Origin of the sequence: Bradyrhizobium sp. HKCCYLS3013 (genome assembly GCF_051167615.1) — a bacterium.
Classification (GTDB): Bacteria; Pseudomonadota; Alphaproteobacteria; order Rhizobiales; family Xanthobacteraceae; genus Bradyrhizobium.
The window spans coordinates 450,247-506,819 of record NZ_JBNPTK010000002.1; the positions used below are offsets into that span (position 1 = coordinate 450,247).

The following is a 56,573-nucleotide window of genomic DNA, read 5'->3' on the forward strand; positions in this document are numbered from 1 at the left end:
CACACTATCTAGGAACCGTACCGGTTCGCCCTGTTTCGGAATCGGGTTGTCTTTTGATCGAGTCGTCGTCGGGACCCGCTGCGTGACCATTCCCCACAGTATCCCCAATCTGATCACGCTGGGTCGAATCCTGCTGGTTCCGATCGTCGTCTGGGCCATTGCGGCCGGCCAGATGGAGATCGCGTTTCTGGTCTTCGTGGTCGCGGGGGTGAGCGACGCCGTGGACGGCTTCCTGGCCAAGCGCTTCAACCTGCGGTCCGAGCTGGGAGCGCTGCTCGATCCTCTCGCCGACAAGGCGCTGCTGGTCTCGATCTTCGTCACGCTTGGCATCTGGGGCGCGATCCCGCGCTGGATCGTCATCCTGGTGGTCTCGCGCGACATCATGATCGTCTCGGCGGTGATCGTGTCCTGGCTGTTCGACCGACCGGTCGCGATGAAGCCATTGATGGTGTCCAAGCTGAACACGGTCGCCCAGGTGGGATTCGCGGCGCTCGTGCTGGCCTCGCTCAGCTTCGGCTTCGAGCCCAGGCCCTACGATGTGGTGCTGATGGTGCTGGTCACCGTCTTTACCCTCGTGTCGGTCGGGCTGTATCTCGTCGACTGGGTGCGCCACATGAGCACCATCGAGGTCCGGTGATCCTCCGCGGAGGGCCCGTCCTGACCTCACGCACCACACGATATGGAGCAATTCGATCTTGGCCGGCCATATCCCCCCTCGTCAGCTGGCCTTCGCGCTGCCGCATGCGGAGAGCCTGACGCGGGACAATTTCTTCGAAGGTCCAGGCAACGCGGCTGGGCTCGCTCTGGTCGACGCCTGGCCGGAATGGCCGGCGCGGACCATGTTCCTGGTCGGCCCCGACGGCTCCGGCAAGAGCCACCTCGCCGCGATCTGGGCCGAGCAGGCAGGCGCCCGATCGCTGTCCGCGCATGCCCTTGAGGCAGGCGTGGTCCCCGGGGCGCTCACCACCGGCGCGCTGGTGCTGGAGGATCTGACCGCCACCGGTCTCGACGAGCGGGCGCTGTTTCACCTGCTGAACCTGGCCCGCCAGGACGAGGCCTTCGTGCTGATCACGGCGCGCGAGGCCCCGGCGGCCCTGCCAATCGCCCTGGCCGATCTGAGGTCGCGGCTGCGTGCCGTCCCGGTGGTCACGCTGCTGCCGCCCGACGACCAGCTGTTCCGGGCCCTGATCGTCAAGCTGGCCGCCGACCGGCAGCTGGCGATCGACGAAACCGTGGTCAGCTATCTCGCCAGCCACATCGAGCGGTCCTATGCGGCGGCACGCCAGACCATCGCGCTGCTGGACAACGAGTCGCTGCGGCTCGGACGCCCCGTCACCCGGGCGCTGGCGGCGGAGCTGCTCCGCCCGGCGTGACCGGCAGCCATCTTGACGGCGGTTGATGACGGAACCTCAATGGTGCCGGCAACGTCATCCCCTGGTCACCCAGATTGGGCTACGGTCGACCATTCGCGACTGGACGGATATGGATCGAATTCCCTATGGATACCGAGCAAGTTACTGAAATTTCAGAGAAAGCACCGGTCTCGGCGCCGTCCATCGAGATTGCCTCGAGCCCCGAGCGATTCATCAATCGGGAGCTGTCCTGGCTTCACTTCAACCGCCGCGTTCTGGAGGAATCGGTCAATCCGCGCCATCCCGCCCTGGAGCGGGTGCGCTTCCTGTCGATTTCCGCCAACAACCTTGATGAATTCTTCATGGTGCGCGTCGCCGGCATCCGCGCCCAAGTCCGCGAGGGCATCGCCGAGCGCAGCCCCGACGGGCTGACGCCGACCGAGCAGCTGAAGCTGATCAACGAGACGGTGTCGCAGCTCGCCATCGACCAGCAGGCGATCTGGCGCGACCTGCGCAAGTTTCTCGGCGAGCTCGGCATCGTGCTGGTCGACGGTCAGGACGTCACCAGGAGCGAGCGCGCCTGGATCGAGGACCATTTCCTCGCCAACATCTTCCCGCTGCTGACGCCACTCGCGATCGATCCGGCGCATCCGTTCCCGTTCATCCCGAGCCTCGGCTTCACCGTGGCGCTGCAGCTGATCCGCTCCGCGGACGGGCGTCCGATGAACGCCCTCATTCGCATGCCCGGCAAGATCGACCGCTTCATCCGCTTCCCCGGCTCCAAGGATGGCGTGATCCGCCTGATCACCCTGGAGCAGGCGACCGGACTGTTCATCGGCCGGCTGTTTCCGGGCTACACCGTGAAGGGCCAGGGCGCCTTCCGGATCATCCGCGACTCCGAAATCGAGATCGAGGAAGAAGCCGAAGACCTGGTGCGGCTGTTCGAGACGGCGCTGAAGCGGCGCCGCCGCGGCTCGGTGATCCGGCTCGAGATCGAGGCCAACATGCCGGAGGAGCTGCGCCGCTTCGTGCAGAATGCGCTGTCCACGACGGATGACGAGGTGTTCGTCGTCGACGGCGTGCTGGCGATGAACGAGCTGTCGCAACTGACGCGGGTCGACCGGCCCGACCTCGAATTCGCGCCCTACGTGCCGCGCCATCCCGAGCGTGTCCGCGACCATGGCGGCGACATCTTCGCCGCCATCCGGCAGAAGGACCTGATCGTCCATCACCCTTACGAGTCGTTCGACGTCGTCGTGCAGTTCCTGCAGCAGGCGGCGCGCGATCCCGACGTCGTTGCGATCAAGCAGACGCTGTACCGGACCTCCAACAATTCGCCGATCGTGCGCACGCTGGTGGAGGCCGCCGAGGCCGGCAAGTCGGTGACGGCCCTGGTCGAGCTCAAGGCGCGTTTCGACGAGGAGGCCAACATCCGCTGGGCCCGCGACCTGGAGCGCGCGGGCGTACAGGTGGTGTACGGCTTCCTGGAGCTGAAGACGCATGCCAAGCTGTCGATGGTCGTGCGCCGCGAGGGCGGCAGCCTCACCACCTATGTCCACACCGGCACCGGCAACTATCATCCGGTGACGGCGCGCATCTACACCGACCTGTCCTACTTCACGTCGGACCCGGTGATCGGCCGCGACGTCACGCGGGTGTTCAACTACATCACTGGCTATGCCGAGCCGATCGACATCGAGAAGATGGCGGTGTCGCCGCTCACGCTTCGCAAGCGCATCATCGAGCACATCCACGGCGAGACCAGCTTCGCCCGCCAGGGCAAGCCGGCCGTGATCTGGATGAAGATGAACTCGCTGGTCGATCCCGACATCATCGACGCGCTGTACGAGGCCTCGCAGGCCGGCGTGTCGATCGAGCTGATCGTGCGCGGCATCTGCTGCCTGCGTCCCGGCCTCCCCGGACTGTCGGAGAACATTCGCGTCAAATCGGTGATCGGCCGCTTCCTCGAGCATGGCCGCATCTACTGCTTTGGTATGGGTCAGGGCCTGCCGAGCGCCAAGGCCGCCGTCTACATCTCCTCGGCCGACATGATGCCGCGCAATCTCGACCGCCGCGTCGAGGTGCTGTGCCCGCTTCAGAACCCTACCGTGCATCAGCAGGTCCTGGAACAGATCATGGTCGCGAACCTGAAGGATACCGAGCAGAGCTGGCAATTGTTGCCGGATGGGTCGTCAACGCGTATGAAGGCCGCGAAGGGCGAGGAGCCGTTCAACCTGCACAATTACTTCATGACGAATCCGAGTCTGTCCGGCCGTGGAAAGTCGCTCAAGGAATCATCGCCGCGCCGGCTCACGCGCCGGAATGAACGCTCTCCTTCATAGGGGCTGTCTGCATCGGGGCCTTCTGCGCCGGGATATGCCGTGGTGAAGCCGCCCCGCACGAGGGCCACGAGCGTCGGTGTCATCGACATCGGCTCGAATTCGGTCCGTCTCGTCGTCTACCAGGCGATGGAACGCAGTCTCGTCACCGTGTTCAACGAGAAGGCGCTGTGTGGGCTCGGTCGCGAGGTCCAGACCACCGGCCTTCTCGCATCTGATGCCGTCGACAAGGCGCTGACCGCGCTGAAGCGCTTCCGTGCGCTGTGCAAGGTGCAGCGGGTGGGGCAGGTTCATGCCATCGCGACCGCCGCCTGCCGGGATGCTTCGAACGGCCCCGATTTCATCGCCAAGGCCGAGAAGATCTGCGGCGCCCCGATCCAGATCCTCACCGGCGCCGAAGAGGCGCGCTATTCGGCGCTCGGCGTCATCTCCGGCATTCACAAGCCCGACGGCATCGTCGGTGATCTCGGCGGCGGCTCACTCGAGCTGATCGACGTGCGCGGGCACCAGGTCCGCAGCGGCGTCACCCTGCCGCTCGGCAGCCTTGCGCTGCAGGATCTTGCCGAGAAATCGCTGAAGAAGGCGCAGCGCATCGCGAGCGAGGCGCTGACCGACCTGCCGCAGCTGCTGGCCGGCGAGGGCCGCACCTTCTACGCGGTCGGCGGCACCTGGCGCGCGCTGGCGCGCATCCACATCATCCAGAGCGGCTATCCGCTCGGGGTGATGCACGGCTATGCGATCCCGGCGGCCGACGCGCTGGCCTTCGTGCGCCGGCTGCGCCGTCTCGTCGCCGCCGACATGCTGGCCGACATCGAAGCGATCGCCGAGGCGCGGCGCCCGCTGCTCGCCTATGCCGCGCTGGTGCTCGAGCACATCATCCGCGTCGCCAGGCCGACGACCGTCGTGTTCTCGACCTTCGGCGTGCGCGAGGGCCTGCTCTACTCCAAGCTTCCCGACGCCGAGCGCGCCAAGGACGGGCTGCTCTGCGCGGCGCAGGGCCTCAACGAGCTGTTGTCGCGCTCGGCCCAGCATGCCCGCGAGCTGATCGACTGGACCGACCGCCTGTTCCGCGTGATGCACATCCGCGAGACCGAGGACGAGCGCAGGCTGCGGCACGCGGCCTGCCTGTTGTCCGACATCGGCTGGCGCATGCATCCGGACCACCGCGGCGAGCAGACCTACGGCATCATTCTCAACGGCAATTTCGGCTCGATCAGCCATGAGGGCCGCATCTTCGCCGCGCTGTCGGTGTTCTTCCGCTACGAGGGATTGGGCAACGAGGCGAAGCCGCCTGCCCTCACCGAGCAGCTGAGCCCGGCTCAGATCGATCGTGCGCGCCTGCTCGGCACCGCGTTTCGCGTCGCGCATCTGATCTCGGCGGCGCGGCCCGGCGTGCTGCCTGCGACGCATTTCCGCACCCAGGACCGCAAGCTGATGCTGGTGTTCGAGCACCAGATGGTCGACCTCGTCGCCGACCGCGTCGGCGGACGCTTCAAGCAGCTCGCGCGTCTCGTCGGCCGCTCCGGCTCGATCGTGCGCAGCTAGATCATGATCAGGGCCGCCGCGCGCGGGGCGAGATGGCGATCATGCGCTGGGCGATGATGCCGTAGACCTTGCGCCAGGCCTGCTCGACCTCATCATTCCATTGCGGACCAAGTCCCTTGGCGAGGGTCCACAGCAGCGCTTCGCCGACCACCGGATAGTGCTCCGGCCTGACGCCATAGCGCGCATGATTGCGGCCGAGGATGTCGGTGCTGGACAACAGACCAGTCGTCTGATCGAGGCTGCCGACGAGGACCGCCAGGGTCGCGATGAAGTCCCGTTTCAGCACGTCCATGTCGGCGGGAAACATCGTCCGACATTCCGGCGCGAGCTCGAAGATGCGGTCATAGAACGTCGTCGTCATCTGTGTAGCATTGGCAAATACCAAGTCGAACGACGACCTGACGTGCACGATCTCATCAGCAGTCAACATGCGCAAGTCCAATTCGAAACAATTCCAATCAGGGCCCGACCAGTGGAGCTCGACGTGGTGGTGTCGCGGCGGCGCGAACGGGTTCAAGATTATAAGAAACAGACGATCGCGCCCTGAGGTACTTGTCAAAGGCGCGGCACCGTGCCGCAGCATTGTGGAGCGGCTTGTGATCCGGCCGCGACGGTTGCTGACCGCCCCAGTGATCGGAGACGGTAACGGCAACACATATGACGGCCATCGTGCTTCTCGCAGGGCATCGGAGGACGCCGACGCGCCGGCCGCCGCCCTCGAAACAGGCAGGAAATCCCTGGCCGGACCAACGTTCGGATCGGTCCCCGCGCGATCAGTTCGGCCGGATCGCCGGTGCCGACGGGTATCGCATCAGCAGCGCCTCGCCGAGCACGTTCTGCTGATCGTCGGGAATCGCGAACCGGACGCTGAAGCCGTCGGGCGTTGCGAGCGTGATGATGCGCTTCGTCGAATCCGTCGACTGCTCGATGGTCCAGGACGCCAGCGGATAGGCGTAGCGCAGTGCCTGGTCGCCATAACGCGTACGCAGCGCCAGCTCGAGGAGGCCGGGCAGCGTCATGACCAACGCGCCGGCCTGGCTGACCGAGAGGCTGAGCGCCGCCGCATTGCCGGCCGCGTCCTCGAACCCGAGCGAGATCGTCTCACCGTCGTCGACGACCTCACAGACCGTCAGCGCCTTGGCCCGCAGCTCCATGATGGCTCCACATCAATTCACCGTTATTTCCGTATGACTATAGCGAAAAATGCCATCGCGTCCAGCGCGGCAGCGGAAATGCCGCGGTGGCGTTGCTGTATTCATCGTGATATAGCTTCAGATATAACGTGGCCGAAGTGCCACATCTTGCAGGGAGAGTCATGCCGATGAGCGACTATCATCTTTTGATCGGCGGCACGCTGGTGCCGGGCGCCGCGACCATGCCGGTGATCAATCCGGCGACCGAGGAGGTGCTCGCGCAGTGTCCGCGGGCCTCCGAAACCCAGCTCGACCAGGCGGTCGCCGCCGCCAAGGCGGCCTTCCCTGCCTGGGCCGCGACTGCGATCGAGGAGCGTCGCCGGCTCATTGGCAAGATGGCCGACATCATCGAGGCGAATTCGGGCGAGTTGGCCCGGATCCTGACCAGCGAACAGGGCAAGCCGCTCACCGACGCCAGCGGCGAGGTGCTCGGCATGGCCGCGTTCTTCCGCTATCTCGCGACGCTCGAGCTGCCGATGCGCGTGATCGAGAGTTCGGGCGACCGCCAGGTCGAAGCCTATCGCCGTCCACTCGGGGTGGTCGGCGCCATCATTCCCTGGAACTATCCGCTGCTGATCCTGGGCTTCAAGCTGCCGCCTGCCCTGCTCGCCGGCAACACGCTGGTGGTCAAGCCGGCCCCGACCACGCCGCTCTCGACCCTGAAATTCGCCGAGCTGGTCAAGGACGTGCTGCCGGCCGGCGTGCTCAACGTGATCACCGACGCCAACGATCTCGGCGACCGCATGACCGGGCATCCGGACATCCGCAAGATCTCGTTCACCGGCTCGACCGCGACGGGACAGAAGGTGATGGCCAGCGCCGCGCAGACCTTGAAGCGGATCACGCTCGAACTCGGCGGCAACGACGCCGGCATCGTGCTCGACGACGTCGATCCGAAGACCGTCGCGCCCGGTATCTTCGAGGGCGCCTTCCAGAACTCCGGGCAGGTCTGCCTAGCGATCAAGCGGCTCTACGTGCACGAGAGCGTCTATGATGACATCTGCAACGAGCTGGTCGCGATCGCCAAGAACACCGTGGTCGACGACGGCTCCAAACAGGGCACCAAGCTCGGGCCGCTGCAGAACAGGATGCAATACGAGAAAGTGAAGGCGTTCCTCGACGACGCGCACAAGAACGGCAAGGTCATCGCCGGAGGTGCTGCGATGGATCGTCCCGGCTACTTCATCGAGCCGACGATCGTGCGCGACATCAAGGAAGGCTCGAAGCTGGTCGACGAGGAGCAATTCGGACCGGTGCTGCCGGTGATCAAATACTCCGACCCGAGCGACGTCATCCGCCGCGCCAACGGCACCAGCTACGGCCTGGGCGCATCGGTCTGGTCGTCCGATCCGAAACGCGCGCATGAGATCGCCACCCAGATCGAGGCCGGCACGGTGTGGATCAACAAGCACCTGGACATGGCGCCGCACATCCCGTTCGGCGGCGCCAAGCAATCGGGCATCGGCACCGAGTTCGCCGAGGAAGGCCTCGCCGAGTTCACCCAGCTGCAGATCATCAACGGACCGGGCCTCACGGCCTGAGCCACATGAAGGCCGCGGACAGTTGTCCGCGACCTTCCCGCAAACGGGTCCACCGTCATTTTCACTCCGGAGCGCGTGATGTTCGACGCCGAATGCGACCTCGCTGCCCTGGTGTATGATCAGGGCGACGAGCCGGATCAGCTGTTACGAGAGTTCGCAGACCGTCTTCGGGCTCGCGGCGTTCGTGCCGTCGGACTGGTGCAGCGTGTCCAGCGCTCTCTCGACGCGCACGAGATCGCGGCGACGCTGGTGCACAGCGGTGTCGAGATTTCTCTGCTGCAGCGGCTTGGGCGCCAAGCCGGCGGCTGCCGCCTCGACGTCGGCCAATTGCTGCAGGCGGGCTCAGCAGTGGCGGGGGCGCTGAGCGAGGGCGCCGATCTTCTCATCGTCAACCGCTTCGGCCGCCAGGAAAGCGAAGGCGGAGGCCTGACCTATCTGATCGAGCAGGCACTGGCCGCGGATGTCCCTGTCCTGATCGCCGTCCCCTGCTTCAGGTTCGCCGAGTGGATCAATTTCGCGCAGGGCATGAGCATGAGGCTGCCCTGCACGCGTCGCGCGCTGGACCAGTGGTGGTGGAGCGTGTCGCGGCGCTGCGCCGTATTCGACAAGAATCGACCCACGATCTGCGAGCTTCTCAAATGATCGCGGCTGCCGTTCACCGGCAACCTGGCGCTGCGATCAATCGGGCCAGGCCGCAGTCGGCGCGATTATGCCGAAACTTTGTGCATTGTCGGAAACCCTGCAAACCGCTCGGGTGAAGCTATATGATTCTCGATATAGCTAATTGAAATACCAAGGGATTTTCTCTGACTGGATGGACCCGCGGGATCGGCGCGATCGATATTCGCGCATGACAGCGTGGGCCAACCTGCTCCGCAGACGATTGTCGGGGCCACGAACGGTCGTGTATTCCACGGGCAATATGCGATCGATAGCCGGCCATTGAGCCGGCTGCCAGGACATCTCAGGGAAACGGTCAGGAGCGGGTGGACGGCGCAGCCAATCCGGCACGCCGGCCGGACATCCACGAGGAAAGGAACGTTTTCAATGGCAACCACGACGGCCGGGCTCGAGCAGCTTCTGATGCAGCGCTCGCTCACCGACGCCCAGTTGATTGCGGCGGCGGAAACGGCGGCTGACTTCCGCATCCTTCCCGACGCCACCGTGATCAAGATCGGCGGCCAGAGCATGATCGATCGCGGCCGTGCCGCCGTCTATCCGCTGGTCGAGGAGATCGTCGCCGCCCGCAAGGCGCACAAGATGCTGATCGGGACCGGGGCCGGCACCCGCGCGCGCCACCTCTATTCGATCGCCGCCGGACTGAATCTGCCGGCCGGCGTGCTGTCGCAGCTCGGCGCCTCCGTTGCCGACCAGAACGCGGCAATGCTGGGCCAGTTGCTCGCCAAGCACGGCATCTCGGCGGTGGAAGGCGCGGGTCTTTCCGCCGTGCCGCTCTATCTCGCCGAGGTCGCCGCGGTCGTCTTCAGCGGCATGCCGCCCTACGGCCTGTGGATGCGCCCTTCGGCCGATGGTGTCATCCCGCCCTACCGCACCGACGCCGGCTGCTTCCTGGTCGCCGAGCAGTTCGGCTGCAAGGCGATGATCTACGTGAAGGACGAGAACGGCCTCTACACCGCCAATCCGAAGACCGAAAAGAATGCCACCTTCATTCCCAAGATCTCGGTGCCCGAGATGAAGGCCAAGGGTCTGGCGGACTCTATCCTGGAGTTCCCGATGCTCGACCTGCTCGAAGCCTCGCGACACGTCCGCGAGGTCCAGATCGTCAACGGACTCGTGCCCGGCAATCTGACCCGTGCGCTCGCCGGCGAGCATGTCGGCACCATCATCACCGCGAGCTGAGGGCCCCACCGCCATGGCTGACACCAACACCATCAAGCACGTCGCCTCGCCGCTCGCGCGCCAGACGCTGCTCGACGACAAGCTCACCCGTCCTGTCGCCGGCAAACGCCCGATCGCGCTGCTGCCCTGGCTGCAGGTCGTCAAGATCGGCGGCCGCGCGATCATGGACCGCGGCGCCGAGGCAATCCTGCCGCTGGTCGAGGAGATCAGGAAGCTGCTGCCGGAGCACCGGCTGCTGATCCTCACCGGCGCAGGTATCCGCGCCCGACATCTCTACGGCGTCGGCCTCGATCTCGGCCTGCCGGTCGGCTCGCTCGCACCGCTCGCCGCCAGCGAGGCCGGCCAGAACGGCCACATCCTGGCGGCGCTGCTGGCCTGCGAAGGCGTGTCCTACATCGAGCATCCGACGATCGCCAACCAACTCGCGATTCATCTCACCGCGGCACGCGCAGTGGTCGGCAGTGCCTTCCCGCCCTATCACCACCACGAATTCCCGACCTCGCGCATTCCGACGCATCGGGCCGACACCGGCGCCTTCCTGATCGCCGATGCGCTCGGCGCCGCGGGACTGACGATCGTCGAGGACGTCGATGGCGTCTACACGGTCGACCCGAACGGACCGGACGCGGCAAAAGCAAGACTGCTGGGTCAGACCAGCTTCGATGCGTTGGCCAAGCAGGACGGCACGCTGCCGTTCGACCGCACACTGCTCGAGGTGATGGCCAACGCACGCCACATCTCGCAGGTCCAGGTCGTCAACGGCCTGGTGCCGGGACGGCTGACGGCGGCGCTGCGTGGCCACCATGTCGGCTCGATCATCACGACCGGCGCCAAGGCCGACTGATCCGTTGGATCGCGCAGACGGCCGCCGATGCGAATGGCGGCCGTCCGCGTCAACCGACGCCTGGCTCACACCGCAAGATTCATCCAGACGGCCTTCGGCTCTGTGAAATTGTCCAGAGCGGCCGTGCCATGCTCGCGGCCCAGTCCCGAGTCGCGATCGCCACCCCACGGCAACCGCACATCGGTGTAGCCATAGGTGTTGATCCACACCGTGCCCGCGCGCAGCCGCTTGGCGAGGCGCTGGACGCGGCCGATGTCGCGGCTCCAGACGCCGGCGGCCAGGCTGTAGGCGGTGCCGTTGGCCATGCGCAGCGCGTCGGCCTCGTCCCTGAACTTGATCACGCTGACGACCGGTCCGAAAATCTCCTCCTGGGAGATCCGCATCTCGTGCGTGACGCCGGCGAATACGGCGGGGCTGACGAAGTAGCCACGCGGTGCGGCACGCGCCCCGCCGGTCACCAGCGAAGCGCCCTCGTTGCGGCCGATCTCGACATAGTCGAGGATCGTCTTCATCTGCCGCTCGGAGATGACGGGTCCGAGCGAGGTGGCACGATCGAGCGGATCGCCGATCCGTAAGCCCCTCGCCCGCTCGGTCAGGCGCTCGACAACCTCGTCATAGACACGCTCCTGCACCAGCACGCGCGAGCCGGCCGAGCACACCTGCCCCGTGTTGAAGAAGATGCCGCTGGCCGCGGCCTTCGCGGCCGCCTCGATGTTCGCATCATCGAAGATGACGTTGGCAGACTTGCCGCCGAGCTCAAGCGACACCCGTTTGAAGTTGCCGGCCGCGCCCTTCATGATGCCGCGGCCGACGCCGGGCGAGCCGGTGAACGTAACCTTGTCGACATCGGGATGATTGACCAGCGCCTCGCCGACCGTGCGCCCGGGACCGGTCACGATGTTGAGAACGCCGGGCGGCAGACCGGCTTCGAGCGCGAGATCGCCGATCCGCAGCGCCGACAGCGAGGTCAGCTCGGCGGGCTTCATCACGACGGTGCAGCCGCAGGCCAGCGCCGGCGCGAGCTTCCACATCCCGATCATCAGCGGGAAGTTCCACGGCACGATCGCAGCGACGACGCCGACGGGCTCGCGCACCGTGTAGGTCAGGGCATCGTCGCGCGTGGACACGACCTCACCGCTGATCTTGTCGGCCCAGCCGGCGTAATATGTGAGTGTATCGATCGCTGCGGGCAGATCCTGGCGCAGCACGGCCGCAACCGGCTTGCCGGCATCGAGGCTTTCGAGCTCGACGATCTCGTCGGCATGATCACGCAGCAGCTGCGCCCATCTCAGCAGGATCGCGCCACGCTCCGCTGCGCGCATCGTGCGCCACGGCCCTTCGAAAGCACGCCGCGCCGCTGCGACGGCACGGTCGACATCCTCGGCGTTGCCCTCGGCGATCGTCGCGATCGGCTGCTCGGTGGCAGGATTGAACGACACGAACGAGCGCCCCGAGACGGAGGGAACGTGCCGGCCGTCGACCAGGAGCTGCAGCGGCTTCGCCAGATAGCGCGACGCGCTGGAGCCGCGTTCGTAGTCATATGCAATGGACATCATATTTCCTCCGCTTCTTGTATGCCAGCGTAGGAGCAAATATGTGTTCGTAAATATGATATCTGTTGCCTATGGCGGGCCATCATATGAAGCCGACTTCACAAGCAGGCCCGATGCTGCGCATCGCGATCGAACCCGTCTGGCGCTTCCACTGGGATGACGGACCGCAGAGCATCGTCGTGATGCTCAGCGTGCTCAGCGAAATCAGGAAAACCGGCAAGATCACCAGCGCGGCCCATGACGCGCACCTCTCCTATCGTCATGTCTGGAATCTGATCGAGCAATGGTCCGCATTCTTCGGCGTGCCGCTGGTGGAGACCCAGCGCGGCAAAGGATCGAAGCTCACGGCGTTCGGCGACAAGCTGGTCTGGGCCGGCGAGCGCATGCAGGCCCGTCTCGGCCCGCAGCTCGACAATCTGGCGCAGGAGCTGGTGACCGAGATCAAGCCGTTCCTGCAGCCGCATCCCACCGTAATCCGCGTGCATGCAAGCCACGGCTTCGCCGTCGCCAAGTTGCGCGAGCTGCTCGATCGCGAGCCGGGCGTCGGCGTCGATCTGCGCTATGTCAGCAGCCAGCATTCGCTGGTGTCGCTCGCGCAAGGCGCCTGCGACCTGTCCGGTCTGCATCTGCCGCGCGGCGAACTGCGCGCACAGAGCATCCAGGCTTGCCGGGATTGGCTCGATCCCCGGCAGGACTGCGTCATCAGCTTCGTGACCCGCGAGATGGGATTGATGGTCAAGCGCGGCAATCCGCTGTCGATCCGATCATTGGCGAACATCGCGGATGGCAAGATTCGCTTCGTCAACCGCGATCATGATTCAGGCACCCGCCTGCTGTTCGATCAATTGCTCGCTTCGCACGGATTGGACGAGGCGCGCATCAATGGCGCGCAGCAGATCGAGTTCACCCACGCTGCCGTCGCGGCCTATGTCGCGAGCGACATGGCCGACGCCTGCTTCGGCGTCGAGGCGGCTGCGCGGCAGTTCGGGCTGGACTTCATCCGTATCCTGACCGAGGACTACTTCTTCGCCTGCCATCAGTCGTTTCTCGAGAGCGATCCGATGCGGCGCATCCTCGATGTGATGAAGGGCGACGACTTCCATTGCGCCATCGCCGCCCTGCCCGGCTATCAGCCGGCCGACACGGGCTCGGTTCACACCGTGCGCGAGTTCCTCGATCGGCTGGACGCCGAAGCCTGACGGCGCGTGCGGTCGGATCCGCTGGCGCAGACGACCGCTACGGCAGATCGACGCCCCGCGCCGGCACCGGCTCCAGCTGGCCCTGACGCTGCAGCGCGCGGCCACGCCAGATCGAGCCGGCGAGCAGCACCACGCCGGCGCCGATCAGCGACATCAGCGTCTCCATGACATCGACATGGCTCGCGAGAGTGGTCTTGCCGGCGAGCAGCGCCGAGGTCGCCTCGATGTTGATGACGACGGTGCCGTCGAGCAGATGGTGCAGCATCGGCTCGATCGCGGGATCGGTCGCGATCACCTCGCCGGCCACCCAGCCGAGCAGCATCGCGCCGAGCCAGACCAGCAGCGGGAAGCGATCGAGCACCAGCATGATCAGCGCGGCACCCGCGATGATCAGCGGGATGCTCATGGCGAGGCCGATGATCAGCAGCGACGCCTGGCCGTTCGCGGCCGCAGCCACCGCGATCACGTTGTCGAGGCTCATCACGAGGTCGGCGAGCGCGACGATGCGGACCGCATGCCACAGCGTCGTGCCGGCGGCGATCTCGTCGTTCTCGTCTTCGGGCACCAGCAGCTTGGCAGCGATCACGAGCAGCGCCAGCCCACCGACCAGCTTCAGGTACGGCAACGCCATCAGGGTGGCGACGATGCCGGTAAAGGCGATGCGCAGCGCGACGGCAATGCCGGAGCCGGCGACCATGCCCCAGAAGCGATGCTTGCCGTGAAGGCCGCGGCAGGCGAGCGCGATGACCAGCGCATTGTCGCCCGACAACAGCACGTTGATCCAGACGATCTTGCCGAGCGCGAGCCAGAAGCCCGGGCTCTGCAGGTCGGCCTCGAATTGAGCGAGCATGTGGCCGAAGCTGGCGGAATCGGCGAGTTGCGATAGCCAGTTCACGGCCGGGCCTTTCAGACAAGTTCAGCGTAGAACGCGACGGTCGTGCGGCGGAGGGCGCCCTCCGCCGCACGAGGATCGATCAACCGACGATCTCGTTGCCGGAGAAGAACTGCGCGATCTCGATCGCAGCCGTTTCCGCCGCGTCGGAACCGTGCACCGAGTTCTCGCCGATCGACTTCGCATGCAGCTTGCGGATGGTGCCGTCGGCCGCCTTCGACGGATCGGTGGCACCCATCACGTCGCGGTACTTCAGGATGGCGCCCTCGCCCTCGAGCACCTGGACCACGACCGGCCCGGAGATCATGAAATCGACCAGTTCGCCGAAGAACGGCCGCGCCTTGTGCACGGCATAGAAGGTCTCGGCCTGATCGCGCGTCATGCGGATGCGCTTCTGGGCCACGATGCGCAGGCCGGCCTTCTCGATCAGCGCGTTGATCGCGCCGGTGAGATTACGCTCGGTCGCGTCGGGCTTGATGATCGAAAAGGTGCGCTCAATCGCCATGATGTCGTCCTTGGAGGTGCGGGATTTGGGTGAGTTGCGGGCTTATATCGACGCGATCGGCCGACGGCAAGCGACCGGGACCCTGCCGGAGGCGGGACGCCTTACGACAATTTCACGATTCTGAACATAGTCTGAAGGGTCCGTGCCACCCGTGTTCAGCTCAGGGGCCTTAAGGTCGTGGCTATCGGGCGGGGACGAGCCAGCAGCACGACCGGTGGCCGCCCTCTCCCAGCCTCATCCGTCGGACAATTTCGGCGCCACCAGCGCTGTCATCCAGGAGACGATCATGTTGCGCAAACTCTCCCTCATCGCGGCGGCCGCAATTGCCCTCGGCGCAGCCGCCCTCGCCCCGACCGCCGCCTCGGCTCATTGGCACGGCGGCTGGCATGGGGGCGGTTGGCACGGCGGCTATGGCGGATGGCACCGTCCGTTCTACGGCCCGCGCTTCTTCGTCGGCGGCCCGGTCTACAGCTACGGCTATGGCGGCTGCTACGTGCGCCGCGTGGTTCCGACCCCGTGGGGACCGCGCTGGCGGTTGATCAACCGCTGCTATTGATACGAGCGTCGGCGCGGCACCCGCCCCCCGCCGCACCGAACTCGCATTGCCCCGGCGTCTCCCCCACGCCGGGGCTTTTTTTGTGCACTTTCAACCTCATTTCGGGGTATTCCGGTCGGGAGCCGGAAACAAATCGAGCGGCCACGACTTGTTACAGCATCGTCCTGCAACTGCCCGTGGAATACCGTCATGTCTGGCCGCACCGCCGATTTCAGCGACGCGCTCGATCGCAAGACCAGCCGGTCGATCTGCGAGGCCGTCGGCGAGCGCCTGCAACGCAGCCTGCCGCCGGACGGCTCTCACCTGCCAGCTCCCCTCGCGGACCTGATGAACGAATTGCGCAAGCGCGACGAGGCCGGGACGAGCCTATCCGGCCGCTGAGACGCGACAAAGCGGTTGCCTTTGGCCGCGCGCGCGGTGACAAGGCGCGCATGCTTTCCATCACCGACATCTCCATCCGCCTCGCCGGACGGCTTCTCATCGACCAGAGCTCGGTGCAGATTCCGCCCGGCGCCCGCGTCGGACTGGTCGGCCGCAACGGCACCGGCAAGTCGACCCTGTTCAAGGCGATCCGCGGCGAACTGTCGCTGGAGACCGGCAGCATCAGCGTGCCACCGCGGTGGCGCATCGGCAGCCTGGCCCAGGAAGCCCCGAGCGGGCCCGAAAGCCTGATCGAGGTGGTTCTCCGGGCCGACCTCGAGCGGCACGCGCTGCTGCACGAGGCCGAGACGGCCCATGACGCCGACCGTATCGCCGAGATCCAGACCCGCCTCGTCGACATCGACGCGCATTCGGCGCCAGCGCGCGCGGCCGCGATTCTCAGCGGCCTCGGATTTTCCGCCACGGACCAGGCGCGGGCCTGCGCCGAATTCTCCGGCGGCTGGCGCATGCGGGTTGCGCTGGCGGCCACGCTGTTCGCCGCGCCCGACCTGCTCCTGCTGGACGAGCCGACCAACTATCTCGACCTCGAGGGCACGCTGTGGCTCGAGGATCACCTGGCGCACTATCCGCGCACGGTGATCGTGATCAGCCATGACCGCGATCTCCTGGAGACCTCCGTCGACCAGATCCTGCATCTCGACCGTTGCAAGCTGACGCTGTATCGCGGCAGCTACTCCTCCTACGAAGAACAGCGCGCCACGCGCGAGATGCTCGATGCCAAGGCGGTCAAGCGCCAGGAAGCGGAGCGTGCGCGGCTGCAGGCCTTTGTCGAGCGCTTCAAGGCCAAGGCCTCGAAGGCGCGCCAGGCGCAGTCCCGCGTCAAGATGCTGGAGCGGATGAAGCCGATCACCGCGCTCGTCACCCAGGACGTGCACGAGATCACGTTCCCCGCACCGGAGCGACTGCTGTCGCCGCCGATCATCGCGGTCGACAACGCTTCCGTCGGCTACGACCCCGCGCAACCGGTGCTCAACCGCGTCACCCTACGCATCGACAATGACGACCGCGTCGCATTGCTCGGCGCCAACGGCAATGGCAAGTCCACGCTGGTGAAGCTGATCGCCGGCCGGCTCACACCGTTCTCCGGCAAGGTCACGCGCGCCGACAAGCTGTCGATCGCCTACTTCGCCCAGCACCAGCTCGATGAGCTGGACGAGACCGGATCGCCGTATAGTCACGTGCGCAAGCTGATGGGCGATGCGCCGGAATCGAAAGTGCGCGCGCGCGCCGGCGCGATCGGGTTTTCCGGCAAGGCGGCAGACACGCTGGTAAAGAGCCTGTCGGGCGGCGAGAAGGCGCGGCTGCTGCTCGGGCTCGCGACCTTCTTCGGCCCCAACATGATCATCCTGGACGAGCCGACCAACCATCTCGACATCGACAGCCGCGCCGCGCTCGCCGAGGCGATCAACGACTTTCCCGGCGCCGTGATCATGGTGTCGCACGATCGCTATCTGATCGAGGCCTGCGCCGACCGCCTCTGGGTCGTCGCCGACCGCACCGTGAAGACCTATGATGGCGACCTCGACGACTACAGGCGCATGGTGCTGTCGTCACGCAGCGGTGCCGGCACGCGAGACACTGAACGTCCGCAGGGGACCGCCGAGAAGGCCGAGCGGCCGCGCGGCGACAACCGGCGGAGCGGGCTTAAGCAGAGGATCACCGCGGCCGAAGCCGAGATCGCCCGCATCACCGAGATCATCGCCAAGATCGACGGCGCGCTGGCGCTACCCGACATCTTCACGCGCGACCCGAAGCAGGCGGCGCAACTGTTGAAGGCGCGCGCCAATGCCGCCGACGCGCTGGCGCGCGCCGAGGAGCAATGGCTGGAGGCCAGCACGCTGTATGACGAGGCGGGGAGCTGAAGCGCCCCGAGCCTCGGATCGGGCATTCGGCGGAAAGTCGCAGACAACTCGGCTTTCGCGGAATGCCCTCGCGCTCAGCGGCTCGCGCGGATGAATGCGTGGTCGGCGCGAGCGGCCGGATCAGTTGGTCCGCTGAAACAGATCCGCACCCGGCAGGTTGCCGAGATCGCCGTTGGGCTGAATGTAGAAGAGATTCCAATTCGTCCGGAGTAGATTGCCGCCGACCTGGCCTCTCCACCGCGTGATCGAATTGCACTGAGCAAACGTCACGACCAGCATGACGGCGCTGCCGGCCGATCTGCCGGATACCGGATAGGGAATGCCCTGGCACGCAAATCCTGGCGCGTTGTTGGTGAATTGTCCTCGCACCTGTCCATCGGTGACTGACCAGATCTCGAGCACCGAGCCTCGTTGATTTGTCCATCTCGACGGCGCCGGCAGAACGTCGGCACGCGCAGCAATCGACGAAACTACGACAATCATCGCTGCAAAAAGATACTTGCTGAAGAACCACTTCATGGCGCGCCTCGCTATGCCCGGAGCTGGAGGTAGCAATGATGACTACATACATCCATAAGCTGGAAAGCGCCATTGTGGCAGGTTCAAAATTGCTCTACTTTCGGTAGACAACGTTGATGTTGAGGTTCGATTGAAGCGATTTCAGGAGGACGAAACATGAACAAGCAGCTCTACGCTCGACTTGACGGCCTGCTCTACGACGTCTGCGTCAAGGCGGGTCAGAAGGTGCAGACCGGTGAGGTCCTCTACGTCATCGAGGCGGCCAAATCACAGCTGTCGGTGAAAGCTCCCTATTCCGGGACAATCAGTCAGGTCCGGCGCGGTGCGGGCGAGACGTTGAGCGCGACCGATGTCGTCATGGAGTTGGATGCGGAGGACGCAGCGGCCTGATCAGTCGCTCAAGTCCGGGGTTCGCTGCAGACGGATCGGCGAGGACGCGCCGTTGTAGACCGTCGCTCGAGCCAGCACGCGCTCGGCCTCTACGGGCGGCCAGGATTTTTCGATCTTGGGTCGTTTCCTGTCGAAGGCGCATTGCAGCTCCTCCGGCAGGTCGGACCAGAAGGGCACGAAGGACAACACGATCAAGGCGCGGTCTTCGCTCGAATTGTTGGCATGGGATGCATGCAGAAGCCTGCCGTCGCGAACGATCAGATCCCCCCTCCGAACGGTCACATCGACTTCGTCGCGTCGTGTGGAAACCAGCACGTCGTCGACAGGCAGAATCCGATCGGGATGCGTCGGCCGGTCCTTGATCAAGGCATGGAGATCGTTCTTGCGCCGATGGCTGCCGGGAAGCACGCGCAAGCATCCGTTCGCAGCGCTCGTGTCGGTCAAGTAGTACATGAAGTAGAGAATTGGAGGCGTGGCGGCGTAGCTCGCAGCGCTCGACCAGCCCCACCAATCCTGGTGCCAGTGCAGCCTCGGACATCCGGCCGGCTTGGAGATCAGGAAGCCAGCAAAAAAGCGTGCATCCCGGTATCCGGCGCGCTCCAACAGTTCATACTGTGCATCGAACAGAATGATCGGCGCGAAATCGGCCGACGAGCCGACTGAGACAACGGATCCGAGATGAGGCTCCGCGATCGCCTCACGACCGGCTCGCGACTTGATTCGATCGCCGGCCTCGAGCAACGCGCGAGGAAGAAAACCACGGCGCACCGCATACCCGGCCTCCTCCAACTCGCGACGGAGGCCGGTGATTTGCATGGCCGCCTCCTCCGTCAGGTCGCCCGCTTCTTCGCCTTGGGCTTCGCCACCTTCGGCGCCGGTCCCGGATCGGGCGCCCGCTCGACCGAGGTCAGGCGGCCGGAGCTGAACGTGTAGACGCCGGCGCGCGCGCCGCGCAGCCAGGTCACGGTGGCCACGCGCTCGCCGCCATTGCTCGAGATGTTGACGTTGTCGGGTGCACCGATGCCGCGCACCACGTCGCATTCGGTATGACCGAGCGCAACGGTGCCGCCGACAGCCGGCGCGGCCGTGGCGGGATCATTCGCCAGCGCGTTCGCGCCCGCAGCACCGGCCGCAGGCGCCATGCCCGGGCATGCGCCTTCGGCGCTCACAAGATCCTCAGCGGAGACCGGCTTGTCCGGCGTCAGCGGCGGCGCGTCGATCGAGATGTTTTTGATGAACAGGCGCTGCGGCCGGTTGAACCACTCGGCGTCCTTGGACAGGAAATCGGGCGTGCTCGAGCATCCGGCGACGACCGGGGCAAGCACAAGGAACGCCAGAGCGCGCGTCAGCTGTTTGGTGTGGTCTCGCACGATGAACCTTGCTGAATTGCAACCTGTGGACACTCTAACGTGTTGTCCCAACATCACTTTGCGGCACGTTCGTGGCTTTGCCAACGCTCTGCCGGCAAATCGGCAGATTATCATTAATCACGCGGCGCTGCCATCATCGGCGCTTCACGGGCTTCCGTATCATTGTCGGCGCTGCCAGCGCCCCCGTTCATCCGCCTGCCAGTAGGTGACCTCGAATCCCCGCGATTTGCAATCGGTCCACGCCGATCTCGCAGCCGCGAGCGCGTCCGCATCATCGCCGTTGAACACGAGCACCATGCGCTCGTAGCTGTGCGAGTCCGCTGGCAGCGGCGCGTTATCCACCAGGAATCGTACGTTCGCGCGGTTGGGATTGCCTTCTTCCACCGCGAGCACGATCGGCTGGTCGGCCACATCGGCCACCCGCCAGGTGGCGTGCGGCAGAAACGAATCGTCGCGATAGGTCCACAGATGCGCATCGAGCGCATCCGCACGCTCTTCGGACGTCGACTGCACCACGACGCGCCAACCGCGCTCGAGCGACTTCTCGAGCAGCGGCGGCAGCACGCCTTCCAGGGTCATGTTCTGCAGATGGTAGAACAGGACTTCAGTCATCGCCCGACGTCACGCCTTGGCGCCGGATTTGGCTTCAGCCTTTTCAGCCTTGGAGTCGGATTTGGATTCGTAGGAATCCCACACCAGCCGATCGAGCAGCCGGACGCCGTAGCCCGATCCCCAGCTCTGGTTGATCTCCGATTTCGGCGCGCCCATCGCGGTGCCGGCGATATCGAGATGCGCCCACGGCGTGTCGTTGACGAAGCGCTGCAGGAATTGCGCGGCGGTGATCGAGCCGCCATGGCGTCCGCCGGTATTCTTCATGTCGGCGAACTGCGAATCGATCAGCTTGTCGTATTCGTGGCCGAGCGGCATCCGCCACACCTTCTCACCCGTCTCCTGCCCCGCCTTGAGCAGCTTGTCGGCGAGATCATCATTGTTGGTGAAGAGACCGGCATGCTCGGTGCCCAGCGCGACCATGATCGCGCCGGTCAGGGTCGCCAGGTCGATCATGAATTTCGGCTTGAACTTGGTCGCGACGTACCAGAGCACGTCCGCGAGCACGAGGCGGCCCTCCGCATCGGTGTTGATGATCTCGATGGTCTGACCCGACATCGAGGTCACGATGTCGCCCGGACGCTGGGCGTTGCCGTCCGGCATGTTCTCGACGAGGCCGATCGCGCCGATCACGTTGGCCTTGGCCTTGCGGGCGGCGAGCGCATGCATCAGGCCGACCACGCAGGCCGCGCCGCCCATGTCGCCCTTCATGTCCTCCATCGAGCCGGCCGGCTTGATCGAGATGCCGCCGGTGTCGAAGCACACGCCTTTGCCGATGAACGCGACCGGCTGCTCGCCGCGCTTGCCGCCATTGTAGTGCATCACGACGGTGCGGCTCGGCCGTGCCGAGCCCTGGCCGACGCCGAGCAGCGCGCCCATCCCGAGTTTCTTCATCGCGGGCACGTCGAGGATCTCGACGGTGACGCCGAGCTTGCGCAAGGCGGCAGCGCGCTTGGCGAACTCCTCCGGGTAGAGCACGTTCGGCGGCTCGTTGACGAGATCGCGCGCCAGTATCACCCCGTCGGTGACGTGGGACCGTGGCGCGAACGCCTTCTTGGCCGCCGCGACGTCGGCCACGGCGATCGAGACATTGGCGCTGACGGCGCCCTCCTCGTCCTTCTTCTTGGTCTTGTAGCGGTCGAACCGATAGGCCCGCAGCCGGATGCCGGCAGCCAGCGAGCTGACCTGATCCGGCAGCAGCGGTCCCGAAGGCAGCTCGGCGAGCACCGTCACCGCTTCAGTTCCGGCGTTCAGCTTTCCGGCTAAAGTCCCGCCGTATTTGAGGAAATCCTTGTCCTTGAGGTCCGAGCCCTTGCCGATGCCGACGACGATCAAGCGCTGAATCTTGATTCCCTCAGGAGCCAGCAGATCCAACACCGCACCATCCTTGCCCTTGAACCGGGCTGCCCCGGCCGCGCGCTTGATCAGGTCCGAGGCTCCCCCGAGCGCCTTCTCGGTCGCGACTCCAAGTCGCAGGGTGTCATCGCAGAACGCCACCACGATGCCACGCGGGGCGGTCGACAGCGGGACGAAGCCGACCTTGACGGCGTCGGACATCAAGCAATCCTCCAAATTTCGACGTGATGAGCCGCCACGTCCGACCGAAAACCTCAAGGGCCAGACCAGGATGGCGGCAGTTCGGAACCCAACTTGGCAGCAGTATGGCCTGCCCGGACCGGGGCTGCCAAGCGCCGCGTTGCGGACCGGTCACAATGATGAAATTTTAACCGTATTTTCGTGGCGCCATGCCACAGCCATTTTGTCGACGGATCAAAGGGATGGTAGAGATATTCACCGCCTTCGGAACGTGACGGCGACAGCAGCCTTGGGGGCCCGTTGCGAGGGTTGGCTGCGGCGCTCGTTCCGGAACAGATGACTGGGGATCGAGCGCAGACGATGGGGTCCATCGACAGGTATATCTTTCGCACGACGCTGGCGTCGTTCGCGTTGGTCCTGGTCAGCCTCACCGGCGTGATCTGGATTACGCAGGCGCTGCGCGGCATCGACCTGATGACCAGCCAGGGCCAGACGATCCTGACCTTCCTCGGCATCACCGGGCTCGTGATTCCCTCCCTGCTCGGCGTCATCGCGCCGATCGCGCTGATGATCGCGGTCTCGCACACGCTGAACAAGCTTGCGACCGATTCGGAGATCATCGTCATGAACGCGGCCGGCATGTCGCCGATCCGGCTGTTCGTGCCGTTCGCCTATGCCACCTGCGCGGTGGCCGTGCTGGTGACGCTGATCGCCGCCTTCTTCGCCCCCGACGGCCTGCGCCGGATCAAGCAGTGGGATGCCGAGATCACCGCCGACGTGCTCGCCAACATCCTGCAGCCCGGGCGGTTCGCGCAGCTCGACCAGAACCTCACCATCCGGATCCGCGAGCGCCAGCCGGGCGGCGAGTTGTCCGGAATCCTGATCGACGACCGCCGCGACCCCAAGGAGCGAATCACGATCATCGCCGAGAAGGGCACCGTGGTGAAGAATGCCGATGGGTCATTCCTGGTGCTCGAGGACGGCAATCTGGAACGCTTCGAGCTCGGCAAGCGCGAGCCGGCGATGGTCGCGTTCGCCCGCTACGCCTTCGACATGTCGAAGTTTTCGAACCAGGGCCGCGACGTCACGCTCGGCATTCGCGAGCGCTATCTGTGGGAGTTGATGGCGCCCGCCGAGAACGATCCGATCTACAAGCAGATCCCCGGACAGTTCCGCCAGGAATTGCACGACCGCTTCCTGGCGCCGATCTATCCGTTCGCCTTCGCGGCCCTCACCTTCGCATTCCTGGGCGCGCCGCGGACGACACGCCAGAGCCGCAACTTCTCGTTCGGCAGCGCCATTCTCGCCGTGTTCGGCGTGCGCATGGCGGGCTTCGCCTGCTCGGTCATGACCGTGAAGACGCCGATGGCGGCGCTGGTGCAGTACCTCATGCTGTTCGGCGTGCTCGGCCTCAGCATCTGGATCATCATCGGCGGCGTGGTGGTCGAGCCGCCGGCGCGGCTGATGGAAGCCATCAACCGCTCGAACGCGCGGATCGCACGGCTGTTCGGGAGGCCGGCCACCGCATGAGCATGGTCACCAACACGCTCGGGCGCTATTTCGCCGGCCGCTTCCTGGTCTCGGCGGTCGGCGTGTTCGCGAGCATCTTCATCCTGCTCGTGCTCGTCGACTACATCGAGATGGTGCGCAAGACGTCCGGACTTGCCTCCGCTTCGGCGCTGATGGTGGCGGAGACGTCGCTGTTCCGGGTGCCGCAGCTGCTCGAGAAGATGATGCCGTTCTGCGTCCTGATCGGCGCCATGACCTGCTACCTGGCGCTGTCGCGGCGGCTCGAGCTGGTGGTGGCGCGCGCAGCCGGGGTCTCCGCCTGGCAGTTCATCGCGCCGGCACTGGCAAGCGCCATCGTGCTCGGGCTGATGGCCACGACCCTCTACAATCCGATGTCGGCCAATCTGCGCGAGCTCTCCAAGCGGATGGAGGCCGAGCTGTTCGGCGCAGCGCCGGGCGGCGGCGTGCAGGATGCGGCCGGCTTCTGGCTCAACCAGATCAACCCCGACGGCTCGGTCATCATCAATGCCGCGCGCAGCGAGCAGCAGGGCGTCCGCCTGACCGGACTGACCCTGTTCCGTTTTGATACGGACAAGCACTTCAAGGAACGAATCGAAGCGCGCGAGGCGACCCTGGAAGAAGGCCGGTGGGTCTTCCGGTCCGTGCGCCGATTCTCCCTCGATGCCCCACCGGTCGACGAACCGACGTACATTCTTCCGACCAGCCTGACGCCGGCGCAGGTCCGAAACAGCTTCTCCACCCCCGAAACTGTGTCGTTTTGGCAACTGCCGACATACATCCGTTCGTCGGAGAGCTCAGGCTTCGCGACCGCGGGGTACCGACTGCAGTATCATAAGCTGATCGCGCAGCCGTTTTTGCTGGCTGCGATGGTCATGCTGGCTGCGTCCGTGTCGCTCAGGTTCTTCCGAATGGGTGGCGTACAGAAAATGGTTTTGAGTGGCGTGGGCGCCGGGTTTCTGCTCTACGTTCTGTCGAAAGTAACTGAAGATTTGAGCAAGGCTGAGTTGATGAATCCGATCGCTGCGGCGTGGCTGCCGGTGTTCGTCGGCGGCCTCACCGGTTTCATGGCTTTGCTCTACCAGGAGGACGGCTAGTGTCGTTCGTTGCCGTCCGTCAGACAGCGCTCGCCGCGCTTCGGCAGCATGCCGTTGCGCGCGCCGGTTGCGCGCGCGTGCGTCGCGCCGGGTCTGGCGTACTTGGATTCGTTCTGGCCTGCGGGCTCGGCCTGATGGTTGCTGCTGCGACCGCGGTCGTGGCGCCGACCCCTGCCGTCGCGCAGGGTTTCACCTACAATCCGCGCCCGCCCAAGGCGCCGCCGCCGCGCGTCGCCAACGACAACCAGATGCTGGTGCAGGCGACCGAGGTCGATTACGACTACAACAACTCGCGCGTGTCGGCGGTCGGCAACGTCCAGCTGTTCTACAACGGCACCTCGGTCGAGGCCGACCGGGTGATCTACGACCAGAAGACCAAGCGCCTGCATGCGGAAGGCAACATCCGCATGACCGACGCCGACGGCAAGATCACCTACGCCAACAGCCTCGATCTGTCGGACGACTATCGCGACGGCTTCGTCGATTCGCTGCGCGTCGAGACCGAGGACCAGACGCGGATGGCGGCGACCCGCGCCGACCGCTCCAAGGGCAATTACACCGTCTTCGAGAACGGCGTATACACCGCCTGCGCGCCGTGCAAGGACGATCCGAAGAAGCCGCCGCTGTGGCAGGTCAAGGGTGCGCGCATCATCCACGACCAGACCGAGAAGATGCTGTATTTCGAGAATGCCCAGCTCGAATTCTTCGGCGTTCCCCTGGCCTACATCCCCTATTTCTCGACGCCCGATCCGACGGTGAAGCGCAAGAGCGGCTTCCTGATGCCGGGCGTCACCCAGACCGGCGGCTACGGCTTCGGCGTCGACATCCCCTATTACTGGGCGATCGCGCCGGATTACGACGCGACGTTCACGCCGCGCATCACCTCCAAGCAGGGCGTGCTGCTGCAGACCGAGTTCCGCCAGCGCCTCAGCAATGGCGGCTATCAGGTGCGCCTGTACGGCATCGATCAGCTCGACCGCAAGGCCTTCGCCGGCCAGCCGGGCGACCGCCAGTTCCGCGGCGGCGTCGACACCAAGGGCCAGTTCGCGCTCAACGACAAATGGGTCTGGGGCTGGGACGGCATCCTGCTGTCCGACTACATGTTCCTGTCGGATTACCGGCTGGCGCAGTATCGCGATCCGTTCAACTCGTTCATGAGCCTCCCGACCGAGGCGATCTCGCAGCTTTACTTGACCGGCGTCGGCAGCCGCAGCTTCTTCGACGTCCGGGCGATCCACTATCTGAGCTTCTCGGGCAACCAGCAGACCGTGCCGGTGGTCTATCCGGTGCTGGATTACTCGAACGTGCTGAACTATCCCGTGTTCGGCGGCGAGTTCAGCTACAAGACCAACTTCGTCAATCTGAGCCGCCAGACGGCCGTGTTCGACCCGATCACGACCACGGCCAACACCGCCGGGCTGTGCACGACGGTGTCTGCCGATCCGCGGGCGCGCCTGCCCACCCAGTGCCTGCTGCGCGCCACGCCCGGCACCTACACCCGCCTGACCGCGCAGGCGGAGTGGCGGCGGTCGTTCACGGATCCCTACGGCCAGATCTGGACGCCGTTCGCGATCCTGCGCGCAGACGCGATCAACGCCAACGTCTCGAACCAGCCGGGCGTGGGCAACTTCCTGCAGACCGGGGACACCCAGGCGCTGCGCCTGATGCCGACGGTCGGCCTGGAATATCGCTATCCGTTCATCAACGTTCAGCCATGGGGCACGACGACGATCGAGCCGATCGCGCAAGTGATCATCCGGCCGAACGAGACCTATGCCGGCCGGCTGCCGAACGAGGACGCCCAGAGCATGGTGTTCGACGCCAGCAACCTGTTCAGCGTCGACAAGTTCTCCGGCTATGACCGCGTCGAGGGCGGCGGCCGCGCCAATGTCGGTGTCCAGGCCACCACGCAGTTCGACCGCGGCGGCACCATCAACGTGCTGTTCGGCCAGTCCTACCACCTGTTCGGGATGAACTCGTTCGCGGTGCAGGACGCCAACAACACCGCGATCGGTTCCGGCCTGGACAAGAACGCCTCGGACTACGTGGCGCGCGTCGACTATTCGCCGAACCGCACCTACACGTTCAGCATGCGCAGCCGGTTCGACCAGCAGACCCTGAACATCCAGCGCTTCGAGGCGGAAGCCAAGGCGAACTTCGATCGTTGGTCGGTGGCCCTGACCTACGGCAACTATGCCGCCGATCCGGCGCTCGGCTACCTCGACCGTCGCGAGGGCATCCTCGGTAGCGGCTCGGTCAAGGTGGCGCCGAACTGGGTCGTCACGGGTGCGGCGCGCTGGGATCTGGCAGCCAACAAGATCAACCAGTATGTGATCGGCGCCGGCTATGTGGACGATTGTTTCGTGCTGGCCGCCAACTATGTAACGTCGTATAATTATACGGCGGGCACCACTCCCCCCGTTCTGAGCCATGCCTATATGCTCCAGATCGGACTCCGGACGCTGGCCAATTCCTCGTCCACGGGAACCGGGGCTGGGGGCCTGCAGTAGCGCGCGCCAGTCTCCGACGGGCCGCTCCGTGGGGGTCGAAAGTCCCTCGTTGGGAGCCGTGGCGCCGCTTCCAGTTGGATCAATAGCGACAACGAAGCTTGGTCATGACGATCGCGTTCTCTCCTCGCCTTCGGGCCCTGGCCATCTGCACTCTTGCCGCACTCGTCTGCGGCATCGGAACGATGTCGGCTCGCGCCCAGAGCATCGTCGTCATGGTCAATGGCGATCCCATCACCGACTATGACATCGAGCAGCGCACCAAGCTGAACTTCCTGAGCACTCGCAAGCATCAGACTCGCCAGGAGATCATCAACGAGCTGATCGACGACAAGGTGAAGATCAAGGAAGGCAAGAAGTTTGGCGTCGAGCCGACCGCCTCCGACGTCGACCAGTCGTTTGCCGGCATGGGCTCTCGCATGCGGCTCAACCCGGAACAGTTGACCAAATCGCTGGAGAGCCAGGGTGTGCGGCCGGAGACGCTGAAGGCGCGCATCAAGGCCGAGATCGTCTGGAGCAGCCTGGTGCGCGGCCGCTACAAGGAACGCCTGATCGTCTCCGACAAGGACGTGGCCGCGGCTGTCGCCGCCGCGGGCGGCGATGGCGATCAGCAGGGCCAGGCGTTCGAGTACAAGATGCAGCCGATCGTGCTGATCGTGTCGAACTCCTCGAACCAGGGTCTGATGGAAGCGCGGCACAAGGAGGCCGAGGCCTTGCGCGCACGGGTGCAGACCTGCGCCGAAGCCAACAACATCTTCAAGACGACGGCGAATGCGGTCATCAAGGAGATCGTCGTCAAGACGTCCGCCGACATCCCGCCGAATCTGCGCAAGCTGCTCGATGACACGCCGATCGGCCACCTGACTCCGCCGGAAGCGACGCGGCAGGGCATCCAGATGGTGGCCCTCTGCTCGCGGACTCCGACCACGATCGACACGCCGAAGAAGCGGGAGATCAAGGAGCAGATGTACACCAAGAAATACGAGGCCACCTCCAAGGCCTATCTGCAGGAAGTCCGCAAGGCGGCGATGATCGAATATCGCTGATGACGAAGCCGCTCGCGCTGACCCTGGGGGAACCGGCAGGCATCGGACCCGACATCACCCTGCAGGCGTGGCTGCGCCGCACCGAGCTCGGACTCCCCGCCTTCTACGTGCGCGGCGATCCTGTCTTTCTCGCGCAGCGCGCCAGGCTGCTCGACCTTCCCGTCACCGTGGACGAAGTTCGTCCCGAACAGGCGGCACAGGCGTTTGGGACCGTGCTGCCCGTGGTCTCCACCGGACACGCCGTGACGGCCCTGCCGGGCCGTCCGGACACGACGAGTGCCGCGGCGGCCATCGGCTCGATCCGTGAGGCGGTGGCCGACGTGAGGGCCGGACGCGCCAGCGCCGTCGTGACCAACCCGATCGCCAAGGCCGTGCTCTACCGTGCCGGCTTCTCGCATCCCGGCCATACCGAATTTCTCGCCGAGCTCGCCGCCGATGGCGGCGCGGTCCCGCAGCCTGTCATGATGCTGTGGTCACCGATGCTCGCCGTCGTGCCGGTGACGATCCACGTCGCGCTGCGCGACGCGATCGAGCAGCTCACGAGCCCGCTGATCACCTCGACGACGCGCATCGTCGCGGCGAGCCTGCGCCGCTATTTCGGCGTGTCGCGGCCGCGCATTGCGATGTCGGGACTCAATCCGCATGCGGGCGAGGACGGTACGCTCGGCACCGAAGAGGACACGATCATCGCGCCCGCGATCGCAACCTTGCGCAATGCCGGCCTCGACGTGCAGGGACCGTTGCCCGCCGACACGATGTTTCATGACGCCGCGCGCAAGACCTACGACTGCGCCATCTGCATGTATCACGACCAGGCGCTGATCCCGATCAAGACACTGGCGTTTGACGACGGCGTCAACGTGACGCTCGGCCTGCCGTTCATCCGCACCTCGCCGGACCACGGCACGGCGTTCGGCATCGCCGGCAAGGGCAGCGCCAATCCGGCGAGCCTGATCGCGGCCCTGCGGCTCGCCGCGCGCATGGCCAGCCACGCGTCATGAGCGCCATCGACGACCTGCCGCCGCTGCGCGAGGTCATTCGTGATCATCAGCTGTCGGCGCGCAAGGCGCTCGGCCAGAACTTCCTGCTCGATCTCAATCTCACCGCCCGGATCGCGCGCGCCGCGGGTCCGCTCGAAGACGCCACCGTGGTGGAGATCGGCCCCGGCCCGGGCGGCCTGACGCGGGCGCTGCTCGCGCTCGGCGCACGCCACGTGATCGCGGTCGAGCACGACGAGCGCGCAATCCCGGCGCTGCAGGCGATCGCCGACCATTATCCCGGCCGCCTCGAAATCGTCTGCGGCGATGCGCGGACCTTCGACGTCGCGCCATATCTCGGCAGCACCAAAGCAAAGATCGTCGCCAACCTGCCCTACAACATCGCGACGCATCTCCTGATCGGCTGGCTCTCTACAGAGCCGTGGCCGCCCTGGTACGACATGATGGTGCTGATGTTTCAGCGCGAGGTCGCCGAGCGCATCGTCGCGCGCGAGAACGAGGACGCCTATGGGCGGCTCGGCGTGCTCGCCAACTGGCGCTGCGAGACCAAGATCCTGTTCGACATCTCGCCATCCGCCTTCGTGCCGCCGCCGAAGGTCACGTCGTCCGTGGTGCGGCTGGTGCCGCGCCCGTCGCCCGAACCCTGCGACCGCCGCGCGCTCGAGCAGGTCGCCGCCGCCGCCTTCGGCCAGCGCCGCAAGATGCTGCGGCAGAGCCTGAAGTCGCTGCCGGCGGATCCCGCGCGGCTCGCAGCCGCCGCAGGCGTCGATCCCACCCGCCGCGCCGAGACCATTCCGGTGTCGGGCTTTGTTGCCATGGCCCGCGAATTGACCAATAGTCGCGACGAGAACAAGTCGTAATCAACAAGCATTTCAGGGAGTTTCATCATGGCGTTGATGCGCCGTCAGTCGCTCGTCAAGTTCGACGCACCGCTGTGCGAAACCATCGTCGAGACGCCGAAGCCGCAAGGCCGGGAAGTTCTGGTTCGCATCGAGCGCTGCGGCCTGTGCCACTCCGACCTGCATATCCAGGACGGCTATGCCGATCTCGGCGGCGGCAAGCGCCTGGACACCACGCGCGGCATGACCCTGCCCTTCACGCTCGGCCATGAGATCGCCGGCGTCGTCGACGAGGTCGGCCCCAACGTGCCGAAGGAGCTGATCGGCGCCCGGCGCGCGGTGTTTCCGTGGATCGGCTGCGGCCAGTGCCGCGACTGCGCCAATGGCGACGAGAATTTGTGCGCCAAGCAGCGCTTCCTCGGCGTCTCGATCGACGGCGGCTTCGCCACCCACGTGCTGGTGCCGGATGCGAAGTATCTGCTGGAATACGATCCGCTGCCGGTCAACCAGGCCGCGACGCTGATGTGCTCCGGCGTAACGGCCTATGGCGCGCTCAAGCGCCTCGTGGATCGGCCGCGCCAGCGCAATCTGCTGCTGATCGGACTCGGGGGCGTCGGCATGATGGGCCTGTCGTTCGCGCAGGCCATGTTCAAGCAACCGATCTCGGTGGCCGACCTCTCGGCGGCCGCGCGCGAGACCGCGCTGAAGAATGGCGCTGCGACGGCCTACGATCCGGCCGAGCCGGATGTGATCAAGCGCATCCTCAAGGAGACCGAGGGCGGCTTCGACGAAATCGTCGATTTCGCCGGCAACGAGAAGTCGATGGCCTTTGCGGTCTCCGTCGCAGCGCGCGGCGGCAAGATCGTCGTGTCAGGACTGATGGGCGGCCAGTTCACCCTGCCGATGGTTCAATGGGTGTACAAGCGCATGACCATCGAGGGCTTCATGGTCGGCACTCTGGCCGAGGCGCACGAACTGATGGCGCTCGCGCGCGCCGGCAAGATCAAGCCGCCGCCGATGCGCGAGGAGCCGATGGCTGACGTACAGAAGTGGATCGATGCGCTGCGCGCCGGCCGTGTGGTCGGACGCGTGGTGCTGACGAACTGATCCCTCGCCCGTTGCAACATCGCACGCGGCGACGGTGCTGTACCGCCGCCGCTCGCCGCCACTGCGGCCAATCATTTGTCCACAAACGTAGAGGTTGTCGGCGCGACGCCTCTGACCCCTGAGGATGAAAAGCCAGGTCCATCGTCACCGATGTGACCGATTTGGCGCGATAGCGCGGCCAAAATCGCGGCGTGATGCGGAGCTTCTTGTGGGAAAAAAGCCGCACTCGGGCACGAAAGGATCGCGACAGAATTAATCCGGAATTGCGGCTCATTGCCACCCAACTTCTCTCCGAGAACGCGCCGTTGCGTAAGCGTATCCGGAGTCTTCAATGGCAAGCCGAACGGCAGGAGTTGCGTTTGCCATTGCAGCCGGAATCCTTGGCACCGTCGTGCTTGTGCTGCCGCGCGTCGTGTTGGCGGCGGAGGAATGTCTGACCGAGCCGACGGGAGAGAAGTCCGACGCGCAACGCTGGTACTATCGTTTCGATCGTGGCACCAATCGGCGTTGCTGGTATCTGAAAGACGCCAACGGCAACACCCGTGACGCCGCGGCACCGATACGGGCGACGCAGCAGCCGGCTCCGTGGGACTTCGCCCAGCCCGCTCCACCCAAACTGACGCCAAGACGCAGCGATGGCCCGGTCGCTCGCACCAGCGACGCCCTCGCAGAAGCGCCGCAGCCGCGGCTGCGTGCCGATCTCGCCGTGCGGGGCACCCCGAAGCCGCAGACTCTTGCCACACCGACGACGCTGACCGCATCCGACACCAGCCTGCCCCGCAGCCTCGATACCTCGCCCTGGCCCTCTGCCCCGCCACAACAGGCGGAGCCGATCGCTGCCGATGCGCCACCGCCGGCAATGGCCGACGACGGCAATGCGGAGCCGGACACGAATGCGGCGCCGGCTGCCGACGGGCCGATCATCGCACCGAAGCCAAGCAAGCCCGAAGCGCCCATCCACGTGCTCATGCTCGTGGTCATCGGCGCCCTCGCGATTTCAGGACTGCTGGCGAGCGCGCTCTATCGGCTCAGCCGGATGGGACGGCGGCAACGGCGCAACGGCAGCTGGCACGCGGACGCAGTCCGGATGCGCCGTAGTCGCATCAAACCACGGTCCAAGGCGCCGCAGGGCGGGATGCGTGCGGGCCGCGGCAGCATGCCGGCAGCACCCTCCCATTCAGGCGGCAGCCGCGGCTCTCAGCCGGCTTCGGCGCTCGACCTCGCGAGCGCGCGGCTGGCGGCTTCGCCGGACCAGGTCGAGCCCCGTCCGCAGCGGCCGGCGCCGTCTCCCCAGCAGCAGGATCACCCGGCCGTAGCCGCACGCCGACGCGACCGGGACGCGGCTGCGGCGATGCAACGATCGCAGTCCACCGACGCGGTATGGCAGGCGGTCGATGAGCTGGTCGATCGCGCAGCAGTACGCCGGGCCGAGCCTTCCGGGGCACAGACCGCTGCGACCAACGCGCAGCCAATGCCGGTTGCCGCAACTGCCCCATCGCCTGCTGCTCCGGCGCAGGCACAACTGACGGCTGCCCAGATGGCCGCGGCGCAGGCCGCTGCCGCCAAGACTGCAGCAGCCCAGGCGAGCGCTGCTGCTGCAGCCGCCTCGCCGCGCTCGCCGGCCTATGCGGCACCGACCGCACCCGCCGAGCCCTGGCCGGCGGCGCCGCGGGTTGAACCAGCGAATCCCACCCGCACCCAGGTGGCCGTACCAATGCCGCCACCCGCCCCGCCACCGACGCAGGCTGCCGCGACCGCTGCCCCACCCGCCCCTGTCGACGTCAGCGAAATCGTGTCGGCGCTGCGCAAGGCCCGCAGCAGCGATGCCACGGCCCCGTCTGCCGGGGCTCCGATCGACGCCGCCAAGGTGATTGCCGCGCTGCTGGTGTCGCGCGCGGCCAAGCGGCGTACCACGCAACCCGGCGAGGCTGGCGATGCTCCGGCTGCAGCGGCCCTCGCTGAGACGGCTCCGCCAGCGCAGGCGGACGCTGCACCGAGGACCACGCAGGCGTCGCAACATCTGACGAACCATCTGCGTGGCGGCCAGCCGGCCGCTCAGCCCGTTCTCGCGATGCCCGATCAGCCCGCCTCCCCGCGCGCGCCGTCAACGGCACCAGCCGATCCAGCGGCCGCACTGATCGAGACGCTTCGCGCGCATGCGGCACGACAACCGGCCTCTCAGCCTGACGATGACGTCGCCAGGGCCGGACCCACGATGATGTCGGAGGCCCCTGCCGCCGAAGACGATGAGCTCGACGATCCTGCGGCGGCGCTGATCAACCTTCTGCAGTCGCGCTTTTCATTGCCCGAAGACGAGCTGGAGGCAGAGCCGCAGCAGGAGGAGTTCTCCGACGAGGCTCAGCAGGACGTCGCGCACATGCATGAAGATCCCGCGGCCCGACTGATGAGTCTCCTGGAATCGCGGTCGTCGATCCCCGCCGCACCGCCGATCATCGACAGACCGCAGGCGCCGCAACAGCCACAGCGGCCACCGCAGCAGCGCCCCCTGTTCGTGCCGACCCAGTTCGAGGATCCGGCAACCCCGCCGCTCGACTTCATTCCGCGGCCTCCGGCGCTGCGGCCGCGACCGCGCAACATTCAGCAGGATGATGAGCTCGACGGCATCCAGGACATCCTGGCGCGCCTCGGCCGGCGGGCGTAGACGGAATGCGTTTCAGCTCTCGAGCTGGCGCTGCAGTTCGCGCACGAAGGTCGTCAATCCAGTCAGGCGCTCGCGCTTCAGGCGCTCGGCCTTGAGGATCGACTGCACCTCGGCGAACGCATCGTCCACGTTGCGGTTGATGACGATGTAGTCGTACTCCGCCCAGTGGCTCATCTCGTTGCTGGCGCGGCTCATGCGCCCGCGGATGACCTCATCAGAGTCCTGCGCGCGCGTGTGGAGACGCTTCTCCAGATCGGCGGCGGACGGCGGCAGGATGAACACGCTGACGACGTCCTGCCGCGCCTTCTCACGCAGTTGCTGCGTGCCCTGCCAGTCGATGTCGAACAGCACGTCCTGGCCCGCCGACAGCGCCGCTTCGACCGGCGCGCGCGGCGTGCCATAACGATGGTCGAACACGGTGGCCCATTCGAGCAGCTCGCTGCGCTTGGCCATGTCCTCGAAGCGCGCCCGGTCGACGAAGTGATAGTCGCGGCCGTCGACCTCACCTGGCCGCATCGAGCGCGTCGTCGCCGAGACCGACATCCGCAGGCCCGACATGCGCTCGATCAGCAGGCGCGACAGCGTCGTCTTGCCCGCCCCCGAAGGGGATGACAGCACGAACATCAGGCCGCGCCGCTCGACCCCATCGAAGCTTCCGTCGTGAGCCGCCATGGATCACTCCAGATTCTGAACCTGTTCGCGGAACTGCTCGACCACGGTCTTCAGCTCCAGGCCGATGTTCGTCAGCTCGATGTCGTTCGACTTCGAGCAGGTGGTGTTGACCTCGCGGTGGAATTCCTGGGCGAGGAAGTCGAGCCGGCGGCCGACGGGCCCGCCCTTGCCGAGCATCTCGCGCGCCTGCGCGATGTGGGAGGCGATGCGATCGAGTTCCTCGCGCACGTCGGCCTTGGCCGCGATCAGCAGCGCCTCCTGCGCCAGGCGGTCAGGATCGAAGCGGTCCGACGTGTCGAGCAGGGCCGCGACCTGCTCGGCGAGTCGCGCCTTGATGGCCTCCGGCTTGCGGCCCGGCGATGTTTCGGCCCTCTTCGCCAGTGCCTCGATCTCGTCGACGCGCTGGTTGAGGATCTGTCCGAGCGTGTCGCCCTCACGCCGACGCATCTCCACGAGATGTTTCAGCGCGGTCTCGAACGCCGCGATCGCCGCCTCCTTGGCGGCCTTGTCCTCGGCCTCGTCGGTCTCCGGCTCCGCCACCTCGATCACGCCCTTGATCGACAGCAGCCCGTCGATGCTGGGCGCGACCGCGTCGATCCGGCCCGCGAGCTGGCTCGCCACCTTCACGACGGCCGCCAGCACATCCTCGTTGATTCGCACCGTCGACCCGGTCTCGGTGCGCTTGACGGTGAGATTGGCGTAGACGGTGCCGCGCGACAGCACCTCGGTGGCGCGCTTCTTGGCGAAGGCCTCGACCTCGTCCCAGCCCTGCGGCAGCCGCACCCGGACGTCCAATCCCTTGGCGTTGACCGATTTCAACTCCCACTCGAACGAGTAGGGACCGCTTGCCCCGTGGCTACGGGCAAAGCCGGTCATGCTCGACAGCGCCATTTCGTCCATGTCTCCGGCATATCGGGAATGGCGGGACAGACTCGCTCCGCCAAAAGTGCGCGAACCTTACGGCCTTTTGGGCAAATGTTAAGCCCGGTTCTGCGCGGCCGAGATGCGTGGGAAATTATTGCTGAACGACCGGCGGGGTCGGCTGTGCGGCGCCCTGTCGCGCCCCGTTGCCGGGTGCGACACCGCCGTTGGCGCGGTTGGCGGGCGGCCTCTTCGCACCGGCCGGCGTCCGTGGCGCGGCTGCTGCCCCGGCCACCGGATCCACCGCTCCGCCGGCAACGGCCGGCGGCGCCTCGTCGGGCTCGACGGTGTCGTTCTGGGTCTGCCGCTCCATCGCCCTGAGCTTGGCGACGTTCTTCTGGTGCAGGTCGTAGGTCTCGGTGAACGCGTGGCCGCCGGTGCCGTCGGCGACGAAATAGAGATCGCGCGTGCGCGCCGGATTGGCCGTCGCCTCCAGCGAGGCGCGTCCCGGATTCGAGATCGGTCCCGGCGGCAGGCCCTCGATCACATAGGTGTTGTAGGGCGACGGTTGGGTGATCTCGCTGCGCTTGATCGGACGGCCCAGCGTGCCCTTGCCGCCGACCAGACCATAGATGATGGTCGGATCGGACTGCAGCTTGATCCGCTGCTTCAGCCGGTTGACGAATACTGCGGCCACCCGGCTGCGCTCGTCGGGCTTGCCGGTCTCCTTCTCGACGATCGAAGCCAGCGTCACCAACTGCTCCGGCGTCCTGACCGGCAGATCCGGACTACGCCGTTCCCAGATCTCGGCCAACACGCGCTTCTGCGCCTGCTGCATGCGCTGCACGACCTGATCGCGGCTGGTCCCGCGCGGGAACTTGTAGGTCTCCGGCAACAACGTGCCTTCGCGCGGAATCTCGCGGACGCTGCCGGTGAAGATCTCGTTCTCGGACAGACGCGCCACGATCTGCTCTGACGTCAGGCCTTCGGGCACGGTCACCGAATGCTGCACGACCTTGCCTTCGACGATGACGCCGATCACGTCGCGCAACGATGCATTCTTCTGGAACGCATACTCGCCCGGCTTGAGGTCGGAACTGGCCTTCAGCGCATAGACCCCACCGATGAAGATCCACGGATTGACGTCGATCACACCTTCACGCGCGAGCACGTCGGCGATATCGCGTTTGCCCGCGCGCTGCGGGATGTTGACGACCTTGTCCTCCTGCAGCGGTCCTGCCGCTTCGAGGATCTGCCGTCCATAATAGTAGGCCGCGCCCACGCCGAGCATGGCCAGGATGAGCAAGGTGATGATCGCATTGCCGACCACCACGAACGGATTACGGGCGCGGTCGGAGCGGCGCGGCGGCGGCGGCACGCGTTCCGGCTCCAGCGCTGCGCGCGGGCTGCGGGGCGAGATGGGCGGCCGTTCACTCATCGATGCAACCTTCAGTCCTGTCGCTCTCGTCGTGGCCGTGCGCTCCCCAACGCAAGCGACCTGAAGTCCACGCCCAATTTAACGATTCGTCATCTCGTCATCGAATACGGCGAAAAGGTGTTTTCGCCGGGCCTCACCGCCATGCGCATCCACTTACCGCATCGGCGCCGAAGGCCGACCTGCGAAAGACACGCGAAGTTAAAGACACGCGAAGTCTTGGGTTCTAGTGTGGCTGCAGTCGGATATCCGCGTGACCAAGCGACAATCGGCCCGAGCGGCATTCCGTCCTTCCGCACTAGGTCACCACGCGCCGCAAAACCACCGACGCGTTGGTGCCGCCGAAACCAAACGAGTTCGACAGCGCCACGTTGATCTCGCGTTTGCGAGGTGCATGCGGCACGAGATCGATCGCGGTTTCCACCGACGGATTCTCCAGATTGATCGTCGGCGGCGCGATGTTATCCCGAATCGCGAGAATGCTGAAGATGGCTTCGACGGCGCCGGCCGCGCCGAGCAAATGGCCGATCGACGATTTGGTCGACGACATCGAGATCTTCGAAGCGGCATTGCCAAGCAGGCGCTCGACCGCGCCGAGTTCGATCTCGTCGCCGACTTGAGTCGAGGTGCCGTGCGCGTTGATGTAGTCGAGGTCGGCGGCCGTGATGCCGGCCCGCTTCAGCGCCGCACTCATGCTGCGAAAGCCGCCGTCGCCATCCGGCGATGGCGATGTGATGTGATAGGCGTCGCCGGACAGTCCGTAGCCGCAGACCTCGGCGTAGATCCGCGCGCCGCGTGCCTTGGCGTGCTCATACTCCTCGAGCACGACCACGCCGGCGCCCTCGCCCATCACGAAGCCATCGCGGTCCTTGTCGTAAGGACGCGACGCGCGCTCGGGCGTCTCGTTGAATCCGGTCGACAGTGCGCGGGCCGCGCAGAACCCGGCCATGCCGATTCGGCAAATCGGCGATTCGGTGCCGCCGGCGACCATGACATCGGCATCGCCGAGCGCGATCAGGCGGCTGGCGTCGCCGATCGCATGCGCGCCGGTCGAGCAGGCGGTGACGACCGAATGATTGGGGCCCTTGAGCCCGTGCTCGATCGAGACATAGCCCGAGGCGAGATTGATCAGACGTCCGGGAATGAAGAAGGGCGACACTTTGCGCGGACCGCGCTCCTTCAGCAGGATCGCCGTGTCGGCAATGCCCGAGAGGCCACCGATGCCGGACCCGATCAGCGTGCCGGTGGCGCAGCGGTCCTCTTCCGTCGCGGGATGCCAGTTGGCGTCATCGAGCGCCTGACGCGCCGCAGCCATCGCGAAAATGATGAAATCGTCGACCTTGCGCTGGTCCTTGGGCTCCATCCACTGGTCGGCATTGAAGGTGCCGTCGGAGCCATCGCCGCGCGGCACCTGACAGGCCACCTTGGCGGGAAGATCGGAGACCTCGAACGACTCGATCAAGCGCGCACCGCTCTTGCCCTGAAGGATGCGCTGCCAGGTCGTTTCCACACCACAGCCAAGCGGCGAAACCATGCCAAGGCCAGTGACGACAACCCGCCTCATGTTCGTTTCTCCAGACCCGATTTTGAGCGCTTGTGGATCGGCTGACGGCCGTCGCCGCATCTCGGGTCAATTGTTCGAGTAACACGGTCTGGCCAGGCAGCGCGACCGAATCGTCTGTCGCCGACCGCCAGATGACGGCTCATCACGATGCCGCCAACAGCAAGAAACCGGTCGACCGCACAAGACGGATCGGCCGGTTTCGCGCAACTTCGCCGGAGCGTCAGCTCTTGGCGTTCTTCTCGAGGAACTTGGTGGCGTCGCCGACGGTCAGGATCGTCTCGGCGGCGTCGTCCGGAATCTCGCAACCAAACTCTTCCTCGAAGGCCATGACGAGCTCGACCGTGTCGAGGCTGTCAGCACCGAGGTCGTCAATGAAGCTCGCGTTGTCGACCACTTTCTCGGGCTCGACACCAAGGTGTTCGACCACGATCTTCTTAACCCGCTCGCCAATCTCACTCATCGTTCAACCTCGTGCTTGTTCCTTTAAGACCCGACCCCCGGATGATCCGCATCACCCCGGCCGCTAAACTTCCTTCGCGATCGCGCAAAACCAGATTTGCCCCGCAGCGCCCCTTTACCGAAATTTGGCGGACGACTTGCGGTCCGAAAACTTCGGAAACGGGGCCACTCACAAACTCCAATCCACACTCTCCATGAGGCCGGTACGCCTCCGATCCAGAGCGCTCAAACAGGAACCCGGATCAGCAGCGCCAGCCGACGGAGGCCCGGCGAACGATGGCAGCTCGCCCCGCCAATATACAGGGTTTGGAAATCCTGCAATGGCGTTCTTCGTGCCCCCATCAGCTGCCCGGTTACCATACACGCGAATCGTTGACCACACGGCCCGGTATGCTGGTCGCGACGTCTTTTCGCCGCATTCCGAGCCGCGGCAGGGCCTAGATCATCGCCATGCCGCCGTTGACGTGGATGGTCTGGCCCGTGACATACGCCGCCTCGTTGGAGGCGAGGTACACCGCAGCTGCAGCAATGTCCTCTGGCGTGCCCAGCCGCGCCGCCGGCACCTTGGCGAGGATCGACTCGCGCTGCTTCTCGTTCAGAGCGTCGGTCATCGGTGTCTTGATGAAGCCCGGTGCGATGCAGTTGGCGGTCACGCCGCGCTTGGCGTACTCGGCGCCGAGCGTCTTGATCATGCCGATGATGCCGGCCTTGGACGCCGTGTAATTGCCCTGCCCCGGATTGCCGGTGACGCCGACGATCGAGGTGATCGCGATGATGCGGCCGAAGCGCTTGCGCATCATCAGCTTGGTGGCGGCACGCGAGAGGCGGAATGTCGCGGTCAGGTTGACCTTGATTACCTCGTCCCAATCCTCGTCGCGGAGCTGCACGAACAGGTTGTCGCGGGTGATGCCGGCGTTGGCGACGAGAATGTCGACCTGCCCCATCGCCTGCTCGGCGGCCGGCACCAGCGCCTCGACCTCGGCCGCGTCAGACAGATTGCAAGGCAGCACATGCACACGGCTGCCCAGCTCGCCCGCGAGGGTCTCGAGCACCTCGCGCCGGGTGCCGGAAACGGCCACGGTCGCTCCCTGGGAATGCAAGGCCTTGGCGATCGCATTGCCGATGCCGCCGGTCGCGCCGGTGACCAGCGCGGTCCTGCCACTCAGATCGAACATCAAACTCTCCTCAATGCCGCTATACGCGACGCTCTACGACGTTTTGACCGCGGCCAGCGCATCCTTGGCGGCCGCAATGTCCGCCGGTCCGCCGACGGCGACACCGACTGCACCATCCGCGATCCGCTTGACCAGGCCGCTGAGCACCTTGCCCGCGCCGATCTCCAGGAAGCGCGTCACGCCCTGGCTCGCCATGTAGGCGATCGATTCGCGCCAGCGCACCGTACCCGTGACCTGCTCGACCAGGCGACGGCGAATCTCGTCGGGATCACTGATCGGCGCCGCGAGCACGTTCGAGACCAGCGGCGAGGCCGGCGCCTTGATGGTGACCTTGGAGAGCGCCTCCGCCATGACGTCGGCCGCCGGCTGCATCAGCTTGCAGTGGAACGGCGCGGAGACCGGCAGCAGCATGGCGCGCTTGGCGCCCTTGGCGCGCGCGATCTCGACGGCGCGATCGACGGCGGCCTTGTTGCCGGACACCACCACCTGACCGCCGCCATTGTCGTTGGCGGCCTGGCAGACCTCGCCCTGAGCCGCCTCTTCGGCGACCGCCACGGCTGCCTCGTAATCCATCCCGAGCAGCGCGGCCATGGCGCCGACGCCTACCGGAACGGCCTTCTGCATCGCGAGACCGCGCGTCCGCAGCAGGCGGGCGGTGTCGGCGATGGTCAGGCTGCCGGCGGCCGCCAGTGCCGAATATTCGCCCAGCGAGTGACCCGCGACGAAGGCCGCGTCCCGCCCGACCGAGAACCCCGCCTCGGCCTCCAGCACCCGCAAGGTCGCCATCGACACCGCCATCAGGGCGGGCTGGGCATTTTCGGTCAGCTGCAGGGTCTCGGCCGGACCTTCCCAAATGATGGTCGTCAGCTTCTCGCCGAGGGCAGCGTCGACCTCCTCGAACACGGCGCGGGCCACCGGGAAGGCGTCCGCGAGCGCCTTGCCCATGCCGACGGCCTGGGACCCCTGCCCCGGAAAAGTGAATGCTGCCGTCATGGCCGCCCCCTGAACGTTCCAAAATCCCTGGAATTGAGTAACTTTGGCCGGAAAGACACTGGCAAAGGCCGGGATGTCAAGCGCGTGACGGGCGCATTTCGACCACTTTCCCTTGCCTTGGCGCCGAAAATCGGTATAAGGCCCGCCATCCGTGGATCCCGAGCCGGGAGCTGAACGGACGGTCCCAGCAAATTCACCTTGCTCAACCTTGGGGATGTACCCTCTCCAAGCTGTCCAGGCGATTTGATGTGGCAGGGCCAGTCGGCCCGTCGTCCCGTGTTCCCGCCTTCTGAGCTGACGTCTGCGAGTCCTTTCCACAAGGGCTCGAAGGGCTTGACGCCGGGATTTGCGCCAACTTGGAAAGGACAGCCATGCCGCTTTACGAGCATGTTTTCCTCGCGCGTCAGGACGCGAGCACCCAGCAGGTGGAAGAACTGACGGCTCAGATGACCGGTATCGTCGAGGGTCTCGGCGGTAAGGTCACGAAGACCGAGAATTGGGGCGTTCGCTCCCTCACCTACCGCATGAACAAGAATCGCAAGGCGCACTTCGTGCTGCTCAACATCGACGCGCCGTCCGCGGCGATCGCCGAGATCGAGCGCCAGGAGCGGATCAGCGAGGACGTGATCCGCTACCTCAGCGTCCGCGTCGAGGAGCTCGAGGAAGGCCCGTCGGCGATGATGCGCAAGGCCGATCGCGACCGTGAGCGCGACGACCGCGGCGGCGGCTTCCGTGGTGAGCGCGATGGCGGCGGCTTCCGTGGCGATCGCGGAGACCGTGGCGATCGTGGCCCGCGCCGGCCCCGTGACGAAGAAACGACGGACGAGGAGTAAGATCAATGGCTGAAGCCCCCGCACGTCGCCCGTTCTTCCGCCGCCGCAAGACCTGCCCGTTCTCCGGGCCGAACGCGCCGAAGATCGATTACAAGGACTCCAAGCTGCTGATGCGCTACGTGTCCGAGCGCGGCAAGATCGTGCCTAGCCGCATCACCGCCGTGTCCGCCAAGAAGCAGCGCGAGCTCGCGCGCGCCATCAAGCGCGCCCGCTTCCTCGGCCTGCTGCCCTACGTCATCCGCTGATTGCGGACCTCGGACCGGCGGCCCCGCGCCGCCGGCTCCTTCCGTTGAATTCTCATAAGGCTTCCGGGTCGTCCGGTCGCCGATGGTTGGGGCGAAGGCGCCTCTAACCGCTCGAAGGGAGCGGGACAGCTGATGATCGGAACGCTTCTCATCGCGCTCGCAGCAGGCGCTGCCTCCGCCGTCATGTTCGCCTCGACGGCGTCGGGCGTAATGACGGCGCTCGTGCTTGCGCTGCTCGCGCCCGTGCCGCTGCTGGTCGCCGCAATCGCCTGGGGCCGGCTTTGCGCTGTCATCGGCGGTCTTGTGGCAACCGCTTGCGTGCTGGCCATCTTCGGCTTCGATCGCGCGCTCGCCTTTGCCGTCTCGGTGACGCTGCCGGCCTGGTGGCTCGGCCACCTCGTCCTGCTCGGCCGGCCGACGACCAGCCCATCCGGCCAGGATGGCATCGAATGGTATCCGCCCGGCAACATCCTGCTGTGGATCGCGGTGATCGCCGCGCTGATTGCCGCATTCTCCTTCGGCACCGACATGACGGCCACCAATCAGGGTCTCAGGCGGCTGCTGTCGCGCGTGCTCGGCAATACCGTCGCGTCGACCGACGCGGTCGACATTCCCCAGCTGGTCGAGCTCCTGGTCTTCATGGCGCCGCCCATGGCCGCGGTGATCATGACCACGATCCTGTCGCTCAACGTCCTGGCGGCTGCAAAGATCACGGCGATCTCCGGCCGGCTGATGCGCCCATGGCCACGCCTGCGCGACACCAAGCTGCCGCTGATGACGCTGCCGGCGCTGTTTGCGATCATCGCCTTCTGCTTCCCGGGCGGGCTGATCGGCATGCTCGCGCGAATCGCCGCCGCAGCGCTGCTGACCGCCTATGCGCTCACCGGCTTCGCGGTCCTGCATACGCTGACCCTGCCGCTGCGCACCCGGCCGCTCTGGCTCGGCCTCGCCTACGCGCTGATGCTGACCTTCATCTGGCCGATCCCGATGCTGGCGATGATCGTCCTCGGCCTCGCCGACGCCGCCTTCGACCTCCGCCACCGCTTCGGCCCGCGGCAGCCGCCGCCGTTGCCGGTGCCGTAGAAGCTTCACCTCAACCAACCGCTTCAAACATCACAAGGAGAACATCGATGGAAGTCATTCTGCTGGAACGTGTCGCCAAGCTCGGCCAGATGGGCGAGATCGTGAAGGTCAAGGACGGGTTCGCCCGCAACTTCCTGCTCAAGCGCAAGAAGGCGCTGCGGGCCACCGCCGAGAACAAGGCCAAGTATGAGGGCATGAAGGCCGAGCTCGAGGCCAACAACATCAAGGCCAAGGGCGAGGCGTCCAAGGTCGCCGAGAAGATCGACGGCCGCGACATCGTCATCATCCGCCAGGCCTCCGAATCCGGCCAGCTGTTCGGCTCGGTCTCGGTGCGCGACATCGTCGCCGCCCTCGCCGCCGACGGCATCACCGTCAGCCGGCCGCAGGTCTGGCTCGACGCCCCGATCAAGACGATCGGCAAGCAGACGATCACCATCGCGATCCATCCGGAGGTCGAGACCTCGGTGACCGTGACGGTCGCCCGCAGCGCCGACGAGGCCGAGCGCATCAAGCGCGGCGAGGACATCTCGACCCGCCAGGAGGACCGCGACGCCGCCGCCGAAGCGATCGCGGCCGCCGGCGAGTTCTTCGATCCGGAGGCCCAGGACGAGGGCGCTGCCGGCGAGTCTGCGCAGCAGTAAGCGCCGCGCTAGCCCATTTGCGGAAAAGCCCGGCTCAACGAGCCGGGCTTTTTCATTGCCGTCTCACCGCGAGGGCGAGGACGGAACCGAGGGATCCGACGGCACCGACTGGGTCGTGGCCGGCGCCGGCGTCACCGGCGGGACCGGATCGGCGCGCAGCGCCGGGGCGGCGTCGCTCGATCTTGCCGGCTCAACCCGCGGCGGCTCGGAGCCGGCGGCGCTGTCCTCGCGCGACGGCGACGGCTGGGTCGCACCGGTCGGCTCGCTGCGCGTCTCATCCGCGGCCGCGCCCTCCTGGGCCGGCTTCTTGCGCTTGCCGAGCCGGCCCTTCTTTGCGGGCGCACTGCCCTCGCCGTCGGCCGGTGCAGCCGCAGGCTCCGCTGCCGCATCGGGCTTGGCCTCGGCCGGCGCGGAGCGCCTAGAATGATGACCCCGACGGCGCGGCTCGGCCGCATCGTCAGCGGTGGCCGGCTTCGCCTCGGACGGCTCGGTGGTGGCCGACCGGGCGCGACGCTCGGACCGCGTCTCCTTGCCGGAATGGCCCGTGGATCGCGCATCAGCGGCGCCGTTCGCAATCAGGTAATTGGCGAGCACGCCGGCCATCTCGGGGCTCGTCGTGTAATGCTGGCGCAGAAACCCGGGCAGCGAGCCGGCCGAGGTGTTCTTGGCCAGACCGCGCGGCGACTTGTGGCAGACCACGCAGGTCCCGTTGAAGATCTGCGCAGGACTCTTGCCCGCATCGAGATTTTCCTGCGCAACGGCGGCCCCCGCAAAGCCCATGCAGAACACCGCCACCACCGCCGCCAAATTGAGCGCTCGGCCCACCATTCTCATTCTCCAGCTATGGTTTCGCCCACACGGCGCCGCCCCGCGCGACATCCGCTGCCGTGTTTCCTCTCGCTATCAGCCGAACGTGACAGCGGACATTGCGGTCGCTCCACGCCGTCGACGGCGATCCCTTCAGACCTCGTCCGGCGGTCAGATGCCGGACACCGGCCAAAAGGCCGGCGGCCGCGGCCTTTTTAACGGATTGCGGAGCGAATGAAAGCGCACAGATGTTCCTGCGCCGAGATGTCCATCGATCAATGACAATGACCGTTCTGAATATCGGCTTTGTGTTCATGGCAGTGGCATCGGCGTGTGCCCGCTGGGTAACATAACAACGTGATGATTGGGAACCAATCGGTTCTCAACGCGTCGAGTGCGACGGCCGGGAAAGTCAGCAACTCACGGGAATAGCTCGTTGGGTGGTGTGGATGGACCGTTTGCTGCGAAGTCTGTTGAGTGGCTTCATTTGCCGTGGGTCGATCAGCTTTACGACGGCCAGCGGCACGTCGTTCAGCTGCGGGGATGGAACCGGTGTCCCCGTGGCGGCACGATTTCTGACTCGTGAAGCCGAGCGCCGGATTCTGGCCAATCCCGAGCTCGCGCTCGGCGAGGTCTATATGGACGGCTCGTTCGTCGTCGAACGAGGATCGATCGCGGATCTGCTGTCGATCGTGATGAGCCAGCCGGCCGCGGTGCCCGACTGGGCCAAGACGCAATGGTGGCTGCGCTACCTCGTCCGGCACCTGCACCAGCTCAACATCCGGGCACGCGCGCGCCGCAACGTCGCCCATCATTACGATCTCGACGGGCGGCTGTATTCGCTGTTCCTCGATGCCGACCGGCAATATTCCTGCGCCTATTTCGAGACGCCGGATGCGACGCTGGACGATGCCCAGCTCGCCAAGAAACGTCATCTGGCGGCCAAGCTGCTGATCCGCCGCCGCCATCGCATCCTCGACATCGGCTGCGGCTGGGGCGGGCTCGGACTCTACCTGGCTGAGATGTGTGATGCCGACGTCACCGGCGTGACCTTGTCGGCCGAGCAGTTGCAGGTCGCCGAGGCCCGCGCGGCCGAACGGCACCTGTCCCATGCCGCCCGCTTCCTGCTGCAGGATTACCGCGACGTGCCAGGTACGTTCGAGCGCATCGTCTCGGTCGGCATGTTCGAGCATGTCGGGGTCGCCTTCTACGACACCTTCTTTCGCCGCTGCGCCGAGCTGCTCGCGGACGACGGCGTCATGCTGCTGCATTCGATCGGACGCTCCGAGGGCCCTGATGCGACCAACCCCTGGATCGCCAAATACATCTTCCCCGGCGGCTACGTCCCAGCCCTCTCGGAGGTTCTGCCGGCGATCGAGCGCGCCGGGCTCCTCGTCTGCGACATCGAGATCCTGCGCCTGCACTACGCGGAGACCCTGAAGGCGTGGCGCGAACGCTTCATGGCCCGGCGCGACGAGGCCGTGCAGCTCTATGACGAGCGCTTCGCGCGGATGTGGGAGTTCTACCTGGCGGCCGCGGAAATGGGGTTCCGCAAGCAGAACCTGATGAATGTCCAGATCCAGCTGACGAAGCGCCAGGGCGTCGTGCCGATGACGCGTGACTACGTCCACCGCGAGGAGACGCGGCTGCGGGCGCGCGAGCGCGGCAGCCGCCCGGCGCTGCAGATGGCGGGTGAGTAGCGCGCGCGGCCCGCGACGAAGGCGGAAGGCGGCGTCAGTGCAATGGTCCTGCAGAGACGGACGCCCGGATTCGCGCGGCCGCGCCGCGGGCCCGACTTCAATCTTGAGATGCGTAGATAACGGATCGCGTCCCAAGCGTGAGATCATGCCCATCCGACTCAAATTTTCAAACAAATCGTGCGGTCTGTGAACTGGCTCACAGACCCCGGGTAAGCCCGGCCGTAGTGTCCCGGCGTGTCCCAGAGCCCCGCCAGAGCCATGTTGGAACCCCAGACCGACTTCAGCACCGACTACGCGCTGATCGCCGCGGGCGTAGGGGCATCCCTGATCGCCCTGCTCTATCTGCTGCTGGTCTGACGCCGGGCGCGGATCCACGCGCGGCCCTCGCACGCCCTGCCGTACCGACTCTCGTTCCCGCCTCGCGGACATGTCGAACGATCGCGCCGGTTGAGTGCACCGGCATGTCGCTCGCGCTCGCGCGGCCTTGAGTCCTGTCGGTTCCGTCAAGCACGGCATCTGGCGAGTCCGGATTCATCCACCAGATTTACCAGACGGTGAATTGCGCTCAGCTTTCGCTTCCGCTTCGCGCGCGACTGGCGCTTTATCCCCTCCCCTTCAAAGCTGCTAAACACGCGGTCATGGCACTCACCGATTCGAACGTTCACAAGCTGGCGCCGGCTGACGCAGCGACGCCGGCCTATCGCAGCGCTCCTCACAACATCGAGGCGGAACAGGGTCTGCTCGGCGCGATCCTCGTCAACAACGACGCGTTCTATCGCGTCTCGGACTTCCTCGAGCCGAAGCATTTCTTCGAGCCGCTGCATCAGACCGTGTTCGAGACCGCGTCGAGCCTGATCCGCATGGGCAAGGTCGCGACGCCCGTGACCCTGAAGACATTCCTGCCGGCCGACGTTGACATCGGCGGCATGACGGTCGGGCAATATCTGGCGCGGCTCGCGGCCGAGGCGACCACGATCATCAACGCCCAGGACTATGGCCGCACCATCTACGACCTTTCGTTGCGCCGCGACCTGATCGGCATCGGCGAGGACATGGTCAACGTCGCCTATGACGCGCCGGTCGACTTCGCGCCGCGCAACCAGATCGAGGACGCCGAGCGAAGGCTGTACGAGCTGGCCGAGTCCGGCCGCTACGACGGCGGGTTCCAGAAATTCTCGCAGGCGCTGACGACCGCGCTCGACATGGCCGCCAAGGCGTTTCAGCGCGACGGCAAGCTGTCCGGCATCTCCACCGGCCTGCGCGATCTCGACGCCAAGATGGGCGGCCTGCAGCACTCGGACTTGATCATCCTCGCCGGCCGTCCCGGCATGGGCAAGACCTCGCTCGCGACCAACATCGCCTACAACGTCGCCCAGGCCTATGTTCCGGAATTGCAGCCGGATGGCACCTATCGCGCCGCCCAGGGCGGCGTGGTCGGGTTCTTCTCGTGCGAAATGAGCGGCGAGCAGCTCGCCACCCGCATCATCGCCGAGCGCTCCGGCATTCCCTCGAGCCACATCCGCCGCGGCGGCATCACCGAGGCCGATTTCGAGAAGCTGCGCGAGTGCTCGATCGAGCTGCAGTCGCTGCCGTTCTATGTCGACGAAACCGGCGGCATCTCGATCGCGCAGGTGATGGCGCGCGCCCGGCGTCTGAAGCGCCAGAAGGGCCTCGACCTCCTGGTGATCGACTACATCCAGCTGCTGTCGGGTTCGGGCAAGCGCGGCAACGACAACCGCGTCCAGGAAATCACCGAGATCACCACCAGCCTGAAGGCGCTGGCCAAGGAGCTCAGTGTTCCCATCATCGCGCTGTCGCAGCTGTCGCGCCAGGTCGAGAACCGCGAGGACAAGCGGCCGCAACTGTCGGACCTGCGTGAATCCGGCTCGATCGAGCAGGACGCCGACGTGGTGCTGTTTGTGTATCGCGGCGAGTACTACCTCGCCGCCAAGGAGCCGCGCCCCGGCACCGAGGAGCACCAGAAGTGGCAGATGGAAATGGATCTGGCGCTCGGCAAGGCTGAGGTGATCATCGGCAAGCAGCGCCACGGTCCGACCGGCACGGTCGAATTGCACTTCGACGCCTCGGTCACCCGGTTCGGCGACCTCGCCCATGACGGCCTGCCGCCGCAGCACCACGACTATTGACCTGACGCGGTTGAACCGTGACGCCGTGGCGCGTAAAAGCGCCACATGAGTGTTCCCGAACAGAAACCCGCCGAACAGCCTGTCTCGGCGGTCGACGACGCTGTCCCGGCCAGCGCCACCGGCGTGCTGACCATCGATCTCGACGCGCTCGCCGCCAATTGGCGCAAGCTGGAAAAGACCGCAGTGCCGGCCGAATGTGCCGGCGTCATCAAGGCCGACGCCTATGGCTGCGGCATTCCCCAGGTGGCGCGCACGCTCGCGGCCGCGGGCTGCAAGACCTTCTTCGTCGCAACCCTCGCCGAGGCAAAGGTCGCCCGCGCCGCCCTGCCCGACTCGGCCGCGCTCTACGTGCTCGACGGGTTCTTCCAGAACACCGGCGACGACTACGCCGCCATCAACTGCCGCCCTGTCATCGGCGATCTCAACGAGCTCGCCGAATGGGACATGTTCTGCCGCCGCACCGGCTGGAAGGGTGGCGCCGCCATCCATGTCGACACCGGCATGAACCGGCTCGGCCTCAGCCTGATCGATGCGCAGAGCATGATCCCGCGCATCCAGAGCGGCGACCATGGCATCACGCTGGTGATGAGCCATCTTGCGTCGGCCGAGCAGATCAACAGCCCGTCGAACGCGCGCCAGCTCACTGCGTTCCGCGAGGTCGCCAGCGTGTTCACCGGCGTGCCCGCCGCGCTTGCCGCCTCCTCCGGCATCTTCCTCGGTGCCGCCTTCCAGTTCGACATGGTGCGTCCCGGCGCGGCGCTCTATGGCGTCAATCCCACGCCCGAGGCCGACAACCCGATGCAGCCGGTCGCCGAGATCAAGGCGCGCATCGTGCAGCTGCGCGACCTCGCGCGCGGCGACACGGTCGGCTATGGCGGCACCTGGAGCGCGCGCCGGCCGACCAGGCTGGCGATCCTCTCCGCCGGCTACGCCGACGGCTACTTCCGCGCCGCCTCGTCCAATGACGGCACCCGCGGCGCCGACGTCATCATTGCCGGCCAGCGCTGCCCGATCGCAGGGCGCATCTCGATGGATTTGATCGCGGTCGATGTCACCGACCTGCCGCCGAAGGCCGCCCGCCGCGGCCACTTCGCCACTTTGCTCGGCGAAGGCATCACCGTCGACGAGCTGGCGCATCATTTCGGCACCATCGGCTACGAGGTCCTGACCAATCTCGGCCGGCGCTATCACCGGATCTACAAGGGCGGCGCGACGCCCGCGGAGAGCTGATCGTCCGTCAACGCCCGCTGCCGTAGCCCGGATGAGCGCAGCGACATCCGGGGTCCCACGCGCCATCTCGGTGAACCCGGATATCGCTGCGCTCATCCGGGCTACGAGATCGGCGCTGCACTGGCAATGACGGTGTCCACACATGCGCCTTCGTTCTCGCGGCCCATAACGCCCGAGGCTTGCATCTCGTTTTCACCCTCTTCAACGAGGGCGCAGGGAATGCCGGGTGAAGGCCTCACCCATGGCCCGCCTGCAGAAAAAAAGCAGGCGGCAGTCACCACAGGTTCAGCCGGTCAACCGGCATTCCCCGCGCGATGGCTTTACGCCTTATGCGTACTCTCCCCGGGGATCGGCTGTCTTGCCCCCGTGACCGGCGGATCATCACCGCCAGCGTAGCATCAGCGTCGAGATGCCAGGACCATACGTCTTCGACGTGCGCCCAGTGCCGTTCGTCCGCACGACGTCAAGCCATGCTGCGACCCGAAGCGCCCACCACATCCCACCCCGCGTGTCATGACGATCGCGATACGCCCCTCGTGCCGAGGCGGGACGGAGAGAGAGAACCATATTTTTCCGATAAACGGAAGTTAAATATTTTTCGCCGAAGGACTGGACAGGGTGAGTCGCGCTGAAATTACTGGGAAATTTTTCCGCAAAGTGCAAAAAGTCCGCAGAATTAGGCCCCAGCGATTAGAGCCGTCGTCGCGGACAATAGGAGCGGCATGGTATCCGCACCAGCTACGCCAGCCCTCTGCTTACGTGCAAATCCAGTGATCAAACGCTGGTCGGAGCGTAATCGTCGGCCATGACGAGAGCCAGTGCTAATGCCCCGTGCCCAACCCCGCCGCCCGCCATGAGCGGAACGTAGTCCGATATCTTGGACCGACAACTGCCCGCGCCGCCCCCTTCTTCTGCTTAGAAGCCGTCTGTTCGAGAATATTTGGTTCGACCGGAGCGAACTGCAGAGGCTGCATCGAGAACAATCCCGGCTCAGAAGAACCGTAAGCCTGCAGTTGGCGCTCGCGCCGCCGCGATTGGCTTCTCAGACCAGCAACATCGCGTGCGCCTGCCGCTGGAGCGACGTGCCACGCACCCATTGAAGCGACCTGGTCGAGAGGCGACGGCGGCGGAAGCATTTGATAGTCAGGGCTCGGGTCGCAGGTCGTGTGAGCACTTCTGGGCAGAGGCGGATAGCTGGACTGCCGTTCGTCCGTCCACTCCACAAGCTTGGAAGCCAGCGGCACTATGCCGTGCTCCTCGTAGGCATTGTATGCCCCAGGATTGACCCACCGCACGACCCTCTGAAACGTGGTCTTGGGTGCACCTGCCCTGAAGGCGTTGATCTGAACCGTTCTAACCAAGGGATCGCACTCGAACGCGGGAGTTTGCTGCTGACCACGGATGACCGCGTATTTTGAAAGAACTTCACCTTCCTGATAGACGCGGTCGATGGTCAATTTTTGCCGATTTGTATTCCACGTCTGATCATTGATCAGATCCGGCGCCGTCACAGGGGACGAATTGAACGTGAAGACCTTCTTGATTCGGCCCGCCTTCGTTGCAAGAGCTGCGAACTCTGCGAGCCCGCCGCCGAGCGAATGTCCAACTGAAACAATCTGAGCGTTTCCGTTTGCCCTCTTGTAGCAGGGCATACCCTTGATTTTCTCTATCAGATTATCAAGTCGCCGCGCCAACTGATCGTATTCGTCATCGATATGCGCGTAACGAGAGAAGCGATGGGCGTTCGAACTCCAGGACGCCAAGAACAAGGCGACCGACGAATTGACTGTGCCCCGAAATGCAATGCTAACCTCTGAACATCCACGATTGGCGAGGTGACGAGCCCAGACCTGATAATAAAGTCCATCCGTCGAAAACAACGTCCAGCGCTGGGGGCGGTCGTCCACACAATTTTCGTCGCCCGGTATCGTACATTTGACCAAGCCTAGACTGTCAAACTGATACTCCCACTGTCTGAACACTCTCTTCGCTTTGCGAACATTCTGCTCGTCCCCAAAATTATCCGGTCCCTCCTTGATCTGATGATCGGAGACGTACGAGAGCGCGGCTTGGATGGCGTATGGCGCATAATATCCAGCAAATTTGATTGCCGATTGCTTGGCCGCCTGACACTCGAATGGCCGACCCAGGTCGAATGCGCCTACCTTGAAGAAGGCGTCTCCTATGTCGCTTGCCCTTAAAGCTTGGCAGTCCTGCTCTTGCGCAAAAACGTTCTGAATTGAAAAGGATAGTATGAGTAGAGCAAACGCAATAATGCCCCTGCCCCATAAAATGAAGCATTTTCGCATCGTAGATGCCTCCAATACCCTGGCGTGTATTAGATCATGCTTGCGACCGCGTGGCAACGCCATCCCCAGGACTTGGAAGGTCCCCATCGGCTAAGACTTGCTGGACGATGCTCCAGTGCCATCTGTAGCCGCCTTGCGGCGATGCAAAACAATTCGAGATGCCAACATGCCGACGACGTAAATCACGAACATGCCACCAGCGATCGGAGCGCCAATCCCGATCGGACCCGGCGGCGATTTGACGAGACTGGCAATGAACGGCTGATCCGATACAACGACGACATCTCTTGCCGTATTAGTTACCTTACCGCCAAACACGTAACAAGAGCCGCCGTTTGCCTCGCACCTTTGGTTCGCAACATAAGCTAACGCCAAGTTAGGCGCCAAATACGGTAGCCCAGCAAACATCATGGTCAACAAGGAAATGAGGAGGACGCGGCTTGCCATTTGAGACCAGCCCCTATTGACGACGTAATAGCACACTGCGAGCCAGACAGCCGCAAATCCGATTCCGAAGGCCACGCTGACAAGCAGACCCGCCTGCAGCGCAGCATCCAGGATGCTGCTGATTTGCCAACCTGCGACCTGACACGCCGCCTCATTCGAATCGTCAAGTCTACAGCCGACCGACCTTCCTAGAACGGTTGCCGCATAGACCACTATCTCGGGCACAAACGGCATGATCAGAAGTGGCAGCAGCAAAATTCGCCACCCTCGCCGACCTGTACGAAGCCTTGCTTGTTGATTCATCGCACGAGCCCGCTCTTCGAGTTTTTCATGTGTATCGTAGCGCTGAACTCGCATGGTTGCGAACAGCGCGCATCCATGTCCTGCAACGGTGACTACGCGACGTCTATAGACTTTTTCACAATCAGCATAGCACGTCTAATCTTCAAGAAGTCCTGAAGGTATGCAAGCGGGGATGAGCGCTGCGAATTCGGGGGGCCGCGCTCATGCGGGCCGCCCCGTGAAAATGCGCCAGCAGCTTAGGAACGATCGCGCCGAGAGGCGCGCGGCGAAGCGATCCGTACGTTGACTATGCTGATCGGCACGATGGTAACGGCGCGCGCTCGGCCCTCGGCCGCTGCAGGACGAGATCGTCGCGGCCGCACAGGGCAAGCTCGCGGCCGATTGAGGGGCAACCCTCCCCGCTGGCCTGTCATTTGCGACCTATTTCTGGAGAATTCGGCGACAGTGCATAGAACTCCCCAGCGACCGAGGGGCCGGCGCCCCGCCCGAGGCTACGACGGAAAGCACTTGCCGAACGCCGCCATCAGGCGGACCGGGCCTTTCAGCCGCAGCGAGCGGGTGAGGATCAGGCGCGCCACCCGCTCCAGGCAATCCTTCAACTCCGAGAGCTCGGCTTGAAGTAGTCCGGCTGGCCGATGTCGGCGATCAGGCCGATGCCCTCGGGCGTCCAGCCCAGGCGCTGCTGTGTCAGGGTGCTGGAGGCCGGCATGTCCAGGCCCGCGAACATCGCCAGCGGCCCGTAGTAGTCACCAGCCTCCTCCTTTCTGATCGAGACGACCGGCACGTTCAGCGCGCGGCCGACCGCCTCGATGACCTCGCGCATGGGGACGCCCTCCTCGCCGACGGCGTGGTAGATCGCGTCGGCCGTACCTTTCTCCAGGGCGAGCCGGTAGAGGCGGACGACATCCGATCGATGCGCCGCGGCCCAGCGCTCGGCGCCCGCGCCGACATAGGCGGCGCGGCCCTTCTGCCGTGCGAGCTCGACCAGATAGGAAATCAGCCCGGCTTTTCCTGGTGCGCCGTGCACCTGCGGCAGGCGGATCACCATCGCGCGCACGCCGCGCGACGCATAGGCGAGACCCGTCTGCTCGGACACGCGCGGGACATGCGCTGACGACTCGCGTCGCATGTCTTCGGTGACCACCACATTGGCCGTCACGAGCCCCGTTCCGGAGGTGACGATGAACGGCTTGTTCGAGCCCACCAGCACCTCGCCCATGGCTTCGATGGCAGCCTTGTCGATCGCACCGTTCTCCGCGAACTTCGCGAAGTCATGGATGAAGGCCAGATGGATCACGCCGTCGGCGTCCTTCGCGCCGCGCTTGAGGCTGTCGAGGTCCTGCAGCGATCCGCGATGAACCTGCGCGCCCAGTTGCTCGAGCGTGCGGACGTTCTCTTCGGAGCGCGCGAGGCCGATGACCTGATGTCCGGCGGCGATCAGTTCTCTGGTGGTTTCGGAGCCGATGAAGCCGGCGGCGCCGGTGACGAAGACACGCATGAGACACACTCCCTGTTCAGATCGCCGGGATATTGCTACGCTGCTCATGCGGGTAAAGTCGTGACATTATACGGGTATAATCGCTAACAGGATGACGGACAGCAACTCGCTCGGGACCTATCTCCGGGATCGCCGCGCCAAGCTCGATCCGACCGCGTTCGGCCTGCCGCTGCAGCGGCGGCGAACGCCGGGGCTGCGGCGCGAAGAGGTGGCGCAACGCGCCAATGTGAGCGCCACCTGGTACACCTGGCTGGAGCAAGGGCGCGGCGGCGCGCCCTCCGCCGACGTGCTGGACCGCATCGCGCGCGCCATGATGCTGACCGACGTCGAGCGCGAGCATCTGTTCCTGCTCGGTCTCGGCCGGCCGCCCGAAGCCCGCTATCACGCCATCGACGGCATCTCCCCCCGCCTGCAACGCGTGCTCAACACGCTGGACTACAGCCCCGCCTTCGTTCGCACGGCGACATGGGACATCGTCGCCTGGAACAGGGCCGCCACGGTCGTTCTCACCGACTACAGCACCCTGCCCGAGGGCCAGCGCAACGTTCTGCGCATGATGTTCAACGACAGCCGCGTCCGCGCCGCACAGTCCAACTGGCAGGCCGTGGCGCGCTATGTGGTCGCGTCCTTCCGCGCCGACGTGGCGCGCGCCGGCGCGGCCCGCAATGTCCAATCGCTGGTCGACGAGCTCTGCGCGACCAGCCCGGACTTCGCGGCGATGTGGCGCGACAATGATGTGCAAGGGCGGCATGGCGATGGCGTGAAGGTCCTGCACCATCCCTTCGCCGGGCCGCTCTCGCTGGAATTCTCGGGCTTCGCCGTCGATGGCCGGCCCGACCTCACCATGGTGATCTACAATCCCGCGACGCCGGAGGATGCGGACAAGATCCGCGCGCTGGTGACGTCGCGACCTAAATAGACACGTGCGCCTTCTCGACTCGCGCCGCCGAGAAGCGCGTGGCTGCCTGATGGGCCGGGCTTTCATAGGCAGCCTTGGCTGCATCGATGCTGCAGCGTGAACCAAAAGGCGATTGCGAGCTTGGTCATCCGGACCATCCCCACCGCAACAGGCATCATGAAGATCGCGACCTTCAACATCAACAATGTCCGGCGGCGGCTCCCCAATCTGCTGCGCTGGCTGGGCGCGGCCAGGCCCGACGTCGTCTGCCTGCAGGAGCTGAAATGCACCCAGGCCGATTTCCCCGTCGATGCGATCGCCAAGGCCGGCTATGGCGCGGTGTGGCAGGGGCAGAAGACCTGGAACGGGGTCGCGATCCTGGCGCGCAAGGCTGAGCCGGTGCTGACGCGCACCACCCTGCCCGGTAATCCCAGGAACGAGGAGGCGCGCTACATCGAGGCCGCGGTGCGCGGCCTCGTCGTCGGCTGCCTCTATTTGCCGAACGGCAATCCGCAGCCGGGGCCGAAATTCGACCACAAGCTCGCCTGGTTCAAGCGGCTGCACAGGCACGCGGCCAAGTTCATCAAGGACGACCTGCCGGTCGTGCTCGCCGGCGACTACAACGTGGCGCCTGATACGCTCGACATCTACCCGACAAAGTCCTGGGACAAGGACGCGCTGATCCAGCCGAAGAGCCGCGCCGCCTTCAAGGCGCTGGTCGACCAAGGCTGGTGCGATGCGATCCGCACGCTGCATCCGAAGGCGCCGATGTTCACGTTCTGGGACTACAAGCGCAACCGCTGGCCGCGCGACGCCGGACTGCGGCTCGATCATCTGCTGCTGAGCCCGCAACTCGCGCCGCGCCTTGCCAAGGCCGGCGTCGACCGCGCCATTCGCGGCGAGGACGGCGCCAGCGATCACGCGCCGGCGTGGATCGTGCTGACATAGTCCGAAGGTCGCGCGCGTCGGAGCTTCAGCCGCGGTCCGGCCAGGTCTGCTGCAGGTTGGTCGCGCGCTCCGGCAGGCCCTCGGTCAGCACCGCCATGCCGCCGCACACCGGCAGGTGCACGACGAGGCTCGCGGCATCGGGCACGTTCGGGCGCGGCGTCACGTTCCACAGCATGATCTCCTGGCGCGTGCGCCGGATCTCCCTGAACTCGTAGCTGAAGGTCTCCGAGCCGCGCGGATATTCGCGCCAGAGCTGGCCCTCCTTGCGGAAGCTGCTCTGCGTGCCGTCATAGCGATCGGCATAGGACAGGCAGGCCGGCACGTTCAGCGCTTCGAGCACGGCCGCGCCGACGTTCGACGCCGCGGGAATGACGCTGTTCACCGCGCCGATCGCAGCGAACACGGTCGTGATCACGCCGGCGGCCATCGCGAGCCA

52 protein-coding genes (1 of these 52 running past the window's edge) are annotated in these 56,573 nt (G+C 65.6%); 30 read left to right on the plus strand and 22 right to left on the minus strand.

From position 1 onward, the window contains the following. The first annotated feature begins 82 nt into the window (after window positions 1–82). The 4 genes from ACQR1F_RS06205 (at window position 83) to ppx (ending at window position 5,236) form a co-directional block, all read left to right on the plus strand. Window positions 83–637, plus strand: a complete 555-nt coding sequence (locus ACQR1F_RS06205) for a CDP-alcohol phosphatidyltransferase family protein (RefSeq protein ID WP_315800270.1) — start codon at window positions 83–85, stop codon at window positions 635–637. Window positions 638–695: 58 nt separating this feature from the next. Then, window positions 696–1,373 (plus strand): chromosomal replication initiator DnaA, encoded by a 678-nt coding sequence (locus ACQR1F_RS06210; protein WP_434840016.1) that lies wholly within the window; start codon window positions 696–698, stop codon window positions 1,371–1,373. Window positions 1,374–1,498: 125 nt separating this feature from the next. Beyond that, window positions 1,499–3,694, plus strand: a complete 2,196-nt coding sequence (locus tag ACQR1F_RS06215; protein ID WP_315800272.1) for an RNA degradosome polyphosphate kinase — start codon at window positions 1,499–1,501, stop codon at window positions 3,692–3,694. Window positions 3,695–3,736: 42 nt separating this feature from the next. Further along, the gene (ppx, locus tag ACQR1F_RS06220) at window positions 3,737–5,236 is read left to right on the plus strand and encodes an exopolyphosphatase (protein WP_315800273.1); all 1,500 of its coding nucleotides are present in this window, start codon (window positions 3,737–3,739) and stop codon (window positions 5,234–5,236) included. 7 nt (window positions 5,237–5,243) lie between these two features. On the opposite strand, the gene ACQR1F_RS06225 is transcribed toward ppx, so the two are convergent. Continuing rightward, a complete protein-coding gene (locus ACQR1F_RS06225) occupies window positions 5,244–5,666 on the minus strand; it encodes a globin family protein (RefSeq protein WP_434912680.1) in 423 nt (140 codons plus the stop codon). Between the two features lie 343 nt (window positions 5,667–6,009). Next, window positions 6,010–6,390: a hypothetical protein gene (locus tag ACQR1F_RS06230; protein WP_315800275.1), complete on the minus strand. Its 381-nt coding sequence runs from the start codon at window positions 6,388–6,390 to the stop codon at window positions 6,010–6,012. A 167-nt stretch (window positions 6,391–6,557) separates the two neighbouring features. On the opposite strand from ACQR1F_RS06230, the gene ACQR1F_RS06235 reads away from it, so the two are divergent. The 4 genes from ACQR1F_RS06235 (at window position 6,558) to ACQR1F_RS06250 (ending at window position 10,674) form a co-directional block, all read left to right on the plus strand. Then, window positions 6,558–7,970 (plus strand): aldehyde dehydrogenase family protein, encoded by a 1,413-nt coding sequence (locus tag ACQR1F_RS06235; protein ID WP_434898633.1) that lies wholly within the window; start codon window positions 6,558–6,560, stop codon window positions 7,968–7,970. Between the two features lie 78 nt (window positions 7,971–8,048). Beyond that, window positions 8,049–8,612 carry a DUF2478 domain-containing protein gene (locus ACQR1F_RS06240; RefSeq protein WP_434912681.1) on the plus strand — a complete coding sequence of 188 codons (564 nt, stop codon included), beginning with the start codon at window positions 8,049–8,051 and terminating at the stop codon, window positions 8,610–8,612. A 405-nt stretch (window positions 8,613–9,017) separates the two neighbouring features. Beyond that, window positions 9,018–9,830 carry a uridine kinase gene (locus tag ACQR1F_RS06245; protein ID WP_434883187.1) on the plus strand — a complete coding sequence of 271 codons (813 nt, stop codon included), beginning with the start codon at window positions 9,018–9,020 and terminating at the stop codon, window positions 9,828–9,830. Window positions 9,831–9,843: 13 nt separating this feature from the next. Beyond that, on the plus strand, window positions 9,844–10,674 hold the full coding sequence (locus tag ACQR1F_RS06250; protein ID WP_434912682.1) for a molybdenum storage protein subunit alpha: 831 nt from the start codon (window positions 9,844–9,846) through the stop codon (window positions 10,672–10,674). Between the two features lie 65 nt (window positions 10,675–10,739). On the opposite strand, the gene ACQR1F_RS06255 is transcribed toward ACQR1F_RS06250, so the two are convergent. Next, a complete protein-coding gene (locus ACQR1F_RS06255) occupies window positions 10,740–12,227 on the minus strand; it encodes an aldehyde dehydrogenase family protein (RefSeq protein WP_316215650.1) in 1,488 nt (495 codons plus the stop codon). Between the two features lie 113 nt (window positions 12,228–12,340). Here ACQR1F_RS06255 and ACQR1F_RS06260 point away from each other — a divergent pair, with 113 nt between their 5' ends. Continuing rightward, complete coding sequence (locus ACQR1F_RS06260) at window positions 12,341–13,426, plus strand: substrate-binding domain-containing protein (protein WP_434912683.1); 1,086 nt, start codon at window positions 12,341–12,343, stop codon at window positions 13,424–13,426. Window positions 13,427–13,463: 37 nt separating this feature from the next. Here the strand turns inward: ACQR1F_RS06260 and ACQR1F_RS06265 are convergent, their stop codons facing one another. Together ACQR1F_RS06265 and ndk are read right to left on the minus strand one after the other, a co-directional pair. Next, window positions 13,464–14,321, minus strand: a complete 858-nt coding sequence (locus tag ACQR1F_RS06265; protein WP_315800281.1) for a TerC family protein — start codon at window positions 14,319–14,321, stop codon at window positions 13,464–13,466. A 79-nt stretch (window positions 14,322–14,400) separates the two neighbouring features. After that, window positions 14,401–14,823 carry a nucleoside-diphosphate kinase gene (gene ndk, locus ACQR1F_RS06270; RefSeq protein ID WP_315712380.1) on the minus strand — a complete coding sequence of 141 codons (423 nt, stop codon included), beginning with the start codon at window positions 14,821–14,823 and terminating at the stop codon, window positions 14,401–14,403. Between the two features lie 286 nt (window positions 14,824–15,109). Here ndk and ACQR1F_RS06275 point away from each other — a divergent pair, with 286 nt between their 5' ends. From ACQR1F_RS06275 to ACQR1F_RS06285, 3 genes are all read left to right on the plus strand, one after another. Next, window positions 15,110–15,379: a sulfur globule protein precursor gene (locus ACQR1F_RS06275; RefSeq protein WP_315800444.1), complete on the plus strand. Its 270-nt coding sequence runs from the start codon at window positions 15,110–15,112 to the stop codon at window positions 15,377–15,379. Window positions 15,380–15,568: 189 nt separating this feature from the next. Then, complete coding sequence (locus tag ACQR1F_RS06280) at window positions 15,569–15,760, plus strand: hypothetical protein (RefSeq protein ID WP_434912684.1); 192 nt, start codon at window positions 15,569–15,571, stop codon at window positions 15,758–15,760. A gap of 50 nt (window positions 15,761–15,810) precedes the next feature. Then, a complete protein-coding gene (locus ACQR1F_RS06285) occupies window positions 15,811–17,682 on the plus strand; it encodes an ABC-F family ATP-binding cassette domain-containing protein (protein WP_434912685.1) in 1,872 nt (623 codons plus the stop codon). Window positions 17,683–17,802: 120 nt separating this feature from the next. On the opposite strand, the gene ACQR1F_RS06290 is transcribed toward ACQR1F_RS06285, so the two are convergent. After that, window positions 17,803–18,201 (minus strand): avidin/streptavidin family protein, encoded by a 399-nt coding sequence (locus tag ACQR1F_RS06290; RefSeq protein WP_315800284.1) that lies wholly within the window; start codon window positions 18,199–18,201, stop codon window positions 17,803–17,805. 156 nt (window positions 18,202–18,357) lie between these two features. On the opposite strand from ACQR1F_RS06290, the gene ACQR1F_RS06295 reads away from it, so the two are divergent. Next, on the plus strand, window positions 18,358–18,591 hold the full coding sequence (locus ACQR1F_RS06295; RefSeq protein ID WP_315800285.1) for an acetyl-CoA carboxylase biotin carboxyl carrier protein subunit: 234 nt from the start codon (window positions 18,358–18,360) through the stop codon (window positions 18,589–18,591). Here the strand turns inward: ACQR1F_RS06295 and ACQR1F_RS06300 are convergent, their stop codons facing one another. From ACQR1F_RS06300 to ACQR1F_RS06315, 4 genes are all read right to left on the minus strand, one after another. Beyond that, window positions 18,592–19,407, minus strand: a complete 816-nt coding sequence (locus ACQR1F_RS06300; RefSeq protein WP_434912686.1) for a phytanoyl-CoA dioxygenase family protein — start codon at window positions 19,405–19,407, stop codon at window positions 18,592–18,594. Window positions 19,408–19,421: 14 nt separating this feature from the next. Then, the gene (locus tag ACQR1F_RS06305; RefSeq protein WP_315800445.1) at window positions 19,422–19,916 is read right to left on the minus strand and encodes a hypothetical protein; all 495 of its coding nucleotides are present in this window, start codon (window positions 19,914–19,916) and stop codon (window positions 19,422–19,424) included. A gap of 204 nt (window positions 19,917–20,120) precedes the next feature. After that, window positions 20,121–20,573 carry a DNA polymerase III subunit chi gene (locus ACQR1F_RS06310; protein WP_434848351.1) on the minus strand — a complete coding sequence of 151 codons (453 nt, stop codon included), beginning with the start codon at window positions 20,571–20,573 and terminating at the stop codon, window positions 20,121–20,123. Window positions 20,574–20,582: 9 nt separating this feature from the next. Further along, on the minus strand, window positions 20,583–22,127 hold the full coding sequence (locus tag ACQR1F_RS06315) for a leucyl aminopeptidase (RefSeq protein WP_434912687.1): 1,545 nt from the start codon (window positions 22,125–22,127) through the stop codon (window positions 20,583–20,585). A 339-nt stretch (window positions 22,128–22,466) separates the two neighbouring features. Here ACQR1F_RS06315 and lptF point away from each other — a divergent pair, with 339 nt between their 5' ends. The 8 genes from lptF (at window position 22,467) to ACQR1F_RS06355 (ending at window position 33,889) form a co-directional block, all read left to right on the plus strand. Beyond that, entirely contained in the window at window positions 22,467–23,636 is a 1,170-nt protein-coding gene (lptF, locus tag ACQR1F_RS06320) for an LPS export ABC transporter permease LptF (protein WP_315800289.1), read from the plus strand. Then, a complete protein-coding gene (gene lptG, locus ACQR1F_RS06325) occupies window positions 23,633–24,730 on the plus strand; it encodes an LPS export ABC transporter permease LptG (protein ID WP_316180909.1) in 1,098 nt (365 codons plus the stop codon). The genes lptF and lptG overlap by 4 nt, the downstream gene beginning before the upstream one ends. Beyond that, complete coding sequence (locus tag ACQR1F_RS06330) at window positions 24,730–27,240, plus strand: LPS-assembly protein LptD (RefSeq protein ID WP_315800291.1); 2,511 nt, start codon at window positions 24,730–24,732, stop codon at window positions 27,238–27,240. Before lptG ends, ACQR1F_RS06330 begins: the two co-directional genes overlap by 1 nt. Before the next feature lie 104 nt (window positions 27,241–27,344). Next, window positions 27,345–28,283 (plus strand): SurA N-terminal domain-containing protein, encoded by a 939-nt coding sequence (locus ACQR1F_RS06335; RefSeq protein ID WP_315800292.1) that lies wholly within the window; start codon window positions 27,345–27,347, stop codon window positions 28,281–28,283. Next, window positions 28,283–29,284, plus strand: coding sequence for a 4-hydroxythreonine-4-phosphate dehydrogenase PdxA (gene pdxA, locus ACQR1F_RS06340; protein WP_316236636.1), 1,002 nt, complete (start codon window positions 28,283–28,285; stop codon window positions 29,282–29,284). The genes ACQR1F_RS06335 and pdxA overlap by 1 nt, the downstream gene beginning before the upstream one ends. Beyond that, a complete protein-coding gene (gene rsmA / locus ACQR1F_RS06345; RefSeq protein WP_434912688.1) occupies window positions 29,281–30,141 on the plus strand; it encodes a 16S rRNA (adenine(1518)-N(6)/adenine(1519)-N(6))-dimethyltransferase RsmA in 861 nt (286 codons plus the stop codon). The genes pdxA and rsmA overlap by 4 nt, the downstream gene beginning before the upstream one ends. A 27-nt stretch (window positions 30,142–30,168) precedes the next feature. Next, window positions 30,169–31,227: an alcohol dehydrogenase gene (locus ACQR1F_RS06350; RefSeq protein ID WP_434912689.1), complete on the plus strand. Its 1,059-nt coding sequence runs from the start codon at window positions 30,169–30,171 to the stop codon at window positions 31,225–31,227. A 331-nt stretch (window positions 31,228–31,558) separates the two neighbouring features. Then, complete coding sequence (locus tag ACQR1F_RS06355) at window positions 31,559–33,889, plus strand: hypothetical protein (protein WP_434912690.1); 2,331 nt, start codon at window positions 31,559–31,561, stop codon at window positions 33,887–33,889. 12 nt (window positions 33,890–33,901) lie between these two features. Here the strand turns inward: ACQR1F_RS06355 and gmk are convergent, their stop codons facing one another. From gmk to fabD, 7 genes are all read right to left on the minus strand, one after another. After that, a complete protein-coding gene (gmk, locus tag ACQR1F_RS06360; RefSeq protein WP_434912691.1) occupies window positions 33,902–34,561 on the minus strand; it encodes a guanylate kinase in 660 nt (219 codons plus the stop codon). Between the two features lie 3 nt (window positions 34,562–34,564). Next, complete coding sequence (locus tag ACQR1F_RS06365; RefSeq protein ID WP_315800446.1) at window positions 34,565–35,452, minus strand: YicC/YloC family endoribonuclease; 888 nt, start codon at window positions 35,450–35,452, stop codon at window positions 34,565–34,567. Between the two features lie 124 nt (window positions 35,453–35,576). Further along, window positions 35,577–36,860 carry an endolytic transglycosylase MltG gene (gene mltG / locus ACQR1F_RS06370; protein WP_434845863.1) on the minus strand — a complete coding sequence of 428 codons (1,284 nt, stop codon included), beginning with the start codon at window positions 36,858–36,860 and terminating at the stop codon, window positions 35,577–35,579. 295 nt (window positions 36,861–37,155) lie between these two features. Then, window positions 37,156–38,421: a beta-ketoacyl-ACP synthase II gene (gene fabF / locus ACQR1F_RS06375; RefSeq protein WP_315800299.1), complete on the minus strand. Its 1,266-nt coding sequence runs from the start codon at window positions 38,419–38,421 to the stop codon at window positions 37,156–37,158. Between the two features lie 220 nt (window positions 38,422–38,641). After that, window positions 38,642–38,881, minus strand: coding sequence for an acyl carrier protein (locus ACQR1F_RS06380; protein WP_006610957.1), 240 nt, complete (start codon window positions 38,879–38,881; stop codon window positions 38,642–38,644). A gap of 436 nt (window positions 38,882–39,317) precedes the next feature. Then, the gene (gene fabG, locus ACQR1F_RS06385; protein ID WP_315800300.1) at window positions 39,318–40,055 is read right to left on the minus strand and encodes a 3-oxoacyl-[acyl-carrier-protein] reductase; all 738 of its coding nucleotides are present in this window, start codon (window positions 40,053–40,055) and stop codon (window positions 39,318–39,320) included. Between the two features lie 33 nt (window positions 40,056–40,088). Further along, window positions 40,089–41,048 carry an ACP S-malonyltransferase gene (gene fabD / locus ACQR1F_RS06390; protein ID WP_315800301.1) on the minus strand — a complete coding sequence of 320 codons (960 nt, stop codon included), beginning with the start codon at window positions 41,046–41,048 and terminating at the stop codon, window positions 40,089–40,091. Between the two features lie 371 nt (window positions 41,049–41,419). Here fabD and rpsF point away from each other — a divergent pair, with 371 nt between their 5' ends. The 4 genes from rpsF (at window position 41,420) to rplI (ending at window position 43,850) form a co-directional block, all read left to right on the plus strand. Further along, a complete protein-coding gene (gene rpsF, locus ACQR1F_RS06395; protein WP_315800302.1) occupies window positions 41,420–41,881 on the plus strand; it encodes a 30S ribosomal protein S6 in 462 nt (153 codons plus the stop codon). A gap of 5 nt (window positions 41,882–41,886) precedes the next feature. Further along, the gene (gene rpsR, locus ACQR1F_RS06400; RefSeq protein WP_008963441.1) at window positions 41,887–42,126 is read left to right on the plus strand and encodes a 30S ribosomal protein S18; all 240 of its coding nucleotides are present in this window, start codon (window positions 41,887–41,889) and stop codon (window positions 42,124–42,126) included. A 132-nt stretch (window positions 42,127–42,258) separates the two neighbouring features. After that, complete coding sequence (locus ACQR1F_RS06405) at window positions 42,259–43,209, plus strand: hypothetical protein (protein WP_316236641.1); 951 nt, start codon at window positions 42,259–42,261, stop codon at window positions 43,207–43,209. A 47-nt stretch (window positions 43,210–43,256) separates the two neighbouring features. Continuing rightward, window positions 43,257–43,850, plus strand: a complete 594-nt coding sequence (gene rplI, locus ACQR1F_RS06410) for a 50S ribosomal protein L9 (RefSeq protein ID WP_434912692.1) — start codon at window positions 43,257–43,259, stop codon at window positions 43,848–43,850. A gap of 63 nt (window positions 43,851–43,913) precedes the next feature. On the opposite strand, the gene ACQR1F_RS06415 is transcribed toward rplI, so the two are convergent. Continuing rightward, a complete protein-coding gene (locus ACQR1F_RS06415) occupies window positions 43,914–44,678 on the minus strand; it encodes a hypothetical protein (RefSeq protein ID WP_316180925.1) in 765 nt (254 codons plus the stop codon). A 428-nt stretch (window positions 44,679–45,106) separates the two neighbouring features. On the opposite strand from ACQR1F_RS06415, the gene ACQR1F_RS06420 reads away from it, so the two are divergent. From ACQR1F_RS06420 to alr, 3 genes are all read left to right on the plus strand, one after another. Then, a complete protein-coding gene (locus tag ACQR1F_RS06420) occupies window positions 45,107–46,357 on the plus strand; it encodes a cyclopropane-fatty-acyl-phospholipid synthase family protein (RefSeq protein ID WP_315800306.1) in 1,251 nt (416 codons plus the stop codon). A gap of 638 nt (window positions 46,358–46,995) precedes the next feature. Next, on the plus strand, window positions 46,996–48,504 hold the full coding sequence (locus tag ACQR1F_RS06425) for a replicative DNA helicase (protein WP_315755750.1): 1,509 nt from the start codon (window positions 46,996–46,998) through the stop codon (window positions 48,502–48,504). Between the two features lie 45 nt (window positions 48,505–48,549). After that, on the plus strand, window positions 48,550–49,734 hold the full coding sequence (gene alr / locus ACQR1F_RS06430; protein ID WP_316180929.1) for an alanine racemase: 1,185 nt from the start codon (window positions 48,550–48,552) through the stop codon (window positions 49,732–49,734). 821 nt (window positions 49,735–50,555) lie between these two features. Here alr and ACQR1F_RS06435 read toward each other — a convergent pair. From ACQR1F_RS06435 to ACQR1F_RS06445, 3 genes are all read right to left on the minus strand, one after another. After that, window positions 50,556–52,043 (minus strand): lipase family protein, encoded by a 1,488-nt coding sequence (locus tag ACQR1F_RS06435; RefSeq protein ID WP_316215635.1) that lies wholly within the window; start codon window positions 52,041–52,043, stop codon window positions 50,556–50,558. 90 nt (window positions 52,044–52,133) lie between these two features. Further along, on the minus strand, window positions 52,134–52,847 hold the full coding sequence (locus ACQR1F_RS06440) for a hypothetical protein (RefSeq protein WP_316180933.1): 714 nt from the start codon (window positions 52,845–52,847) through the stop codon (window positions 52,134–52,136). Between the two features lie 541 nt (window positions 52,848–53,388). After that, window positions 53,389–54,291, minus strand: a complete 903-nt coding sequence (locus ACQR1F_RS06445) for an SDR family oxidoreductase (RefSeq protein WP_434912693.1) — start codon at window positions 54,289–54,291, stop codon at window positions 53,389–53,391. Between the two features lie 91 nt (window positions 54,292–54,382). On the opposite strand from ACQR1F_RS06445, the gene ACQR1F_RS06450 reads away from it, so the two are divergent. Both ACQR1F_RS06450 and xth read left to right on the plus strand, forming a co-directional pair. Further along, complete coding sequence (locus ACQR1F_RS06450; protein WP_434912694.1) at window positions 54,383–55,210, plus strand: helix-turn-helix transcriptional regulator; 828 nt, start codon at window positions 54,383–54,385, stop codon at window positions 55,208–55,210. A 156-nt stretch (window positions 55,211–55,366) separates the two neighbouring features. Next, complete coding sequence (xth, locus tag ACQR1F_RS06455) at window positions 55,367–56,137, plus strand: exodeoxyribonuclease III (protein ID WP_434912721.1); 771 nt, start codon at window positions 55,367–55,369, stop codon at window positions 56,135–56,137. Window positions 56,138–56,162: 25 nt separating this feature from the next. Here xth and ACQR1F_RS06460 read toward each other — a convergent pair whose 3' ends face one another. Continuing rightward, window positions 56,163–56,573, minus strand: partial view of a hypothetical protein gene (locus ACQR1F_RS06460; RefSeq protein WP_316180941.1) — the 3' portion only. It continues 93 nt past the right edge of the window; the window shows 411 of its 504 coding nt (coding positions 94–504); its start codon lies off the right edge, out of view; its stop codon occupies window positions 56,163–56,165.

Excerpts from the sequence above, each read along its gene's own strand:
- pdxA (WP_316236636.1), top strand. The coding sequence starts at position 28,283 with ATGACGAAGCCGCTCGCGCTGACCCTGGGGGAACCGGCAGGCATCGGA.
- xth (WP_434912721.1), top strand. The coding sequence starts at position 55,367 with ATGAAGATCGCGACCTTCAACATCAACAATGTCCGGCGGCGGCTCCCC.
- ACQR1F_RS06335 (WP_315800292.1), top strand. The coding sequence starts at position 27,345 with ATGACGATCGCGTTCTCTCCTCGCCTTCGGGCCCTGGCCATCTGCACT.
- fabF (WP_315800299.1), bottom strand. The coding sequence starts at position 38,421 with ATGAGGCGGGTTGTCGTCACTGGCCTTGGCATGGTTTCGCCGCTTGGC.
- ACQR1F_RS06300 (WP_434912686.1), bottom strand. The coding sequence starts at position 19,407 with ATGCAAATCACCGGCCTCCGTCGCGAGTTGGAGGAGGCCGGGTATGCG.
- ACQR1F_RS06425 (WP_315755750.1), top strand. The coding sequence starts at position 46,996 with ATGGCACTCACCGATTCGAACGTTCACAAGCTGGCGCCGGCTGACGCA.
- lptF (WP_315800289.1), top strand. The coding sequence starts at position 22,467 with ATGGGGTCCATCGACAGGTATATCTTTCGCACGACGCTGGCGTCGTTC.
- ACQR1F_RS06380 (WP_006610957.1), bottom strand. The coding sequence starts at position 38,881 with ATGAGTGAGATTGGCGAGCGGGTTAAGAAGATCGTGGTCGAACACCTT.
- lptG (WP_316180909.1), top strand. The coding sequence starts at position 23,633 with ATGAGCATGGTCACCAACACGCTCGGGCGCTATTTCGCCGGCCGCTTC.
- ACQR1F_RS06275 (WP_315800444.1), top strand. The coding sequence starts at position 15,110 with ATGTTGCGCAAACTCTCCCTCATCGCGGCGGCCGCAATTGCCCTCGGC.
- ACQR1F_RS06240 (WP_434912681.1), top strand. The coding sequence starts at position 8,049 with ATGTTCGACGCCGAATGCGACCTCGCTGCCCTGGTGTATGATCAGGGC.
- ACQR1F_RS06415 (WP_316180925.1), bottom strand. The coding sequence starts at position 44,678 with ATGGTGGGCCGAGCGCTCAATTTGGCGGCGGTGGTGGCGGTGTTCTGC.
- ACQR1F_RS06290 (WP_315800284.1), bottom strand. The coding sequence starts at position 18,201 with ATGAAGTGGTTCTTCAGCAAGTATCTTTTTGCAGCGATGATTGTCGTA.
- ACQR1F_RS06310 (WP_434848351.1), bottom strand. The coding sequence starts at position 20,573 with ATGACTGAAGTCCTGTTCTACCATCTGCAGAACATGACCCTGGAAGGC.
- ACQR1F_RS06260 (WP_434912683.1), top strand. The coding sequence starts at position 12,341 with ATGCTGCGCATCGCGATCGAACCCGTCTGGCGCTTCCACTGGGATGAC.
- ACQR1F_RS06280 (WP_434912684.1), top strand. The coding sequence starts at position 15,569 with ATGTCTGGCCGCACCGCCGATTTCAGCGACGCGCTCGATCGCAAGACC.
- fabD (WP_315800301.1), bottom strand. The coding sequence starts at position 41,048 with ATGACGGCAGCATTCACTTTTCCGGGGCAGGGGTCCCAGGCCGTCGGC.
- ACQR1F_RS06245 (WP_434883187.1), top strand. The coding sequence starts at position 9,018 with ATGGCAACCACGACGGCCGGGCTCGAGCAGCTTCTGATGCAGCGCTCG.
- mltG (WP_434845863.1), bottom strand. The coding sequence starts at position 36,860 with ATGAGTGAACGGCCGCCCATCTCGCCCCGCAGCCCGCGCGCAGCGCTG.
- ACQR1F_RS06435 (WP_316215635.1), bottom strand. The coding sequence starts at position 52,043 with ATGCGAAAATGCTTCATTTTATGGGGCAGGGGCATTATTGCGTTTGCT.
- rpsR (WP_008963441.1), top strand. The coding sequence starts at position 41,887 with ATGGCTGAAGCCCCCGCACGTCGCCCGTTCTTCCGCCGCCGCAAGACC.
- ACQR1F_RS06230 (WP_315800275.1), bottom strand. The coding sequence starts at position 6,390 with ATGGAGCTGCGGGCCAAGGCGCTGACGGTCTGTGAGGTCGTCGACGAC.
- ACQR1F_RS06440 (WP_316180933.1), bottom strand. The coding sequence starts at position 52,847 with ATGCGAGTTCAGCGCTACGATACACATGAAAAACTCGAAGAGCGGGCT.
- ACQR1F_RS06350 (WP_434912689.1), top strand. The coding sequence starts at position 30,169 with ATGGCGTTGATGCGCCGTCAGTCGCTCGTCAAGTTCGACGCACCGCTG.
- ACQR1F_RS06365 (WP_315800446.1), bottom strand. The coding sequence starts at position 35,452 with ATGGCGCTGTCGAGCATGACCGGCTTTGCCCGTAGCCACGGGGCAAGC.
- ACQR1F_RS06315 (WP_434912687.1), bottom strand. The coding sequence starts at position 22,127 with ATGTCCGACGCCGTCAAGGTCGGCTTCGTCCCGCTGTCGACCGCCCCG.
- ACQR1F_RS06250 (WP_434912682.1), top strand. The coding sequence starts at position 9,844 with ATGGCTGACACCAACACCATCAAGCACGTCGCCTCGCCGCTCGCGCGC.
- ACQR1F_RS06450 (WP_434912694.1), top strand. The coding sequence starts at position 54,383 with ATGACGGACAGCAACTCGCTCGGGACCTATCTCCGGGATCGCCGCGCC.
- ACQR1F_RS06235 (WP_434898633.1), top strand. The coding sequence starts at position 6,558 with ATGAGCGACTATCATCTTTTGATCGGCGGCACGCTGGTGCCGGGCGCC.
- rpsF (WP_315800302.1), top strand. The coding sequence starts at position 41,420 with ATGCCGCTTTACGAGCATGTTTTCCTCGCGCGTCAGGACGCGAGCACC.
- ACQR1F_RS06255 (WP_316215650.1), bottom strand. The coding sequence starts at position 12,227 with ATGTCCATTGCATATGACTACGAACGCGGCTCCAGCGCGTCGCGCTAT.
- rplI (WP_434912692.1), top strand. The coding sequence starts at position 43,257 with ATGGAAGTCATTCTGCTGGAACGTGTCGCCAAGCTCGGCCAGATGGGC.
- ACQR1F_RS06405 (WP_316236641.1), top strand. The coding sequence starts at position 42,259 with ATGATCGGAACGCTTCTCATCGCGCTCGCAGCAGGCGCTGCCTCCGCC.
- ACQR1F_RS06445 (WP_434912693.1), bottom strand. The coding sequence starts at position 54,291 with ATGCGTGTCTTCGTCACCGGCGCCGCCGGCTTCATCGGCTCCGAAACC.
- rsmA (WP_434912688.1), top strand. The coding sequence starts at position 29,281 with ATGAGCGCCATCGACGACCTGCCGCCGCTGCGCGAGGTCATTCGTGAT.
- ACQR1F_RS06215 (WP_315800272.1), top strand. The coding sequence starts at position 1,499 with ATGGATACCGAGCAAGTTACTGAAATTTCAGAGAAAGCACCGGTCTCG.
- fabG (WP_315800300.1), bottom strand. The coding sequence starts at position 40,055 with ATGTTCGATCTGAGTGGCAGGACCGCGCTGGTCACCGGCGCGACCGGC.
- ACQR1F_RS06355 (WP_434912690.1), top strand. The coding sequence starts at position 31,559 with ATGGCAAGCCGAACGGCAGGAGTTGCGTTTGCCATTGCAGCCGGAATC.
- alr (WP_316180929.1), top strand. The coding sequence starts at position 48,550 with ATGAGTGTTCCCGAACAGAAACCCGCCGAACAGCCTGTCTCGGCGGTC.
- gmk (WP_434912691.1), bottom strand. The coding sequence starts at position 34,561 with ATGGCGGCTCACGACGGAAGCTTCGATGGGGTCGAGCGGCGCGGCCTG.
- ACQR1F_RS06225 (WP_434912680.1), bottom strand. The coding sequence starts at position 5,666 with ATGTTGACTGCTGATGAGATCGTGCACGTCAGGTCGTCGTTCGACTTG.
- ACQR1F_RS06420 (WP_315800306.1), top strand. The coding sequence starts at position 45,107 with ATGGACCGTTTGCTGCGAAGTCTGTTGAGTGGCTTCATTTGCCGTGGG.
- ACQR1F_RS06295 (WP_315800285.1), top strand. The coding sequence starts at position 18,358 with ATGAACAAGCAGCTCTACGCTCGACTTGACGGCCTGCTCTACGACGTC.
- ndk (WP_315712380.1), bottom strand. The coding sequence starts at position 14,823 with ATGGCGATTGAGCGCACCTTTTCGATCATCAAGCCCGACGCGACCGAG.
- ACQR1F_RS06285 (WP_434912685.1), top strand. The coding sequence starts at position 15,811 with ATGCTTTCCATCACCGACATCTCCATCCGCCTCGCCGGACGGCTTCTC.